A 57488-nucleotide genomic window follows, 5' to 3' on the forward strand; every position below is an offset into this window, starting at 1 on the left:
GCTGATAATCTTGCGATCACCAGTCTTACCCCACAAGCACCCACACGAATTGCTTGATTCACTTGTTAAAGAACAGTTGGGTGAGCCTTTCGCCTCAACCAAGGCCGCGCATTCTACAGCAGCCCTACTCCCCGTCAAGCGCTTTTCGAAAACTTCTTTTCTACCTCAACCGCTTGCGTGCCACCGAACTCTTCGCTCTTCGCTCCGCCCGGCAGCGGGAGGCGAATCATACAGCATCAATTCCTGCTGTCAACCTCCCGAAGCTCGCTTCCCGCACCGACCAACATTGGCCTTCCGCCCCCTCCGAAACCCCGATAACCCTTTGATTATCAAGTGTTTTTTCGTTGGCTGCGCGCCGGAAGTGGTGCGCATTATAGGGACCTAATTTCAGCCGTCAACAGGCGAAGCGAAAAATATTTACTCGGCCTTCAGGTTAATGCGCGCGAATGCCTTACGCCCCGCTTGACAGACGTGCACAGCACCGAGCTTGAAGACGAAGCTGCGATCCACCACTTCACCGTCGACTCTGACGCCTCCGGAATTCAGCAGGTCGCGCGCGGAGGCCGCATTCTTCACCAGTCCGGCGCGATTGATCACCGCAGCAATCGGCAGATCCTCACCTGCCGTCAGCTCGACTTCCGGCAGGTCGTCCGGCAACTCGCCGTCCTTGAGGCGGTTGCCTGCCGCACGGTGCGCGGTGGCCGCGGCCTCTTCGCCGTGGAAGCGCGCCACGATCTCCTCAGCCAACTTGATCTTGATGTCCCGAGGGTTGGCGCCGCGCTCGACGTCGCGCTTGAACTCCTCGATCTCCGCCATGGAGCGGAAGCTGAGCAGCTCGAAGTAGCGCCACATCAGCGAGTCGGGGATGGACACCAGCTTGCCGTACATGACACCCGGCGGTTCCTGGATACCGACGTAGTTGCCCAGCGACTTGGACATCTTCTTCACACCGTCCAGCCCTTCGAGCAGCGGCATGGTGACGATGCACTGGGACTCCTGGCCGTAGGCGCGCTGCAGTTCGCGGCCCATCAGCAGGTTGAACTTCTGGTCGGTACCACCCAGCTCCACGTCGGCACGCAGAGCCACCGAGTCGTAGCCCTGAACCAGGGGATAGAGGAACTCGTGGATGGCGATCGGCTGGTTGCTGGTGTAGCGCTTGTGGAAGTCGTCGCGCTCGAGCATGCGCGCCACCGTGTACTGGGAAGCCAGGCGGATGAAGTCGGCCGGGGTCAGCTTGTCCATCCAGGTGGAGTTGAAGGCCACCTCGGTCTTTTCCGGGTCGAGGATCTTGAACACCTGAGCCTTATAGGTCTCGGCGTTCTCCAATACCTGCTCGCGGGTCAGCGGCGGACGGGTGACGCTCTTGCCGCTGGGATCACCGATCATCCCGGTGAAGTCACCGATCAGGAAGATCACCTGGTGCCCCAGCTCCTGGAACTGGCGAAGCTTGTTGATCAGCACTGTGTGTCCGAGGTGCAGGTCCGGCGCGGTCGGGTCGAAGCCCGCCTTGATGCGCAGGGGCTGGCCGCGCTTCAGCTTCTCCACCAGCTCCGATTCGACCAGGACCTCTTCCGCGCCACGCTTGATCAGCGCGAGCTGCTCTTCGACCGACTTCATGACAGGACTCGCCACCAACTGAAAACCAAAAGGGGGCCCAAACATACAAGATCGCGAACCAATTACAAGTTTGGCCCTCTCATCCATGCCATCTTGGCGGCGACCAATCCAAGGGTTGCCCCCGAGGGCTTTTGGTTATATTTTATACAGTTACTTCATCATCTTCATCTTCACCTTTTCTTTTTTCACCTTTTTTGAAGCCGCCCAATGACTACTAGAACGCCCGAATCACCGCCGGTTTACCCCAAAAGTCACCTACTAGCGGCGAGCGGCGTCGCGGCCCTGCTGAGTCTTGCACTTCTGGTTTTCCCCTCTCGCGAGGTCGAGGCCAAGCGCACCACCCTCAATCTGGATCTCGACAACGGCGTCGAACAGATCCTTCAGGAGAAGGATGACCTGCGACAGACGCTCAGCCTGGGGGAAAAAGACACCTCGCCCTTCGCCAACGTCGAGGGCGCCGACAATAACCAGAACAGCGCCCAGCAAGACAAGGAAGACCAGAACGACAACGGCTCCGCCGCCTCCACCTCCGAACCCCAGCCTCCTCAGGACTCCCGTTACCGCACGGTGACCGTGGCCAATGGCGACACCCTATCGACCCTGTTCGCCAAGGTGGGACTGGACGCCAACGAAATGCATGCGGCCCTGTCCAGCAGCAAGCAGGCCAAGCAGTTCAGCCACCTGAAGATCGGTCAGGTGCTGGAGTTCAAGCTTACCGAGGATGGCCGCCTGGAAAGCCTACACAGCCGGCTGTCCCCGCTGGAAAGCATTGCCCTGATTCGCAACGCCAAGGGCTTCCGTTTCGAACGCGAGACGACCAAGCCGGACGTGCGCAGCGCCTATGCGCGCGGCGTGATCAACAGCTCGCTGTTCCTCTCCGCCAAGCGCGCCGGACTGCCGCACAACCTCACCCTCGACCTGGCCAACGTGTTCGGCTACGACATCGACTTCGCCCAGGACATCCGCGAAGGCGACGAATTCGAGGTGATCTACGAGGAGAAGGTGGTGGACGGCCAGCGCGTCGGCACCGGGCACATCCTCGCCGCCCGCTTCACCAACCGTGGCAAGACCTACACCGCGGTGCGCTACACCAACAAGCAGGGCATCACCAGCTACTACACCGCCGACGGCAACAGCATGCGCAAGGCCTTCATCCGCACGCCGGTGGACTTCGCGCGGATCAGTTCGCGCTTCTCGCTGGGCCGCAAGCACCCGATCCTCAACAAGATCCGTGCCCACAAGGGGGTCGACTATGCAGCGCCACGCGGCACCCCGATCAAGGCGGCCGGTGACGGTAAGGTGATCCTCGCCGGTCGCCGTGGCGGCTACGGCAATGCGGTGATCATCCAGCACGGCAACAGCTACCGTACCCTGTATGGCCACATGCAGGGCTTCGCCAAGGGCATCCGTACCGGCAGCACCGTCAAGCAGGGCCAGATCATCGGCTACGTCGGCACCACCGGCCTATCCACCGGACCACACCTGCACTACGAGTTCCAGGTCAACGGTGTGCACGTCGACCCACTGAGCCAGAAACTGCCGATGGCTGACCCGATCGCCCGTTCCGAACGGCAGCGCTTCCTGCAGATGAGCAAGCCGATGCTGGCCCGCATGGATAAGGAACGCGCCACCATGCTGGCGATGAACAAGCAGCGCTGAGCCATGCCGCGCTACCTCGGCGTAATGTCCGGCACCAGCCTGGATGGGCTGGACATCGCCTTGATCGAACAGCAGGAGCGCCCGCGCCTGCTCGCCACTCATTACCTGCCGATGCCTGCCGAGCTACGCGAGGAGCTGCTCGCCCTCTGTGCGCCTGGTCCAGACGAACTAGCCCGCGCCGCCCTGGCCGAACGGTGCTGGGTAGAGCTGGCCGCCCACGGTATCGGCGAGCTGCTCGCGGCCCAGCAGCTTGAGCCCAGCGACATCCGCGCCATCGGCAGCCATGGCCAGACGGTACGCCATGAACCGGCACGCGGCTTCACCATCCAGATCGGCAACCCGGCCCTGCTCGCCGAACTGACCGGGGTCTGCGTGGTCGGCGACTTCCGTCGCCGCGACCTGGCCGCTGGCGGCCAAGGCGCGCCCCTGGTGCCGGCCTTCCACGAGGCGCTGTTCGACGACGGCCAGGCGCACCGCGCGGTCCTCAACGTCGGCGGCTTCAGCAACCTCAGCCTGATCGATCCCGGCCAACCGGTGCGTGGCTTCGACTGCGGCCCCGGCAACGTGCTGCTGGATGCCTGGATCAAGCGCCATCAGGGCCTCGACTTCGACCGCGACGGCGCCTGGGCGGCCAGCGGCCAGGTGCATGAGGAGCTGCTCGCCACCCTGCTCGGCGATCCCTTCTTCAGCGGGCGTGGCCCGAAAAGCACCGGCCGCGAGCTGTTCAACCTGCCCTGGCTGGACGCCCATCTGCAGCAGTTGCCGCCCATCGCCGCGAAGGACGTGCAGGCCACCCTGCTGGAGCTGACCGCGCGCAGCATCGTCGAGGCCCTGCAGGCAGCCCAGCGGGATACCGAGGAACTGCTGGTCTGCGGTGGCGGCGCGCGCAACGCGCGGCTCATGGAGCGTCTGGGCGAGCTGCTGCCCGCCTGCCGGGTATCCAGCACCGCGACCTACGGGGTGCCGCCGGACTGGGTCGAGGCGATGGCCTTCGCCTGGCTGGCGCACTGCTGTCTGGAAGGCATTCCGGCCAACCGCCCGAGCGTCACCGGAGCCCGTGGCCCGCGCGTGCTGGGCGCCATCTACCCGGCCTGAAAACGCGAACGCCGCACTCAAGGTGCGGCGTTCGGCATGGAAACAGGTGGATCAGATCGAGAAGGACGAACCGCAACCGCAGGTGGTGGTGGCGTTGGGGTTCTTGATCACGAAGCGGGAGCCTTCCAGGCCTTCCTGGTAGTCCACCTCGGCACCGACCAGATATTGGAAGCTCATGGGGTCGACCACCAGGCTGACGCCTTCGCGCTCGACCACGGTGTCGTCCTCGGAGACTTCCTCGTCGAAGGTGAAGCCGTACTGGAAGCCCGAGCAGCCACCGCCGGTGACGAACACCCGCAGCTTCAGACGCGGGTTGCCCTCTTCCTCGACCAGGGTCTTCACCTTTTGCGCCGCGCCCTCGGTGAACAGCAGGGGGGTGGGGGTGAAGGATTCAACGCTCATGCTGCAATTCTCCCGGCTCTCGCCGTCATGAATCATTGGGACTGGCGGCATTATCCGCTTTCCCCAGAAAAACGGTCAACTATTGACCGGCCAGCCTCTTCAACTTCCCTCAGGGCAGCAGCGCAGCATGGGACAGCCCCAGGCGCTCGTCCAACCCGAACAGGATGTTCATGTTCTGCACCGCCTGGCCGGAAGCGCCCTTGACCAGGTTGTCGATCACCGACAGGACCACCACCAGATCACCGCCCTGGGGCCGGTGCACGGCGATGCGGCAGACGTTGGCGCCGCGCACGCTGCGGGTTTCCGGATGGCTGCCGGCCGGCATGACATCGACGAAGGGTTCGTTGGCGTAGCGCTGCTCGTAAAGCTGCTGCAGGTCCACCGAGCGATCGGCGACGATGGCATAGAGGGTGGCATGGATGCCGCGAATCATCGGCGTCAGGTGCGGCACGAAGGTCAGCCCCACCTCTCCCTTGGCTGCACGACGCAGGCCTTGGCTGATTTCCGGCAGATGGCGATGCCCCTTCACCGCGTAGGCCATCATGCTTTCCCCGGCCTCGCAGAGCAGCGAGCCCACCTTGGCGCCACGCCCGGCACCGCTGACGCCGGACTTGCAGTCGGCGATCAGACGCATAGGATCGGCCAGACCGGCCTCCAGCAGAGGCAGGAAGCCCAGCTGGGTGGCGGTCGGGTAGCAGCCGGGCACGGCGATCAGACGCGCCTGGCGGATCTGCTCGCGGTTGACCTCCGGCAGGCCGTAGATCGCCTCGCCGAGCAGCTCGGGTGCACCATGAGGCTGGCCGTACCACTTGGCCCATTCCTCGGCGTCCTGCAGGCGAAAGTCGGCGGACAGGTCGATCACCCTGGTGCCCGCGTCCAGCAGCTCGCCGGCCAGGGCATGGGCGACGCCATGGGGCGTGGCGAAGAACACCACGTCGCAGGTTCCCAGGGTGGCCACGTCGGGCACGCTGAAGGCCAGGTCATCGTAGTGGCCGCGCAGGTTCGGGTACATGTCGGCGACCTTCACGCCCGCCTCGGAACGCGAGGTGATCACCGCCACCTCCGCCTGCGGATGCTGCGCCAGCAGGCGCAGCAGCTCCACGCCCGTATACCCCGTACCACCTACGATGCCGACCTTGATCATTTGTCCACCACTCCGCCCTGCCGGGCCCATCGGAAAAAATCGCAATCATAAGAGCCACGGGGCCCGCTGAACAGCGGCGAGCGCCCTGCGGGCAGGTGACGGCCGGCACACTGACCTTCTACTATCGGGAAAACCCGTCGTCATGAGGCCATCATGCTTTACCTGTGGATCAAAGCCCTGCACATCATCGCCGTTGTCTGCTGGTTCGCCGGCCTGTTCTACCTGCCACGCCTGTTCGTCTACCACGCGATGAGCCAGGACACGCTCAGCCGCGAGCGCTTCTGCACCATGGAGCGCAAGCTGTACCGCGGCATCATGCTGCCCTCGATGATCGCCACCCTGGTGTTCGGCCTCTGGCTGCTGCACCTGAATCCGGCCTGGCTGAAGATGGGCTGGCTGCACGCCAAGCTGCTGCTGGTGCTGCTGCTGATCGGCTACCACCACGTCTGTGGAGCCCAGCTGAAGCGCTTCGCCCGCGGCGAGAACCCGCGCAGCCACGTGTTCTACCGCTGGTTCAACGAGGTGCCGGTGCTGTTCCTGCTGGCCATCGTCATCCTAGTGGTGGTCAAACCCTTCTGAGTCCGACACGAGAGGAAAACGCCATGTCCCTGCCTGCCCTGCTCGAAGGTCGTCTGCGCCTGCCGGTAGTCGCCGCGCCCATGTTCCTGGTGTCCAATCCGAAACTGGTGCTGGCCTGCTGCAACAACGGTGTGGTGGGCAGCTTCCCGGCCCTCAACCAGCGCGAGAGCGGCGGTTTCAAGGCCTGGCTGGAGGAAATCGAGGCCGGCCTGGAAGACGATGGCGCGCCCTACGCGGTCAATCTGATCGTCCACTACACTAACCCGCGCCTGCAGGCCGACCTGGCGATCTGCGTGGACCACAAGGTGCCTATCGTGATCACCAGCCTCGGCGCGGTGCAGGAGGTGGTGGATGCGGTGCACGGCTACGGCGGCCTGGTATTCCATGACGTGACCACCCGGCGCCACGCCGAGAAAGCCGCCGAGGCCGGGGTGGACGGGCTGATCGCGGTGGCCGCCGGCGCCGGCGGACATGCCGGGACCTGGAGCCCGTTCGCGCTGATCGCCGAGATCCGCCAGTTCTTCGACAAGACTCTGCTGCTCTCCGGCTGTCTCAACCACGGCCACGAGGTACTCGCCGCCCAGGTGCTGGGCGCCGACCTGGCGTACATGGGCACTCGCTTCATCGCTACCCGGGAAAGCGCCGCCGAGGAGGCCTACAAGCAGATGATCCTCGACGCCAAGGCCGCCGACATCATCCACACCCCGGCGGTATCCGGGGTGCCGGCGAGCTTCATGCGGCAGAGCCTGGAGCGCGCCGGCTACGACATGAAGCGCCTGCAGGACAAGGCCGACATCAACTACGGCGAGAAGCTCAAGCCGCTCAACGACGAGGCCAAGGCCTGGAAGTCCGTGTGGTCGGCCGGTCAGGGGGTCGGCGCGATCGACGACCTGCCCAGCGTCGGCGAGCTGATCGAGCGCCTCGACCGCGAGTACCGCGAAGCCCGGAAGCGCGCGTTCTTCCTGCACTGAGGCGCCGCCCGACGTGATGGCAAAGTGCTTGGCAGCGCACAGACCGGACGGCTACCCTGTGGCTGAATGTCCCGCCCACCCCGACTCCAGGCTGACAAGGAAGCCCGCATGAGCGAACCTCGCTACAAGATCGTGTTCGACGGCGAACTGCTGCCGAACATGTCTCTCGACACCGTCAAGGACAACTTCGCCCGACTGTTCAAGCTGGACCCCGCCCGCGTCGAACCCTTGTTCGGCCGGCGCGCCGTGGTGCTCAAGCGCGACCTCTCGGCCAACGACGCGGACAAGTACCTCAGCGTCCTGGAACGCGCCGGCGCGCTGGTCCGCAAGGAACAGGACCTGGCAGCCAGCCTGACCCTGGCGCCGACCGACGAAGAGAAGCAAGAGGAGGCTGCGGCCCAGCCCTGCGAGACCATGCGCTGCCCGAAGTGCGGTCACGAGCAGCCCAAGTCCGGCGAATGCTCGGCCTGCGGGATCATCATCGAGAAATACTTGGCGCGCCAGGCGCAACAGCCGCAGACGGGCACCAACGACGGCCGCGTGCCGGCCGGCAGTCCGTCGCCCTATGCCCCGCCGCAGGCGCGGGTCGGCGAGGAGCTGCCGGAATTTGGCGAGCTGCGCCCCTTCACCACCGACGGGCGGATCGGTCGCCTGCGCTACCTGGCCTGGTCGCTGGTGCTGGCGGTCGCCGGCGCCGTGCTGTTCGCCGTGGCCGGGATCGGCATGGCCATCCACGTGGCCGTCGGTTCCCTACTGATCGCCGCGGCGTCCATCGCCCTCTGCGTGGTGGCGGTGATGATCGGCGTGCAGCGCCTGCACGACATCGGCTGGTCCGGCTGGCTGCTGCTGCTCAATCTGGTGCCGGTGGTCGGCAGCGTGTTCTCGCTGCTGATGCTGCTGATGCCCGGCAGCGTCGGCGCCAACCGCTACGGCCCGCCGCCGCCGGCCAACAGCACGGCGGTCAAGGTGCTCGCCGCGCTCTGGCTGATCCCCATCGCTGCGCTGCTGCTGGCCCTGGTGTTCGGCGGTTTCGCGGCCATCACCGGCATGCTGCCGCCGGTCTGACCCCAAGTCCGAGAGAGAAGTGCCTCGTTATGCCCTGATCACCGGCGCATCCCGCGGCCTCGGCCTGGCCCTGGCCGAGGCGCTGGCCCGGCGCGGGCGTAACCTGATCCTGGTGGCCCGTCAGCGTGAGGCGCTGGAAAGCATCGCCTGCGAACTCACCCAGCGCTTCGGCATCGAGGTGCTGTTCCGCACCTGCAACCTGGCCAATCCGCTGCAGCTGACCGGCCTGCTCCAGGAGCTGGAGGAAAGCGGCCTGGTCATCGACCTGCTGGTCAACGGCGCCGGCAGCGGCCTCGCCGGGCCCTTCCTGGCCCACGACTGGGGCGACGAGCAGCGGCTGCTGGAACTCAACGTCCTGGCCCTCACCCGCCTGTGCCACGGCATCGGCAACCTGATGGTCGCCGCCGGCGGCGGGCAGATCCTCAACGTGGCCTCACTGACGGCCTTCCAGCCGGGCCCCTGGTTGAGCAGCCACTGCGCCAGCGCCGCCTACGTGCTGCACCTCTCGGAAAGCCTCCGCGAGGAGTTCAAGGACTACGGGGTGAAGGTCTCGGTGCTCTGCCCCGGCCCGGTGCCGACCGCCTTCTTCCGCCTCACCGGGCTGGACGAACAGCGCCTGCGCCATAGCAGGCTGCTGCTCAGCCCCGAGGAGGTGGCCCTGCATGCGGTCCGGGCCCTGGACCGCGACCGCGCGCTGATTATCCCCGGCTGGCGCAACCGCCTGGTGGCCAGCCTGCACCGCCTGCTGCCACGCGCCCTGGTGCGCTGGACAGTCGGCCGCCTGTACCGTTCGCTGCTCAGTCGGCGCTGACCGTCCGTCCCTGTGCCCAGGCACGCAAGGCGGCAAGGCGTTCGGCCATCAGCACGGAAAGCGGCACCGTGCCTTGCGCGGTGGCCAGCAGCAGGGCCTGGTCGACCGCCTGCTGGCGGGCCTGGGCGGCGTACACCGCGCTGACCACTACCTGCTCGATCTCCGCGCCGGAGAAGCCCTCGCTGGCCGCCGCCAGCTGCTCCAGATCGAACTGCTGGGGCTCCAGCTCGCGGCGTTTGAGATGGATACGGAAGATCTCCGCACGCACCGCGGCACCCGGCAAGTCGACGAAGAACACCTCGTCGAAGCGCCCCTTGCGCACCAGCTCCGCCGGCAGCCGCTCGATGGCGTTGGCGGTGGCCACGGCGAACACCGGGGCCTTGCGCTCGGCCAGCCAGGTCAGCAGGGTACCGAGCACCCGCTGGCTGACCCCGCCGTCGTGATCACCGCTGGCCAGGCCCTTCTCGACCTCGTCCATCCACAGCACGCAGGGCGCCATCTGCTCGGCCAGACGCAGGGCCTCGCGGAGGTTGCGCTCGGTCTCGCCGAAGTACTTGTTGTACAGGCAGGCGAAGTCCAAACGCAGCAGCGGCAGCCCCCAGAGCCCGGCCACCGCCTTGGCCGCCAGGCTCTTGCCGGAGCCCTGTACGCCGACCAGCAATACGCCGCGCGGGGCGTCCAGCCCCTTGTGGTCGGCCAGGAAGGCACTCTGCCGCTCGGCCAGCCAGCGCTTGAGACTGGCCAGCCCGCCGACCTCGGCGAAGCGCGCGGTATCCGACTCGAAGCTAAGCACGCCGTCCAGATCGAGGAGCTGGAACTTGGTGCGGTTCAACTCGGGCAGATCCTCCTGGGTGATAGCGCCGTCGTCGCAGATCAGGTTGCGCGCCAGCAGGCGCGCCTCACCGTGGCTGAGCCCGCGCAGGTTCTTCACCACCTGGCGCAGGGTACGATTATCGGTGCGCACCCGGGCGCCGTTGTTGCGCTCGCTCCAGCGCGCCGCCTCCTCGCGGACGATGGCCAACAGCTCATCCTCGGAGGGCAGCGACAGGCTGAAGCGCGCCGCATAGCGCTGCACTTCAGGGGGCAACCTGAGGGCATGGGAGACCAGCACCAGAGTCGGCCGCTGGGCCCCCTCGGCCATGGCGATCTCCTTGAGCAGGCGCACCAGCCGGGGGTTATCGGCGAGAAAGGGATGCAGGTCGCAGAACACGTAGAGGTTGGCCTGCGGGTCGTGCTTGACCAGCTTGAGGGCCGCCTCGGGGTCCTGGGTCGGCTCGCTGCCCAGCGGTTCGCCGCCGAAGCCCAGGCGCCGCACGCCCTCAGTCACCGACCAGGTAAAAAGGCCGAGACCACGCTTGATGGCCAGCCCGGTGAGGGTCTCCAGGACCCGGGGCTCGTCCCAGGACTCGATGACGATCAGCTTCACCTTCGACTCGAGGACCAGGCCGAGGTCATGGATGTCGTTCTTCACCGTCGCTCCTTGTCTGCTGGCCGCGGCCGCAGCCGGCCGCTACACTCGGACAGCTGCCGAATGAGGAGGAGTCATCCGTGGACTGTCTGTTCTGCAAGATCGTCGCCGGGGAGATTCCCTCGCGCAAGCTGTACGAAGACGAACATGTGATCGCCTTCTACGATATCGCCCCCCCAGGCGCCGGTGCATTTCTTGGTGGTGCCACGCAAGCACATCGCCACCCTCGACGACCTGCAGGAAGAGGACAAGCCGCTGGCCGGCCACATCCTCTACACCGCCCAGCGCCTGGCCAGGGAACGGGGCTGCGAGGAAGGCTTCCGGGTGGTGATGAACTGCCGGGAGCTGGCCGGGCAGAGCGTCTTCCACATCCACATGCACGTACTCGGCCAGCGGCGGATGGCCTGGCCGCCAGGCTGATCGCGATCAAGCCGCTGCCGGGCGCATGGGGTAAACTGCCCGCCACAGAGAGTTCCGGAGGTGCCCCATGGCTACCGAACGCCACTACTCCCCCGCCGATCGCCTGCTGCTGCAGGCCGACGCCGCGCTGCGCACCCTGCTGCCATTCAGCGGCCAGCCCTACCGGCCTTCGCCGGCAGTCACCGAGCCCGAGGCCGAGCTCGACGCGGACGATGCCCGCCACGTCGCCGGGCTGATGCGCATCAACCACACCGGCGAGGTTTGCGCCCAGGCGCTGTACCAGGGCCAGGCGCTGACCGCCAAACTGCCGGAAGTGCGCCAGGCGATGGAGAAGGCCGCCGAGGAGGAGATTGACCATCTGGCCTGGTGCGAGCAGCGGATCCGCGAGCTGGGCAGCCGGCCGAGCCTGCTCAACCCGCTGTTCTACGGCATGTCCTTCGGTATCGGCGCGCTCGCCGGGCTGGTCAGCGACCGCGTCAGCCTGGGCTTCGTCGCCGCCACCGAGCAGCAGGTGTGCAAGCACCTGGACGAGCACCTGGCGCAACTGCCGGCCGAGGACAGGAAGTCCCGGGCGATCCTCGAACAGATGCGCGAGGACGAGCAGCAGCATGCCGAGAACGCCCTGGAAGCCGGCGGGTTGCGCTTCCCGGCGCCGGTACGCTTCGGCATGACCCTGCTGTCCAAGGTGATGACCAAGAGCACCTACCGGATCTGAATCTTCCGGACACGAAGAAGCCGCCCTCAGGCGGCTTCTTCGTTTCGGCCAGGGCGCTCAGCCCAGCTCGACGATCTCGTAGTCGTGGGTGATCGCCACGCCAGCACGGCCGAGCATGATCGACGCCGAGCAGTACTTCTCAGCCGACAGCTCAACCGCGCGCTTGACCTGTGCCTCCTTGAGGCCGCGGCCCTTGATCACGAAGTGCACGTGGATCCTGGTGAACACCTTGGGATCCTCGCCAGCCCGCTCGGCATCCAGGAAGGCCTCGCAACTCTCCACCGGCTGACGGGATTTCTTCAGGATGCTGACTACGTCGAAGCTGGTGCAACCGCCAAGCCCCAGCAGCATCATCTCCATGGGCCGCACGCCGAGATTGCGCCCGCCGTTCTCCGGCGGGCCGTCCATGACGACCACGTGCCCACTGCCGGACTCGCCCAGGAACATGGCCTCGCCGGCCCACTGGATACGCGCTTTCATTGACACGACTCCGCTGAAAAAAGGGCCGCCAGCTTACCACAGCACTTCCGGATGGCTGAGTGCCGGTTTACGGGGCGGGCGCCCTGTGCGAATGTTAGCTTCGTCGCAAAATCGACTGCAGCCGGCGAATGGCTGTTAAGCTGGCGTCGGTTTACTGGCACACTGGTTCAAATAACCCAGAGGGTCGCGGAGGTTTCGCAGCAGTTGCCTGCAACTACCACGGCCTCTCCATAAAAAACCCGGGCGTGTCATCAATCCTTCCTCGAGCCGTTTCGGTGCCAGCTTCACGCAACCTCCGGGCTCTGCGCGAAGGCAAGTCCCGAGCTCAGTTGCTGGGTGACGGCACCGCAGGGGAAGGATCGATGACCTGCCCAGGGAATAACGAAGATCTGCACACTTTTTTGGGGGCTCGGGCATGGTAGCGATCTCGCTTTCACCCAAGATCAAGCATCTCGACAAACTTCTCGCACACTGTCACCGCCGTCGTTACACCGCCAAAAGCACCATCATCTACGCAGGCGATCGCTGCGAAACCCTGTTCTTCATCATCAAGGGCTCGGTGACCATCCTCATCGAGGATGACGACGGCCGCGAGATGATCATCGCCTACCTGAACGCCGGCGACTTCTTCGGCGAGATGGGCCTGTTCGACAAGGAAGGCAGCGAGAAGGAACGCAGCGCCTGGGTGCGCGCCAAGACCGAGTGCGAGGTGGCGGAGATCAGCTACGCCAAGTTCCGCGAGCTGACCCAGCAGGATCCGGAGATCCTCTACGCGCTGGGCAGCCAGATGGCCGACCGCCTGCGCAACACCACCCGCAAGGTCGGCGACCTGGCCTTCCTCGATGTCACCGGACGGGTCGCCCGCACCCTGCTCGACCTGTGCAAGCAGCCGGACGCCATGACCCACCCGGACGGCATGCAGATCAAGATCACCCGCCAGGAGATCGGCCGCATCGTCGGCTGCTCGCGGGAGATGGTCGGTCGCGTGCTCAAGTCCTTGGAGGAACAGGGCCTAGTACACGTCAAGGGCAAGACCATGGTGGTGTTCGGCACCCGCTGAATCTGCTGGGACCACGACGAAAAACGCCGCTTTCGAGCGGCGTTTTTCGTTTCCGGTGGATCGTGGGAAGCCGGCTCAGTCCGGATCGCTGATCGACACCACCCGGCGCTCCGGGAAGAACAGCCGCTGCAGCTCGGCGCCCGGGTTGTCGGCGCGCATGAAGGCCTCGCCGACCAGGAAGCCGTAGACCTCGTTGATCTTCATCAGCTCGACGTCGGCGCGATTGAGGATGCCGCTCTCGGTGACCACCATGCGCTCGCGGGGAATGCGCGGGAGCAGGTCCAGGGTGGTCTCCAGGCTGACTTCGAAGGTGTGCAGGTTGCGGTTGTTGATGCCCACCAGCGGGGTATCCAGGGTGTTCAGCGCACGCTCCAGCTCGTCACCATCATGCACCTCGACCAGCACGTCCAGCCCCACCCCCTTGGCCACCGCGGCCAGCTCGGCCATCTGCGCGTCGCTCAACGCGGAGACGATCAGCAGCACGCAGTCGGCGCCCAGGGCACGGGCCTCGACGATCTGGTAGGGGTCGATCATGAAGTCCTTGCGGATCACCGGCAGCGCGCAGGCCGCTCGGGCCTCCTGCAGGTAGCGGTCGGCGCCCTGGAAGAAGTCGACGTCGGTGAGCACTGACAGACAGGTCGCCCCACCCTCCTCGTAGCTGCGGGCGATGGCTGCCGGGACGAAGTCCTCGCGCAGCACGCCCTTGCTCGGCGAAGCCTTCTTGACCTCGGCGATCACCGCCGGCTGCTTGCGCGCGGCCTGCTCCAGCATGGCCCGGGCAAAGCCGCGCGGCGCCGGGGCGGCGCAGGCGGCACGCTCCAGCTCGGCGAGGCTGACCAGCGCGCGACGCTCGGCGACCTCCTCGGCCTTGCGGGCGAGGATCTTGTTCAGGACGGTGGGGGCACTCACGCTCGATTCTCCTCGCGGAACACGCCGGTGAAGGCGGCCAGTTCATCCATTTTTTCCCGCGCCAGGCCCGTGTGCAGGGCATCGTGGGCGAGCTGCACGCCTTCGTGCAGGCTGGTCGCCAGATCGGCGGCATAGAGCGCCGCGCCGGCGTTCAGCACGATCAGGTCGGCGGCCTTGCGACCGCTCTCGGTCCTGCGCCGCCCCAGGGCGTCGCGAATCAGCTCCAGGGAAGCCTGCGGGCCGTCCACTTCCAGGCCCATCAGGGTCTGGCTGTGCAGGCCGACGTCCTCGGGACGCAACTCGTACTCGCGCACCTCGTCGTCCTTCAGCTCGGCGACGTGGGTCGGCGCCGCCAGGCTGAACTCATCCAGGCCGTCGCGCGAGTGCACCACCAGCACGTGCCGGCTGTCCAGGCGCTTGAGCACCTCGGCCAGCGGCCGGCACAGCGCCTGGGTGAAGACCCCGACCACCTGGTGCTTGACCCCGGCCGGGTTGGTCAGCGGGCCGAGCATGTTGAACAGGGTACGCAGGCCAAGCTCGCGGCGCGGCCCGGCGGCATGACGCATGGCCTGGTGGTGGACCTGGGCGAACATGAAGCCGACGCCCACCGCTTCGATGCAGCGCGCCACCTGCTCCGGAGTCAGTTCCAGGTAGATGCCGGCCGCCTCCAGCAGGTCGGCGCTGCCGCTCTTGCTGGACACCGCGCGGTTGCCGTGCTTGGCCACCTTGCCGCCGGCCGCGGCGACCACGAAGGCGGAGGCCGAGGAGACGTTGAAGATGTTGGCGCCGTCGCCGCCGGTACCGACGATGTCGACCACGTGATCCAGGCTGGAAAGCTCAACCTTGCTGGCCAGCTCGCGCATCACGCTGACCGCGCCGGCGATCTCCTCGATGGTCTCGCTCTTCATCCGCATGCCCATCAGGAAGGCGCCGATCTGCGCGTCGGTGCACTGGCCGGTCATGATCTGGCGCATGACCGCCTGCATTTCCTCGGTGGTCAGATCCAGCTGGTTGGCCACCCGGTTCAGTGCCGTCTTGATGTCCATCTCAGCGTACCCCGCCCTGCTGCTTGAGGAAGTTGGCGAACAGCTCATGGCCCTGCTCGGATAGGATGGATTCCGGGTGGAACTGCACGCCCTCGATGTTCAGGGTCTTGTGGCGCAGGCCCATGATCTCGTCGATCGAGCCGTCCGCGTGCTGGGTCCAGGCGGTGATCTCCAGGCACTCGGGCAGGGTCTCGCGCTTGACCACCAGGGAATGGTAGCGGGTCACGGTGAGCGGGTTCTTGAGTCCTTCGAACACCCCGCTGTCGCTGTGGAACACCGGGCTGGTCTTGCCGTGCATCACCTGGCGGGCGCGCACCACGTCGCCACCAAACGCCTGGCCGATGCTCTGGTGGCCGAGGCAGACTCCGAGGATCGGCAGCTTGCCGCCGAAGTGGCGGATCACCTCCAGGGACACCCCGGCCTCGTTGGGGGTGCAGGGGCCGGGGGAGATCACGATGCGCTCGGGCTTCAGGGCCTCGATCTCGGCGACCGTCAACTCGTCGTTGCGCACCACGTGGACGTCCGCGCCCAGTTCGCCGAGGTACTGCACCACGTTGTAGGTAAAGGAATCGTAGTTATCAATCATCAGCAACATGGCGACATCCTCAGGCGTGGTTCTTGTGGCTGTGTTCGGCCAGGGCGACCGCGCGGAACATGGCGCGGCGCTTGTTGATGGTCTCTTCCCACTCCAGGGCTGGCACCGAGTCGGCGACGATGCCGCCGCCGGCCTGCACGTGCAGCTCGCCGTTCTTGATCACCGCCGTGCGGATGGCGATGGCGGTGTCCATGTTGCCGTTCCACGCCAAGTAGCCGACCGCTCCGCCGTAGACGCCACGCTTGACCGGCTCCAGCTCGTCGATGATCTCCATGGCGCGGATCTTCGGCGCGCCGGAGAGGGTCCCGGCCGGGAGGATGGCACGCAGCGCGTCCATCGCCGAGAGACCCGGCTTCAGCTGGCCGCTGACGTTGGAAACGATGTGCATGACGTTGGAGTAACGCTCGATCACCATCTTCTCGGTGAGCTTCACCGTACCGATCTGCGCGACCCGGCCGACATCGTTGCGGCCCAGGTCGATGAGCATCAGGTGCTCGGCGATCTCCTTGGCGTCGGAGAGCAGATCCTCCTCCAGGGCCCGGTCGGCTTCCTCGGTGGCGCCGCGCGGCCGGGTGCCGGCGATCGGCCGCACGGTGACCTGACCATCCTCGACCCGCGCCAGCACCTCCGGGGAGGAGCCCACCACGTGGAAGTCGCCGAAGTTGAAGAAGTACATGTAGGGGGTCGGGTTGAAGCAGCGCAGCGCCCGGTACAGGTCGATGGGCGCGGCCTCGAAGGCAATGCTCATGCGCTGCGAAGGCACCACCTGCATGCAGTCGCCGGCGAGGATGTATTCCTTGATGGTCTCCACCGAGCGTTCGTAGTCCTCACGAGTGAAGCTGGAGCGGAAGCTCGGCTCGGGGGCGTTCACCGCACTGAAGTCCAGGCCCCGGCGCGGCGCCAGCGGCTGACGCAGGCCGTCGAGCAGCGCCTCCAGGCGGGCCTGGCCGGCCTCGTAGGCGTTCGGTTCGCCGGGATCGACCAGGACGATGGCGTGCAGCTTGCCAGCCAGGTTGTCGAACACTACCACCGAGTCGGAGACCATCAGCAGGATGTCCGGATTGCCGATCGGGTCCGGGTTCGGGCAGCGCGCCAGGCGCTTCTCCACGTAGCGCACGCAGTCGTAGCCGAAGTAGCCGACCAGGCCGCCGTTGAAGCGCGGCAGGCCGGGGATGCTCGGCACCCGGTAGCGGGCCTTGAAGGCCTCGACGAAGGCCAGCGGGTCCTCGCACTCCAGGCTTTCGATCTCCTCGCCGTCGCGGGTCACGCTGACCCGCTGCTCGTAGGCGCGCAGCACGGTACGGCAGGGCAGGCCGATGATCGAGTAGCGGCCCCATTTCTCGCCACCCTGCACGGACTCCAGCAGGTAGGTGTTGGACGCGTCGGCCAGCTTGAGGTAGATGGACAGCGGGGTGTCGAAGTCGGCGAGGACTTCGCGGGCAAGCGGGATGCGGTTGTAGCCGGCAGCAGCCAGGCGCTGGAATTCTTCGCGGGTCATGAGCAGCCTCGTGGCAATCAGGAGGATTCGGGTCGGGTTACGGGCAAACGGTGCCGGTCAGGCCGGCGAGGATAGGTCAGGCGCGCCAGCGCCAACGGGCCAGGGCCTTGATCACCTTCATCCAGTGTTTGCGGGCAACGACCACGATGCTGTCTCTTGGTGGTGGGTTTGCTGCGGAGTCTCGCGACATTACCCCAGCGTTCGACTCCAGGCAACCTTCCGGCAGCAGTTCGCGCAGATCGTCAATCACCAGGGTGGGCGACTCCTCGTGGATCGGCCGGCCGTGGTTGTAGCCGTAGGACAGTGCCACGCAGGGCACCCCGGCGGCGCGGGCGGCCAGCACGTCGTTGCGCGAGTCGCCGACGAACAGGGCATCCTCGGCCTTCACCTCAGCCATCTGCATGACGTACAGCAGCGCCGCCGGGTCGGGCTTCTGCTGCGGCAGGGTATCGCCGCCGATGATCCAGCGGAAATAGCGGCCAATCTTCATGTCGTCGAGCAGCGGGCCGACGAAGCGCTCCGGCTTGTTGGTGATCAGCGCCATTTCCACGCCCTGGCGCTTCAGCCACTTGAGGGTCGGCTTGACCCCCGGATAGACATAGGTGTGGGCGTGGCTTTCGGCATAGGCGTCCATGAACAGCGCCAGGGCCTGCTCGGCCTCTTCGTCGCTCACCGCGCCGTGGTCGAGGCCGCCGGCCAGGGCGCGGCGCACCAGCACCCGGGCGCCGTTGCCGACCCACTGGCGCACCGCCTCGACGCCCGCCGCCGGGCGCCCCAGGGCGTGCAGCATGCGGTCCACCGCGGCAGCCAGATCCGGCACCGAGTCCACCAAGGTGCCGTCCAGATCGAACATCACCAGGCGCGGCAGGCGTCCGGGAAACAGCAGTTCGAGACTCATGCTTGCCGGGCCAGCGCCAGCTCGCTGCGCATGGCGTCGATCACGGCCTTGTAGTCGGGCTGGTTGAAGATCGCCGAGCCGGCGACGAAGGTGTCGGCGCCGGCCGCGGCGATCTCACGGATGTTCTGCACGTTGACCCCGCCATCCACCTCCAGGCGGATATCCAGGCCCGAGGCGTCGATCAGCGCACGGGCCTCGCGCAGCTTGTCGAGAGTGCCGGGGATGAACTTCTGGCCACCGAAGCCGGGGTTGACGCTCATCAGCAGGATCATGTCGACCTTGTCCATCACGTACTTCAGGCAGTCCAGCGGGGTGGCCGGGTTGAACACCAGGCCGGCCTTGGCGCCGCCGCTCTTGATCAGCTGCAGGGAGCGGTCGATGTGCTCCGAGGCTTCCGGGTGGAAGGTGATGTAGCTGGCGCCGGCCTCGAGGAAGTCGCCGATGATGCGGTCTACCGGCTTGACCATCAGATGCACGTCGATGGGTGCGCTGATGCCGTACTTGCGCAGCGCGGCGCAGACCATGGGGCCGATGGTCAGGTTGGGTACATAGTGGTTGTCCATCACGTCGAAATGGACGATGTCGGCGCCGGCGGAGAGCACCCTGTCGACATCCTCACCCAGGCGGGCGAAATCGGCGGACAGGATCGACGGAGCGATGGCGTAGGGTTGCATGGAGAATGGGCCTCAGGGCGAGATCGGGTGGCGCGAATTGTAGCCCGACTCGCTCCCTGGCGGGCTGCCCCAGGTCAGCGAATCCTATGAAAAGAAAGCCCCGGAACACCGCCAGGGGCGTCCCGGGACCTTGGGGAAAAGGAGCGTGCGGAGCGCTGGCGCGCCTTACTCCACAGGCGCGGTGCGCAACTTCTCGCTACGCCCGCGCAGCCATTCCAGGGTCAGCAGCAGGACCACCGAGAAGCCGATCAGCAGGGTGGCCGCCGCGGCGATGGTGGGGCTCAGGTTCTCGCGGATTCCGCTGAACATCTGCCGCGGCAGGGTGGCCTGCTCGGGGCCGGCGAGGAACAGCGTGACCACCACCTCGTCGAAGGAGGTGGCGAAGGCGAACAGCGCGCCGGAGATGACCCCGGGGGCGATCAGCGGCAGGGTCACCCGGCGGAAGGTAGTCAGCGGCGAGGCGCCGAGGCTGGCCGCGGCGCGCACCAGGTTGTAGTTGAAGCCCTGCAGGGTGGCCGACACGGTGATGATCACGAAGGGTACGCCGAGCACCGCGTGGGTGACGATCAGTCCCAGGTAGCTGTTGCCGAAGCCCAACGGAGCGAACGCGAGGTAGCAGGCCACGCCGACGATCACCACCGGCACCACCATGGGGGAGATCACCAGGCTCATGATCAGCGCCTTGCCGGGGAAGTCGGAACGGGTCAGGCCGATCGCCGCCAGGGTGCCGAACACCATGGCCAGCAGAGTGGCGGCCGGGGCGACGATCAGGCTGTTCTTCAGCGAGCGCATCCACTCCGCGGAACTGAAGAAGTCCTGGTACCAGCGCAGCGAGAACTCCTGGATCGGGTAGACCAGGAAGGTGCCGCTGGTGAAGGACAGCGGCACGATCACCAGCACCGGCAGGACCAGGAATAGCAGGATCAGAGCGCAGATCAGGCGCAGGCTGTAGTACCAAATGCGTTCGATCGGAGACATGTAGGGCGTGAGCATCTCGATTCTCTCCTTAGCTCAGGCGCATCCGGCTGGCGCCGACCAGCCAGCCGTAGACCATGTAGAGCACCAGGGTGGCGAACAACAGCAGGCCGCCCAGTGCGGTAGCCATGCCCCAGTTGATGCTGGTGTTGGTGTAGAAGGCGACGAAGTAGCTGACCATCTGGTCGTTCGGACTGCCCAGCAGCGCCGGAGTGATGTAGTAGCCGACCGAGAGGATGAACACCAGCAGGCAGCCGGCACCGACCCCGGCGACGGTCTGCGGGAAGTACACCCGCCAGAAGCTGACGAACGGGTGGCAGCCGAGGGAGATCGCCGCGCGCATGTAGCTGGGCGAAATGCCCTTCATCACGCTGTAGATGGGCAGGATCATGAACGGCAGCATGATGTGCACCATGGCGATGTACACCCCGGTGCGGTTGAACACCAGCTCCAGCGGCTGGTCGATCAGCCCCAGCTTGATCAGCGCGCTGTTGATCAGGCCACCGGACTGCAGCAGCACGATCCAGGCCGCCACGCGGACCAGGATGGAGGTCCAGAACGGCAGCAGGACGAGGATCATCAGCAGGTTGCTCTGGCGCGCCGGCAGGTTGGCCAGCAGGTAGGCCAGCGGGTAGGCCAGCACCAGGCAGATGACGGTGATCACCAGGCTCATCCAGAAGGTGCGGGCGAAGATTTCCAGGTAGATGGCCTGATCCGGAGTGGCTGCGGCCAGTTCGCCGAGGTCGTCGATGCGGTGGTCGAGCGCGGCGAGCAGGTAGTAGGCGGTGAAGGCACTGGCGTTGCGGCGGATCACCTGCCAGTAGGCGGGGTCACCCCAGCGCTCGTCGAGGGTCTCCAAGGCCTCCTTGTAGGACGCCGGTTCCTGCTTGAACGGCAGGGCACGGGCGGTCTTGGCCATCAGGCTGCGGTAGCCGGCCAGCTCCATGTTCAGACGCTTGGACAGGTCGCCGATGGTCTGCTGCTTGCGCGCCTCCACCAGATCCTGACTGAGGGCCTTGTAGACGGTCTCGTCGGGCAGGGCCTTGCCATCCCACTCGGCGATCGCCTCCACGGTGCGCGGCAGCGAGCCGACCACCTCGGGGTTGCTGACGCTCTTGTAGAGCAGCATGGCGATGGGCAGGACGAAGACCAGCAGCAGGAAGACCAGCAGCGGCAGGACCAGCGCCTGGGCCTTCAGGCGGTTCATGCGCTCGGCCCTGGCCAGGCGCTGCTTGAGGCTCGGGCCGGAGACGGGTTCGGAGAGGACGGCGGTAGTGGCCATGGTGGGCTCCGGTAGCTGAATCGTTAGTGACTTCGAGGAGCGAGCCCTGCTCGCAAAGCATTCGGTGGACCGGCCGGGACGAGACAGGCTCGCCCGGCCTGGCCGTGCCGGTCGGAGCCGAAGGCCGCGACCGGCAGGTGGGGACTTACTTGGCCGCCCAGGCGTTGAAGCGCTGTTCCAGCTGCTCGCCGTAGTCAGCCCAGAAGGTCACGTCCATCGCCACCTGGTGGGCGATGTTCTCCGGGGCGGTCGGCATGTTCTTCAGCAGGCTCGGATCCAGCAGGTCGATGGCCTTGGCGTTGGCCGGACCGTAGGCGATGTTCTCCGAGTAGGCCTTCTGCTGCTCGGGCTGCAGGGTGAAGGCGATGAACTTCCGCGCCAGGTCCGCGTCCTTGGCACCCTTCGGGATGGCCCAGGCGTCGAAGTCGTAGATGCCGCCGTTCCACACGATCTGCAGGTTGCTCTCGTTCTGCACCGCGGCGATGCGGCCGTTGTAGGCGGAGCTCATCACCACGTCACCGGAGGCGAGGAACTGCGGCGGCTGGGCGCCGGCCTCCCACCACTGGATGTACGGCTTGATCTGGTCCAGCTTGGCGAAGGCGCGGTCCTGGCCTTCCTTGGTGGCGAGCACCTCGTAGACGTCCTTGGGCTCGACGCCGTCGGCCATCAGGGCGAATTCCAGGGTGTACTTGGCGCCCTTGCGCAGGCCACGCTTGCCCGGGTACTTCTTCACGTCCCAGAAATCCGCCCAGCCGCTCGGGGCGCTCTGCAGCTTGTCGGCGTTGTAGGCCAGCACTGTGGACCACACGAAGAAGCCCGCGCCGCAGGGAGTCAGGGCGCCCGGCACGAAGTCCTCGGGATTGCCGAACAGGCTGGCGTCCAGCTCCTCGAACAGACCCTCGTCGCAACCGCGGGCCAGTTCCGGCGATTCCACCTCGACCAGGTTCCAGGTCACGCTGTTGGTGTCGACCATGGCCTTCACCTTGGCCATCTCGCCGTTGTACTCGCCGGCGATGATCTTGCCGTTGCCGGCCTGTTCCCAGGGCTTGTAGAAGGCTTTGGTCTGGGCGTTCTTGTTCGCCCCGCCGAAGGAAATCACGGTCAGGTCGGCGGCCAGCAGCGGCGCCGCACAGGCCATCCCCAGGGCCAGAGCAGAGATCTTCAGTACTTTCTTCATTGTTCTTCTCCCACGTTGACAGCGATTGGAACGCCTTACTCGGCCTGTAGCGGGTCGAGGGCGCGGACGTGCTCCACCTGCCAGCCGAGCGGTACCACGTCACCCACCGCAAGGGCGGGATCGAGCTCGGCAATCGGCTGCTTGACGAAGAAATCCGAGTGACCGCACACCTCCATGCGGATCCGCACGTGATCACCCAGATAGATGAACTCCTCGACGCGCCCGGTGAAGCGGTTGATGCACTGTTCGCTGCGACCGTTAAGGCTGACCCGCTCGGGACGGATCGACAGGGTGACCGGCTCACCCGGCTGGCCGACGTTGATCGCCAGCGCCTCGACCCGCTCGCCACGGGGCAGAGCCACCACGCAACGGTCGCCGTCACGGCTGACCAGTTGCCCGGTGAGGCGGTTGTTCTCGCCGATGAAGTTGGCGACGAAGCTGTTGCACGGCTGTTCGTAGAGTTCCCGCGGCGGGGCGATCTGCTGGATCTCGCCCTGGTGGAACACCGCGACGCGGTCGGACATGGTCAGCGCCTCGCCCTGGTCGTGGGTGACGTAGACCACGGTGACGCCGAGGCGCTGATGGATGTGCTTGATCTCCATCTGCATGTGCTCGCGCAGCTGCTTGTCCAGCGCGCCCAGCGGCTCGTCCATCAGCACCAGCTGCGGTTCGAAGACCAGCGCACGGGCTAGCGCCACGCGCTGCTGCTGACCGCCGGAGAGCTGCCCCGGATAGCGGTTGCGGAACTTCTCCAGCTGCACCATGGCCAGGGCGCGCTTGACCCGCTCGCTAGCGTCGCTCTTGTTCACGCCGCGCACCGACAGCGGGAAGGCCAGGTTCTCGGCCACCGTCATGTGCGGGAACAAGGCGTAGTTCTGGAACACCATGCCGATGTCACGCTTGTGCGGCGGCACGTTGTTGATCGCCCGACCGGCGAGGAGTATCTCGCCCGCGGTCGGGGTTTCGAAGCCGGCCAGCATCATCAGGCTGGTGGTCTTGCCGGAGCCGGAGGGCCCCAGCAGGGTGAGGAATTCGCCCTTGCGAATGTCCAGGTTGAGATCTTTGACGATCAGGTTCTCGCCGTCGTAGCTCTTCTGCACGCCACGAAAGCTCACCAGCACATCGGCATTCCCGGACTGATTGGTCACAGCCTCGCTCATAGCCCACACCTTCGAATTTCTTGTAAGCCGTGGGTGAATCCTAGATAAGCCGGTGGGCGTGGCAAATCGGGGCGCAGGAGAGATTGCTATCAGCCAGAAAGAAGCCCCTTTGTAGGGAAATCCCTACACAAGGTCGGGAGATGGGACGACCGCCGACCAGCCAGCCGGGACGGCATGCTAGAGCTTGTGCTCCAGGGCGTAGCGGACCAGATCGGCCACCGAGTTGGCGCCCAGCTTCTGCATCAGGCGCGCCTTGTGGGTGCTGATGGTCTTGCTGCTGAGGGCCAGTTCCTGGGCGATGTCGTTGACGCTGTCGCCGCGCACCAGGCGCTCGAACACCGAGAACTCCCGTTCGGAGAGCAGCGCATGGGGCGGACGCTCGTCGGTCAGACCGACCTCGAAAACCATGCGGTCGGCCAGCTCCGGGTCTATGTAGCGGCCGCCGCTGGCCACCTTGCGGATCGCGGTTAGCAGCAGGGCCGGGTCGCTGTCCTTGGTGGCATAGCCGGCCGCCCCTGTCTTCAGGGCGCGGGCGGCCATCTGCGCCTCGTCGTGCATCGACAGCACCAGGATAGCCGGCGGCTCGCTGAGCGCGCGGATCCGCGGAATGGCCTCCAGGCCATTGACTCCGGGCATGGAGATGTCCAGCAGCACCACTTCGCAGGGGGTGTGGCGCAGCGCTTCCATGAGCTGCTCGCCATTGGCGGCCTCGCCGGCCACTTCCAGGTCCTTGGCCAAGCCGATCAGTTGCTTGATGCCCTCGCGGACGATGGTGTGGTCCTCGGCGACCAGTACGCGAATCACTTCGTTCTCTCCTCGTCAGTCAGCTCGCCCGGTCGGCAGCGGCTCTACCGCTGCGTTCGTCGCCGTGCGCTCCCCGGCGCCGCCCGCCGACTCCAGCGGTACCCGTACGCTCAGGGTACAGCCCTCCCCCGGCCGGCTGGCAATGTCCAGGCTGCCGCCGAGCATCAGCACCCGTTCGCGCATGCCCACCAGCCCGAAGGACTGCTTGCCCGCCGCGGTCGGGTCGAAACCGCAGCCGTCGTCGGCAATTTCCAGCACCAGAGTAGCGCCTTCCACCTGCAGGCGCAGTTCCACGCTATCCGCCCGGGCGTGGCGCAGCACGTTGGTGAGCGCCTCCTGGAGAATGCGAAACAGGCCGATGGCTTTGGCATCGTTCAGCTCGGGCAGTTGCTCGGGCACCGCCACCAGGCAGGGAATACCGCTACGCGCCTCGAAGCGCCGGGCCTGCCACTCGATGGCCGAGGCGATGCCGGCATCCAGGATCGGCGGGCGCAACGCGGTGGCCACGTCGCGCACCAGCTGGAACAGCTGGGCGATCAGCCGCTTCATGCTGCCCAGGCGCTCCTGCAGGCCGGGGTCGAGGGCGCCGTAGGCCAGCTCGCACATGGACACCTCCAGCTTGAGCACGGTGAGCACCTGGCCCAGCTCGTCGTGCACTTCGCGGGCGATGCGCGCCTTCTCCTCCTCGCGGACGCTCTCCAGATGCGCCGACAGCTCGCGCAGTCGCGTCCGGGACTCGGCCAGCTCCAGCTCGATGCGCTTGTTCTCGCTGATGTCCCAGACCACCCCGTCCCACACCGTGCGGCCTTCGCCGAGGCTGCGCGCACTGGCCTTGATGTCCGCCCAGCGCACCTGGCCGTCGCGGGTCAGGATGCGCCCCTGCCATTGCCAGTCGCGACCTGCGGCGATGGCGGCATCCTGGGTGGCATGGTAGGAGGCACTGTCCTCCGGGTGGACCAGGCTGCGGATGCCAAAATCCGCCGCCTGGATGGTGGCCGCCGGGTAGCCCACCAACTGCTCGCTGCCCTCGCTGATGAAGGCGAAGTCCACCGGCGCCCCCGGCTCCGGCTGCTCGAGGCGGAACACCAGCCCCGGCACGTTGCCGGCGATGCCCTTCAGGCGCGCCTCGCTCTCCGCCAGGGCGGCGCGGGCGCGGCGCTGCTCGGTGACGTCGGTGAGGTAGACCACCAGGTACTCGGCGTCGCGGAAGCGCAGGAAGCTCAGGGTGACGTCTACCGGCAGCAAGCTGCCGTCGCTGCGTCGGCATTCGTTCTCGAAGTGCAGCGCCTCGCCGCCGCTGCTGCGTACCCGGCGCCACAGGTTGAGCCAGCGGTCCATGTTCAGATCGGGCTGGAACTCCTGCAGTGGCCTCTCCACCAGGCCGCCGGGCGCGTAGCCGAGGATCTGCTCGGCGGCGCGGTTGGCGTAGCGCACATGGCTGTCCCAGTTGACCCAGAGGATACCCACGGTGCTCTGGTCGATGGAGAACTGGGTGAGGCGCAGCGCCTCCTCTGCCAGCTCGCGCTGCTCCAGAGTGCCACGCGCCTCGCGCAGGCGCCGTTCGAGCCCCTGCAGCTGGCGGCGCTGCCAGGCGATCACCGAGGCGCAGGCCAGCAGTAGGGTGAACAGCAGCAGGCTGAGGTTCTGCCAGACGCCCGGCGCGGCGCTCAGGTGCTGCCGCGGTATGGTCAGCCAGCGGCTGCGCAGCTGCTCGAGTTCCTTGGGCGGCAGGGCGTGCAGGGCGCTGTCGAGGATCGCCGAGAGCTGCGGCCAGTCGCGCCGCGAGGCGATACGCAGGAGCTGCGGCAGGCCGACGTCGGCGACCACCACCAGCTCGGCGAACTCCGGCTCGCGGGACAGCCGGGTGAGCTGCGCCTCATCGATCACCGCGTAATAGGCGCGGCGCTCCAGCACGCGGCGCAGCGCCTCGCGCTCGCTCTTCACCGGCTGCAGGCGCAGGTTGCTATAGGTGCCACGCAGGAAGTCCGCCACGCTGCTGGGCATGCGCACCGCCACCGGCTCCTCGACGGTGAGGCGCTCCAACTCCACCGCCCCGGCGGCGCTGCGCTCACCCACCAGCAGGTTGGGCACCCGCAGGTAGGGGTCGGTGAACAGCCACTGGCGCAGGCCCGCGGGGGTCTGGCCGAGCCCCGGAGCGACGTCCACCCTGCCGGCACGGCGGGCCGCCTCCAGTTCGTTGAGATCGGCATAGGTCTGCCAGCGCAGCTCCACCTGGAGCACGGATGCCAGCCACTCCATGAGTTCGATGTTGGCCCCGGAGAGCTTGCGCAGGCGACGATCCTGCTGGGCATAGGGCGCCTGCAGCACCACGCCGACCCGCCACTCGCGGTGCTCGGCCAGCCAGGCGCGCTGCTCGGCGCTCAGCCGCACCTCCACCGGCTCCGGCGCGGCCAGGGCGGCAGTCGCCAGACAACAGCAGAACAGCAGGTACAGCCAACGGCTCATCGGACATCCCCGGACAGACAAGAGCGCTACCTTACTCCAGACGCCCCCTCGGAGGCGAAACCCGGACTGACAAAAAGTGGGCGACACAGTAGGCTGCGCCCATCGTCCCTACCGGAATACCAGGATGCGCCATCCCCTGCGCCCGCGACTGACCGCCCTGTGCCTGTCCCTGCTGCTCGCCGTGCTGCCCCCGGCGCAGGCCGAGGACACCCCGGCGGACGAGGCACCGCCCGCCGCGAGCGAGCGGCCGTTCAGCGAGCGCAGCGCGGATGCGGCGGCCACCCTGCAGCAGCGTCTGCCGAACGAGGAACAGCAGTGGCTGGAGGCCGACGGGGAACGCTTCCTGGCCCTCTGGCAGCCGGCCAACGTGGAGCAACCCAGCGGCGTGATCATCCTCATCCCCGGCGACGGCGAGACCGCCGACTGGCCCAGGGCGATCGGCCCGCTGCGCCGCAAGCTGCCGGACACCGGTTGGCACACCCTGAGCCTGACCCTCCCCGACCCGCAGGACGGCCTGCCACTACGCGCCGCCGAGCCGCCGACACCGGAGGAAGCGCCGGATGCCGCCGCGGATGAGCCGCAAGCCGACGAGCAGGCCGCCGCAACGGACGCTCAGGCCGAAGCCCCCGTGGACAGCCCTGCCGCGGCAAGTCCGGAGGCGCGCCTGGAACGCCATGCCGCCCGGGTACTGGCCCGCCTCCGCGCCGCGCTGGCCTTCGCCGAGCGGCAGGAGCCGGAGAGCATCATCTTCCTCGGCCACGCTAGCGGCGCCTACTGGGCAGCCCGCTACCTGGCCGAGGAACCCGCGCCACGCATCCACAACCTGCTGATGGTCGCCGCCCGAAGCCCCGAGGGCTTCGGGCCGGCCCTGGAACAGCTGATCCCGAACCTCAGGCTGGCCACCGGCGACTTCTACTACAAGGACGACCCGGCCGCCCGCACGGCCGCCCGCAAGCGCCTCCAGACCGCCCGCCGGCAGCCGCTGCCGGCCTACCTGCAGATCGCCATGACCAGCCTGCCGGGCAATCCGGCGGTGGAGCAGGAACAACTGTTCCGGCGCATCAAGGGCTGGCTGCTGCTTCAGCTGCGCGCCCAGCACGCCAGCGGCACCTAGTGCCGCCAATCAATCAGCGGAAGCCCCGGCGCTCGCGGATCAGCCGGTAGGCGTTGTGCAGCTCGCGGGTGCGCTCGGTGGCCTCGCGCACGCGTGCCGGCGTGGCACCGCTGCCGGCTAGCTTGTCCGGATGGTTCTGGCTGAGCAGCCTGCGGTAGGCACGCTTGATGGTCGCCGGATCAGCATCGGCGCTGACCCCGAGCAGACGCAGCGCCTCCTGATAGGCATTGCCGGGCGCCACCGGCTGACCGGCCGCTTGGTAGTCGCGACCGAGACGCTGCACCGCCTCCGTCGACCAGCCCAGCCAGCGCCCCCACTCCAGCAGCAGTGCCTGCTCGTTGCGCCCCAGCCGACCATCCGCCCAGGCCATCCGCCAGCAGGCGCGCAACAGCGCCTCGCCCCGCTCGCGGCGGGTACGCAGCGCGCTCAGCGGACGCTTCAGGTCGTCCAGGCCCTGCTTGCCGCGGGTGAAGGCTTCAATGGCCTCGCGCTGCGCCGCCGCATCCAGGTGCAGGCGCTGCATCTCGCCGCGGGCCATCTGGATGTGGCTTTCCTGCACCACGCCGTCGCTCTTGGCCAGGCGGCCGAGCAGGCGGAACAGCAGCTCACGCTCGTCGATCTGCACCGGCGCCTCGTGCAGCGCCGAGCCGCGCAGGTGGGCGAGCAGATCGCGCCAGCTGCGCAGGTTCAGCCGGCGGTCCACCACCTGCCCGAGCAGGGCGCCGAGCAACGCTCCGGGAATGCTGGCCAGGACCAGGCCCGCGACACTGCCGATCAGGGTGGCCGGCCAGAGCATCTCAGCGGGTCTCCGCCAGCAGCCGTTCGACTTCCGCCAGGCGCTCGTGGGTGCCCACGTCGATCCAGCGCCCGGCGAAATGCTCACCACTCACCAGTCCGTCGGCCATGGCACGGCGCAGCAAGGGTGCCAGCTTGAAGGCCCCAGGCTGGCAACCGACGAACAGCGCCGGGTCGAGCAGCGCCAGACCGCTGTAGGTGAGCGCCGGGGAGCCGGCCTCGGCATCGCGGACCTGCCCGGCCTGCAGGCGGAAGTCGCCCTGCGGGTGATGGGGCGGGTTGTCCACCAGCACAAGATGGGCCAGGCCGCTCAGCGGCCGGCGCAGGGCGGCGAAGTCGTAATCGGTCCAGACGTCGCCGTTGACCACCAGGAAGGGCGCCTCACCGAGCAGCGGCAGGGCATGCAGGATGCCGCCGCCGGTCTCCAGCGGTTCGCCTTCCGGCGAATAGGCGATGCGCACCCCGAAGCGCGCGCCATCGCCCAGGTAGTCCTCGATCTGCTGACCGAGCCAGGCATGGTTGATCACCAGCTCCTCGAAGCCGGCGGCGGCCAGGGCGCGCACGTGGTACTCGATCAGCGGCTGGCCGCCGGCGCGCACCAGCGGCTTGGGGGTGTGCAGGGTCAGGGGGCGCAGGCGCTCGCCCTTGCCGGCGGCGAGGATCATCGCCTTCATGCCGGCTGCCCCTCGCCACGCGGCAGAGCGGCGAGCAGTCCGCCCAGCTCGGCCAGCTCCGGACGCCGCGCCAGCACGGTGTCGATGTAGGCGAAGAAGCGCGGCACGTCGGTCAGGTAGCGCGGCTTGCCGTCGCGGTGGCAGATGCGCGCGAAGATGCCGATCACCTTGAGGTGGCGCTGCACGCCCATCAGGTCGCTGGCGCGCTGGAATTCCGCGAAGCTCGCCTGCACCGGGATGCCCGCGGCGCGGGCCTGGCTCCAGTAGCGTTCCAGCCAACCGTGCACGCGCTCCTCCGGCCAGCTCAGGAAGGCGTCCTTGAACAGGCAGGTGACGTCGTAGGTGACCGGCCCGTAGACCGCGTCCTGGAAGTCCAGCACTCCGGGGTTGGGCGTGCTTTCCATCAGGTTGCGCGGCATGTAGTCGCGGTGCACCAGCACCCTGGGCTGGGCCAGGGCACTGTCGATCAGCAGCGCGCAGCAGCGTTCCCAGGCGGCCAGCTGCCCGGCCTGCCAGACGATGCCCAGGTGGCGCCGCACGTACCACTCGGGGAACAGCTGCAGCTCGCGGCGCAGCAGGGCCTCGTCATAATGCGGCAGGCCGGCGTCCAGGGGCAGCCGCTGGAAGGCCAGCAGGGCCTGCAGGGCGTCGCCGAACAGCGCATCGGCGTTGTCGGCATCGATCACTTCCAGGTAGGTGCGGCGCCCCAGATCGTCGAGCAGCAGGAAGCCGCGCTCCAGGTCGGCGGCGAGGATGCGCGGCGCGTGCACCCCAGCGGAAGCCAGCAGGCCGGCGACCTTGACGAAGGGCCGGCAGTCCTCCTGAGGCGGCGGCGCATCCATGACGATCAGGCTGCGACCGTCCGCCTGCCAGCGGAAATAGCGACGAAAGCTGGCATCGCTGCTGGCCGGGGTCAGGCTGCCGGTGGGCACCGGGCCCCAGCCCTGGCGCGCGAACAAATCCGGCAAACACTGATCCAACCAGGCACTCAGCAGGCCCAGGCGTACATCTTCTTGAGGCATCGGGTGGTCTCCGGCGGCGCTAGCCGTTGTGCGGGTCATGCTTTATTATCCAGCATCTTTTTCAGCCCATCGAGTGGCGTGCGGCCTCACCGGCCGAAGGCGCGCAGGAAGCCCGGACTTATAAGATGGCAGTAAACAGCCCTTCGTTTCGCAGAAAGTTCCCGCTCATGATCACCGGCGGCCTGCTGGCCATCCACAGCGTAGCCGCCCAGCAGGTCACCGCCGCCGAGCAGTTCGACTGTCAGGTTTCCCCCTCCGGCGGCTGGGCCTGTGCGCCCAGGACGCCCACCGCCGCCCTGCCGCCACGTCCGGCGCACAGCGCCTCGGCGGTGAGCAGTGCCGCGCCCGGGGCCAAGCCCGCGGAAGCGGACGGCAAGCCGGCCGAGCCCGCCACCGCCCTGGTCAGCGAAAGCAAGGGCAAGGGCCTGCAGTCGCGCAGCGCCGACTACAGCCACCTGGACTGGGTACCGCGCGACCAACTGACCCCTGCCCAGTTGGCGGAAACCGGCCCCTACTGCGCCGGCGCCTACGTCGAGCCGCAGCGCCCCGGCATGGACGACACCACGCCGTTGGACGAAGCGCCCATGTACATCTCCGCCAAGGCCTCGCGCTACGAGCAGGAGAAGCAGATCGCCACCCTCGCCGGCGACGTGGTGCTGCGCCAGGGCAGCCTGCAGGCCGAGGCCGACGAGGCCAACCTGCATCAGGCGGAGAACCGCGGAGAACTGGTCGGCAACGTACGCCTGCGCGACAAGGGTTCCCTGGTGGTCGGTGACCGCGCCGAGATCCAGCTGGACAACGGCGAGGCCCAGGTCGACAACGCCGAGTACGTGATCCACGCTGCCCATGCCCGCGGCAACGCGCTCTACGCCAAGCGCGAGGAAACCGCGATCATCCGTCTCAAGGACGGTACCTACACCCGCTGCGAACCGGGCGAAAACACCTGGCACCTGAAGGGCAACAACGTCACCCTCAACCCGGCCACCGGCTTCGGCACCGCCACCAACGTGACCCTGCGGGTGAAGGACATTCCGGTGTTCTACACCCCCTACATCTATTTCCCGATCGACGATCGCCGGCAGTCCGGCTTCCTGCCGCCGAGCGTGGGCAGCTCCAGCGACACCGGGTTTTTCGTCAAGACGCCCTACTACTTCAACCTGGCGCCCAACTACGACGCCACCCTGTACCCCACCTACATGGCCAAGCGCGGCCTGCTGCTGGAAGGTGAAGGCCGCTACCTGACCAAAACCAGCGAGGGGCAGATCGGCGCCGCCTGGCTGGATGACCAGGAAGACGAACGCAAGCGGCAGTCCGACTACAAGGACCAGCGCTGGATGTACAGCTGGCAGCACCAGGGTGGCCTGAACTCGCGACTGCTCGCCGAGGTGGACTACACCGACGTCAGCGATCCCTACTACTTCCAGGACCTGAGCACCGACCTAGGCATCGACACCCCGGACTTCCTCAACCAGCGCGGCAGCCTGAGCTGGCGGGGCGACAGCTACACCGCTCGGCTGAACCTGCACGCTTACGAGCGCACCAGCGTCATCGACGTCACCCCCTACGAGCGCCTGCCGCAGATCACCCTGGACGGTCGCCTGCCGTTCCAGCCAGGCGGCTTGCAGTTCAACTACGGCACCGAGTTCGTCAGCTTCCAGCGCGACCTGCGCAGCGGCGACTTCATCAACGAGAACGGCATTCGCCAGTCCTGGTACGACAACAACCTGCGCGGTCTGAACCGTGCGGAAGGCGAGCGCATCCATCTGGAGCCTGGCGTCAGCCTGCCGCTGAACTGGACCTGGGGCTTCCTGAAGCCGTCAGTGAAGTACGCCTACACCCAGTACGACCTCAAGCTGGACAGCAAAGGGCTGGACCCGGGGCATGGCGGCATCGCCAAGTCCGACTTCGACGATTCCCCGGACCGCGGCCTGCCCATCGCCAGCCTGGACGGTGGCCTGTACTTCGACCGCGACACCCAATGGTTCGGCAAGGCGTTCCGCCAGACCCTGGAACCGCGCATGCGCTACCTGTACGTGCCCTACGAGAACCAGAAAGACATCCCGATCTTCGACTCTGGCGAGAGCACCTTCAGCTACGCCTCGCTGTGGCGCGACAACCGCTTCTCCGGGCGTGACCGCATCGGCGACGCCAACCAGCTGTCGCTCGGCGTGACCAGCCGCTGGATCCAGCCCGACGGCTTCGAGCGCCAGCGCCTGAGCCTCGGACAGATCATCTACTTCCGCGACCGCAAGGTGCAGCTGCTGGGCATCGACTACAAGGACCGCGAGGATGCCCAGTCCTCGGTGTCGCCCTACGCCCTGGAGTACCTGTACCGCTTCAACCGCGACTGGAACTTCAATTCGACCTTCAACTGGGACCCGGACAGCCACCACACCCGCTCGGGTAGTGCGATGTTCCACTACCAGCCGGAGGACAACCCCAACAAGGTGCTCAACCTGGGCTACCGCTACCGCAACGACGTGGTGCGCTTCGACCAGGCCACCGGTACCTGGGGCTTCAACAACGACTTCGGCCGCCCCGGCAGCCCCAACTACATCAAGGACTACTACAAGATCGACCAGCACGACTTCTCCATCATCTGGCCGATCGTGCCGCAGTGGAGCGTGCTGTCGCGCTGGCAGTACGACTATGGCCGCAACCGTACCCTGGAGGCCTTCGGTGGCTTCGAGTACGACAGCTGCTGCTGGAAGATGCGTCTGGTCAGCCGCTACTGGGTCGACTACGACGAGACCGACCTGAACCCCTCCGAGAACGACAAGGGCGACCGCGGCATCTTCCTGCAGATCGTCCTCAAGGGCCTCGGCGGCGTGTTTGGCAACCAGACCGAGACCTTCCTCGACAAGGGCATTCAAGGTTACCGTGAACGTGAAGAACAAGCTTTCTGATTGCATGCGCCCGCTGCTGCTGGGCGCGTTGTTGCTGGGCCAGGGGCTGCTCGCGCAGGCCGAGGTGCGCCTGCTGGACCGCGTGGTGGCGATCGTCGACAACGACGTGGTGATGCAGTCCCAGCTCGACCAGCGTCTGCGCGACGTCCAGCAGACCATCGCCAAGCGCGGCGCGGCCCTACCGCCGGAGCACGTGCTGACCCAGCAGGTCCTCGAGCGCCTGATCATCGAGAGCATCCAGCTGCAGATCGGCGAACGCTCGGGCATCCGCATCACCGACGAGGAGCTGAACCAGGCGCTGGAAACCATCGCCCAGCGCAACGGCTTGAGCCTGGAGCAGTTCCGCCAGGCCCTGGCCCAGGACGGCCTGTCCTTCGCCGACGCCCGCGAGCAGGTGCGCCGCGAGATGATCATCAGCCGCGTACGCCAGCGCCGGGTCGCCGAGCGCATCCAGGTCACCGAGCAGGAGGTGCAGAACTTCCTCGCTTCCGACCTGGGCAAGATGCAGCTGTCCGAGGAGTACCGCCTGGCCAACATCCTCATTCCGGTGCCAGACGGCGCCTCCCCGGAGACCCTACAGGCCGCCGCCCGCCAGGCTGACGAGCTCTACCAGCAACTGCGCCAGGGCGCCGACTTCGCCCAGCTGGCGATCGCCCGCTCGGCCAGCGAGACCGCCCTGGAAGGCGGCGAGATGGGCTGGCGCAAGGCCGCCCAGCTACCGCCGCCGTTCGACAGCATGATCGGCGCGCTGCAGCCGGGCGAGGTCACCGAGCCGGTGCGCACCCCGGGCGGCTTCATCATCCTCAAGCTGCTGGAGAAGCGCGGCGGCGGCGGCCAGGTGCGCGAGGAGGTGCACGTCCGCCACATCCTCATCAAGCCCAGCGAAATCCGCAGCGAGGCCGAGGCCCGGCGCCTGGTCGAGCGCCTCTATGAACGCATCCAGGCCGGCGAGGACTTCGCCGAACTGGCCAAGAGCTTCTCGGAAGACCCGGGTTCGGCGCTCAACGGCGGCGATCTCAACTGGATCGATCCCAACGCCCTGGTGCCGGAATTCCGCGAGGTGATGGCCAACACCCCCAGCGGCCAGCTGTCCAAGCCGTTCAAGACCCCCTACGGCTGGCACGTGCTGGAGGTGCTCGGTCGCCGCGCCACCGACAGCAGCGCCCAGGTCCGCGAACAGCAGGCGGTCAACCTGCTGCGCAACCGCAAGTACGATGAGGAGCTGCAGGCCTGGCTGCGGCAGATCCGCGACGAGGCCTACGTCGAGATCAAGCTCTGATCCGCACTTCGCCCCCCCCCCCCGAAGCCCGGCCCAGCGCCGGGCTTTTTCGTAACAGCGCCGGCCTGGTGCATACTGGCCCCCGGCACCAGCCCCTGTGAGAGTCCTGCGATGAGTAATCCCTTCGTCTTCGCCCTGACCCCCGGCGAGCCCGCCGGCATCGGCCCCGATCTGTGCCTGCTACTGGCCGCCCAGGCCCAGCCCCATGCCCTGGTAGCCATCGCCAGCCGCGTCCTCCTGGCCGAGCGGGCCGCCCAGCTGCAACTGGCCGTGAAACTCGTCGAGGTGGGCCCCGGCCACTGGCCCACACAGCCGGCGCCGGCCGGCAGCCTCTACGTCTGGGACTGCCCACTGCGCGCCGCCGTGGAGCCCGGCCGCCTGGACCCGGCGAACGCCACCTACGTGCTGGAGACCCTGACCCGCGCCGGCCAGGGCTGTCTGGACGGCGCCTTCGCCGGGATGGTCACCGCGCCCGTGCACAAGGGGGTCATCAACGAGGCGGGCATCCCCTTCTCCGGGCACACCGAATTCCTCGCCGAGCTGACCCACACCGAACAGGTGGTGATGATGCTGGCCACCCAGGGCCTGCGCGTGGCCCTGGTCACCACCCACCTGCCCCTCAAGGACGTAGCCGCGGCCATCACCCCGGAGCGCCTGGCCCGCGTCAGCCGCATCCTGCACGCCGACCTGCGCGACAAGTTCGGCATCGCCAAGCCGCGCATCCTGGTCTGCGGCCTCAACCCCCACGCCGGGGAAGGCGGCCACCTGGGCCGCGAGGAGCTCGAGGTGATAGAACCGACCCTGGAGCAGCTGCGCGGCGAGGGCCTGGAGCTGATCGGCCCGCTGCCCGCCGACACCCTGTTCACCCCTAAGCACCTGGAGCACTGCGACGCGGTACTGGCCATGTACCACGACCAGGGCCTGCCGGTGCTCAAGTACAAAGGCTTCGGCGCGGCGGTGAACGTCACCCTGGGCCTGCCGATCATCCGCACCTCGGTGGACCACGGCACCGCCCTCGACCTGGCCGGCAGCGGCAAGGTGGACACCGGCAGCCTGCAGGTGGCCCTGGAAACCGCCTACCAGATGGCCGAAAGCCGGCGTCAGGTCTAGGCGGAGGCGTCGCGCCGAAGTACTACGCCGCCTGGCGAGGTCTTCCAGCCCGGGCGCGCAGGTGCGGACCAGCCCTGCCCGCACCTGCTAAACTGCGCGCCTTTCCCATCCCATCCAGCTGCCCGCAGCTCCCCCGGAGCCGTCCATGTCCGAACTCTACCAACACCGCGCCCGCAAGCGCTTCGGCCAGAACTTCCTGCACGACGCCGGCGTCATCCACCGCATCCTGCGCGCCATCCAGCCGCGCGAAGGCGAGCACCTGGTGGAGATCGGCCCCGGTCAGGGCGCGCTGACCGCCGGACTGTTAGGCAGCGGCGCGCAGCTCGACGTGATCGAGCTGGACCAGGACCTGATCCCCCTGCTCAAGCTGCGCTTCGGCCTGGAAAAGCGCTTCACCCTGCACCAGGGCGACGCCCTCAAGTTCGACTTCGCTAGCCTGGGCGACAAGGCCCACACCCTGCGGGTGGTTGGCAACCTACCGTACAACATCTCCACGCCGCTGATCTTCCACCTGCTGGATCAGGCCGGGCTGATCCGCGACATGCACTTCATGCTGCAGAAGGAGGTGGTCGAGCGCCTGGCCGCCGAGCCGGGCAGCGGCGACTGGGGACGGCTGTCGATCATGGTCCAGTACCACTGCCGGGTCGAACACCTGTTCAACGTCGGCCCCGGGGCCTTCAACCCGCCGCCCAAGGTGGACTCGGCCATCGTCCGCCTGGTACCCCACGCCGAGCTGCCGCATCCGGCCCGTGACCACCGCCTGCTCGAACGGGTGGTGCGCGAGGCCTTCAACCAGCGCCGCAAGACCCTGCGCAATACCCTGAAAAACCTGCTCGACGCCGAGGCCATCGAGGCCGCCGGGGTGGACGGCAGCCTGCGCCCGGAACAACTCGACCTGGCCGCTTTCGTGCGCCTCGCCGACCAGTTGGCAGCGCAGGCGCCTGCCCCCTAAACTCACCCAGCAGATTGCCCGAGCCGTACCCCATGAGCGATCCTCGCTACCGAATCGACGTCAGCGTCATCACCCGCTTCCTACCGGAACAGTCGCAGCCCGAACAGCAGCGCTACGCCTTCGCCTACGTGGTGACCATCCGCAACCTGGGCAGCCTGCCAGCACGCCTGCTCAGCCGCCACTGGATCATCACCGACGGCAACGGCGAGGTGCAGGAAGTCCGTGGCTCCGGGGTGATCGGCCAGCAGCCGCTGATCGAGCCGGGGGCGGCCCACGTCTACACCAGCGGCACCGTACTGCCCACCCGGGTCGGCAGCATGCAGGGCAGCTACCAGATGCTCGCCGCTGACGGGACCTACTTCGAGGCCCCCATCGCCCCCTTCCGTCTGGCCGTGCCGGGAGCGCTGCACTGATGGCCACCTACGCCGTCGGCGACCTGCAAGGCTGCCTGGAACCGCTCAAGTGCCTGCTCCGTCAGGTGGCCTTCGACCCGGCCAGGGACCGCCTGTGGCTGGTCGGCGACCTGGTCAACCGCGGCCCCCAGTCCCTGGAGACCCTGCGCTTTTTGTACGCCATGCGCGACTCCCTGACCTGTGTGCTGGGCAACCACGACCTACACCTGCTGGCCGTGGCCCACGACGTCGAGCGGCTGAAGAAGTCCGACACCCTGAAGGAGATCCTCGAGGCCCCGGACCGCGCCGACCTCATCGACTGGCTGCGCCAGCAGAAGCTGCTGCACTACGACGCCGAGCGCGACACCGCCCTGGTGCACGCCGGCATCCCACCGCAGTGGACGCTGAAGAAGGCCCTGGCGCGTGCCGCCGAGGTGGAGGAAGTGCTCAGGGACGACACCCGCATCCGCGAATTTCTCGACGGCATGTATGGCAACGAACCGGCCCGTTGGCACAAGAACCTGCGCGGCATCGAGCGTCTGCGGGTGATCACCAACTACTTCACCCGCATGCGCTTCTGCAAAGCCGACGGCACCCTGGACCTGAAGAGCAAGGAAGGCCTGGGCAGCGCGCCCAAGGGCTACGCGCCCTGGTTCAGCCATCTGGAGCGCAAGACCCGCGGCCTGAAGATCGTCTTCGGCCACTGGGCCGCCCTGGAAGGCCGCTGCGACGAGCCCGGGGTGTTCGCCCTGGACACCGGCTGCGTATGGGGCGGTGCCATGACCTTGCTGAACCTGGACAGCGGCGAGCGGATCCGCTGCGAGTGCAAGGGCGCCCTAGCCCCGGATGCCGGCCGCGCGCGCAACTGATAAGCTGAGCGTTCCCATCAACCATTGCTTTGGCTGTTGCGTGCGACCTGCAGCTTGAAGCCTGGAGCTGCCCATGACCGACTTCAAACGTATTTCCCCCGAGCAGGCGCAGGCCCTGCGCCAGAACGGCGCCGTGGTGGTGGACATCCGTGATCCGCAGAGCTACGCCCTCGGCCACATCAGCGGGGCGCGCCACCTGGACAACTACTCGCTGGCCGAATTCATCGCCCAGGCCGACTTCGACCAGCCGCTGATCGTCGCCTGCTACCACGGTAACTCCAGCCAGGGTGCCGCCGCCTACCTGGCCAGCCAGGGCTTCGCCGAGGTGTACAGCCTGGACGGCGGCTTCGAGCTGTGGCGCAGCCTCTATCCCGGAGACGTCAGCCAGCAGACGGGCGACTGAGCCCCGCCCATTCCCTCTCGCCTAAAAAAATTTACAGTCTCCCGCAGCGCCCGCCACCGCTGGCCTGCCCGCCATCCCGGACGAACGGCCAGCCCCCGTTGGCGTTCCCCGATGCTTGACCCCGCCGAATCCGAACTACTCTTTAACCGAGGCCATCCCAAAGGAGAGCCGGCCTACCGGTTCCGGGCCATCGGAGTGACCATTGCGGTGCGTGTACTGGGGGACTATTCCAACGGCCGACTTCCCGGCCACAGCCAACACTCGCACAACCGATCGTTCCGGCGCCGACTTTCCGCATCGAGCGAGGTGACGACATGAGCATTTTCAGCCACTTCCAACAACGCTTCGAGGCGACGCGCCAGGAGGAGTACTCGCTGCAGGAATACCTGGACCTGTGCAGGCAGGATCCCAGCGCCTACGCCACCGCCGCCGAGCGCATGCTGATGGCCATCGGCGAGCCGGAACTGGTGGATACCTCTCTCGATCCCCGATTGTCGCGGATCTTCTCCAACAAGGTGATCCGCCGCTATCCGGCCTTCGCCGACTTCCACGGCATGGAAGACAGCATCGACCAGATCGTCGCCTTCTTCCGACATGCCGCCCAGGGCCTGGAGGAGAAGAAACAGATCCTCTACCTGCTCGGCCCGGTGGGGGGCGGCAAGTCATCCCTGGCCGAGAAGCTCAAGCAACTGATGGAGAAGGTGCCCTTCTACGCCATCAAGGGCTCGCCGGTATTCGAGTCGCCCCTCGGCCTGTTCAACCCGGACGAGGACGGCGCCATCCTCGAGGAGGAGTACGGCATCCCGCGCCGCTACCTGCGCACCGTGATGTCGCCCTGGGCCACCAAGCGCCTCAACGAGTTCGGCGGCGACATCAGCAAGTTCCGGGTGGTCAAGCTCTACCCGTCGATCCTCAACCAGATCGCCATCGCCAAGACCGAACCAGGCGACGAGAACAACCAGGACATTTCCTCGCTAGTCGGCAAGGTGGATATCCGCAAGCTGGAGGAATTCCCGCAGAACGACGCCGACGCCTACAGCTACTCCGGCGCCCTGTGCCGCGCCAACCAGGGCCTGATGGAGTTCGTCGAGATGTTCAAGGCGCCGATCAAGGTGCTGCATCCGCTGCTGACCGCCACCCAGGAGGGCAACTACAACAGCACCGAGGGGCTCGGCGGCCTGCCGTTCAACGGCATCATCCTCGCCCACTCCAACGAGTCGGAATGGCACAGCTTCCGCAACAACAAGAACAACGAAGCGTTCATCGACCGCATCTACATCGTCAAGGTGCCCTACTGCCTGCGCGTCAGCGACGAGATCAGGATCTACGAGAAGCTCCTGGCCAACAGCTCCCTGGCCCACGCCCACTGCGCCCCGGACACCCTGAAGATGCTCGCCCAGTTCTCGGTGCTGTCGCGCCTCAAGGAGCCGGAGAACTCCAACATCTACTCGAAGATGCGCGTCTACGACGGCGAGAACCTCAAGGACACCGATCCCAAGGCCAAGTCGATCCAGGAATACCGCGATGCCGCCGGAGTGGACGAGGGCATGACCGGCCTGTCCACCCGCTTCGCCTTCAAGATCCTCTCCAAGGTGTTCAACTTCGACCCCCACGAGGTCGCCGCCAACCCGGTGCACCTGCTCTACGTGCTGGAACAGCAGATCGAGCAGGAACAGTTCCCCGCCGAGGTGCGCGAGCGCTACCTGCGCTACATCAAGGAATACCTGGCGCCGCGCTACATCGAGTTCATCGGCAAGGAAATCCAGACCGCCTACCTGGAGTCCTACAGCGAGTACGGACAGAACATCTTCGACCGCTACGTGCTATACGCCGACTTCTGGATCCAGGACCAGGAATACCGCGACCCGGAAACCGGCGAAATCCTCAATCGCGTAGCCCTCAACGAGGAGCTGGAGAAGATCGAGAAACCGGCCGGCATCAGCAACCCGAAGGACTTCCGCAACGAGATCGTCAACTTCGTGCTGCGCGCCCGCGCCAACAACAACGGCAAGAACCCCTCCTGGCTCAGCTACGAGAAACTGCGCGTGGTCATTGAGAAGAAGATGTTCTCCAACACCGAGGACCTGCTTCCGGTCATCAGTTTCAACGCCAAGGCGAGCAAGGAGGACCAGCAGAAACACAACGACTTCGTCAAACGCATGGTCGAGCGCGGTTACACCGAGAAACAGGTACGCCTGCTTTCCGAGTGGTACTTGCGGGTACGTAAATCGCAGTAACAGCAGTCGCGGGCGGCAGGCCCCGGGCTGCAGGACGGGCGGGAGCCGGCAGGCCTCCGCCCGCTCCGCCAAGCTTGCGGCCTGACGCGGCCCGGAGGGCCTCTATGAGCTACGTGATCGACCGCCGTCTGAACGGCAAGAACAAGAGCACGGTGAACCGGCAGCGCTTCCTGCGCCGCTACCGCGAGCACATCAAGAAGGCCGTCGAGGAGGCCGTCAGCCGTCGCTCCATAACGGACATGGAGCACGGCGAACAGATCAGCATTCCCAGCCGCGACATCGACGAACCCATCCTTCACCACGGCCGCGGGGGACGGCAGGTGATCGTCCACCCCGGCAACAAGGAGTTCGTCGCCGGCGACCGCATCCCGCGCCCCTCGGGCGGCGGCGGGGGCAGCGGCAGCGGCCGGGCCAGCAACAGCGGCGAGGGCATGGACGACTTCGTCTTCCAGATCACCCAGGAGGAGTTCCTCGACTTCATGTTCGAGGACCTCGAGCTACCCAACCTGATCAAGCGCCACCTGGCCGGCGCCGACTCCTTCAAGACGGTGCGCGCCGGCATCAGCAACGAGGGTAACCCGTCGCGCATCAACATCGTCCGCACCCTGCGCTCGGCCCACGCGCGGCGCATCGCCCTGTCCGGCAGCAGCCGCGCCAAGCTGCGCGAGGCGCAGGCGGAGCTGGAGCGCCTGAAACGGGAAGAACCGGACAACTTCGGCGATATCCAGCGGATCGAGGCGGAAATCGAGCGGCTGCGCGCGCGCATCAAGCGGGTGCCGTTCCTGGATACCTTCGACCTCAAGTACAACCTGCTGGTCAAGCAGCCCAACCCCACCTCCAAGGCGGTGATGTTCTGCCTGATGGACGTCTCCGGCTCGATGACCCAGGCCACCAAGGACATCGCCAAGCGCTTCTTCATCCTTCTCTACCTGTTCCTCAAGCGGAACTACGAGAAGATCGACGTGGTGTTCATCCGCCACCACACCAGCGCCAAGGAGGTGGACGAGGAGGAGTTTTTCTACTCCCGGGAAACCGGCGGCACCATCGTCTCCAGCGCGCTCAAGCTGATGCAAGAGATCATGGCCGAGCGCTATCCGGTCCACGAGTGGAACCTGTACGCCGCCCAGGCCTCGGACGGCGACAACTGGAACGACGACTCGCCGATCTGCCGGGATATCCTGATGAAGCAGATCATGCCGTCCATGCAGTACTTCACCTACGTGGAGATCACCCCACGGGAGCACCAGGCCCTGTGGTACGAATACGAACAGGTGCGCGAAACCTTCCCGCACACCTTCGCCCAGCAGCAGATAGTGTCGGTGGCGGACATCTACCCGGTGTTCCGCGAGCTGTTCCAGCGCCGACTCAGCGCATGAGGGCCCGAGAATGAAGCGTCAGCCCATTTCCACTGGTTCGGAATGGACCTTCGAGCTGATCCGCGCCTACGACCGGGAGATCGCCCGGTTGGCCGAGCGCTACGCGCTCGACACCTACCCGAACCAGATCGAGGTAATCACCGCCGAACAGATGATGGACGCCTATGCCTCGGTGGGCATGCCCCTGGGCTACCACCACTGGTCCTACGGCAAGCACTTCCTGGCCACCGAGAAGGGCTACAAGCGCGGGCAGATGGGTCTGGCCTACGAGATCGTGATCAACTCCGATCCCTGCATCGCCTACCTGATGGAAGAGAACACCATGTGCATGCAGGCCCTGGTGATCGCCCATGCCTGCTACGGCCACAACAGTTTCTTCAAGGGCAACTACCTGTTCCGCACCTGGACCGACGCCAGCTCGATCATCGATTACCTGGTATTCGCCAAGCAGTACATCATGCAGTGCGAAGAGCGCCACGGCATCGACGCGGTAGAGGAACTGCTGGACTCCTGCCACGCCCTGATGAACTACGGCGTCGACCGCTACAAGCGCCCCTACCCGATCTCCGCCGAGGAGGAGCGGCGTCGCCAGAAGGAGCGTGAGGAGCACCTGCAGCGGCAGATCAACGACCTCTGGCGGACCATTCCCCAGGGCTCCCGCAAGAACCACGAGGAGGACAGCAAACGCTGGCCGGCCGAGCCCCAGGAGAACATCCTCTACTTCATCGAGAAACACGCCCCGCTGCTCGAGCCCTGGCAGCGCGAGGTGGTACGCATCGTGCGCAAGATCGCCCAGTACTTCTACCCGCAGCGCCAGACCCAGGTGATGAACGAGGGCTGGGCGACCTTCTGGCACTACACCCTGATGAACGATCTGTACGACGAGGGCCTGGTCACCGACGGCTTCATGCTGGAATTCCTCCAAGCGCACACCAGCGTGATCTACCAGCCGGGCTACGACAGCCCCTACTACAGCGGCATCAACCCCTACACCCTGGGCTTCGCCATCTACAGCGACATCCGCCGGATCTGCGAGAACCCCACCGAGGAAGACCGCCACTGGTTCCCCGACTTCGCCGGGAGCGACTGGCTGGAGACCATCAAGTTCGCCATGCGCAGCTTCAAGGACGAGAGCTTCATCCTGCAGTTCCTGTCGCCCAAGGTGATCCGCGACCTCAAGCTGTTCAGCGTGCTCGACGACGACCAGAAGGACGAGCTGGTGATCCCGGCGATCCACGACGAAGCCGGCTACCGGCTGATCCGCGAGTACCTGGCCGCCCAGTACAATCTCGGCAACCGCGAGCCCAACGTGCAGATCTGGAGTGTCGACCGCCGCGGCGACCGCTCGCTGACCCTGCGCCACCAGCAGCACGACCGCAAGCCGATCGGCGAGTCCACCGGCGAGGTGCTCAAGCACCTGCACCGCCTGTGGGGCTTCGACATCCACCTGGAGAGCGTGCGCGGCGACCAGATCGTGCAGAGCCTGCACATGCCACCGCGCGGAGAACAGGACAGCGACGAACACACTCGCCTAGAGCTGGCGCTACCGCCCATTTGATCGGTTGACCCTCACCCCGGCGGGGCCGAGCATGGCCCCACCGCCCGAGGAGGCCCCGCAACATGCGCGTCATCGCCCTCATCCTGCTGTGCCTCGGGCTGGCCACCTGCGCCAGCCACATCCCGCAGATCCACGTCGTGCAGAGCGCGACACCGGAGCTGGCCGGCCGCCAGAGCTTCCAGCTGATGCCGCCGGAACAGGCCAAGAGCGCCCCCGCCCCCTACCCGCAACGCTACGCCGAGCTCGGCCCACTGCTTCGCCAGGGGCTTCTCGAGCGCGGTTACCGCGACAGCCAGACTCCGCAGTTGCTGGCCTACTACTGGCTGACCCTGGACGACCACCCGCTGGAATACCGCGTCGACATCTCCCCGCCCGAGGAGCTCGGCCCCTACCAGGCCGTCCACCGCCTGCGCGACGAAGCGGGCACCCTGCGCCTGCGCCTCGCCAGCCCGGACGGCCAGGTGCTCTGGGAAGGCACCGTGAGCACCGGGCTGAGCCCGGGCCGCTACCGCGTCGACTACTTGCAGCGTGCCGTGCGCGCCCTCCTGCAGCAGCTGCCCGAGGCGCATCCCTAGGCTTTTCCCGGGCCGCGGAGCCCGGGAAGGGGTATCCTGTTCTCCTCCACGGAGGACAGTTCATGCAGATCTACAAGGTTGGCGGTGCCGTGCGCGACCGCCTGCTCGGCCGGCCGGTGACGGACATCGACTGGGTGGTGGTCGGCGCCAGCATCGAGGACATGCAGGCCCGCGGCTTCCGCCCGGTGGGTGGCGACTTCCCGGTGTTCCTGCATCCGCAGACCGGCGAGGAGTACGCCCTAGCCCGTACCGAACGCAAGAGCGGCCGGGGCTACGGCGGCTTCACCTTCTACGCCAGCCCCGACGTCAGCCTGGAAGAGGACCTGCTGCGCCGCGACCTGACCATCAACGCCATGGCCGAAGACGATCAGGGCCGGATCATCGACCCCTACGGCGGCCAGGCGGACCTCCAGGCCCGCCTGCTGCGCCACGTCTCGCCGGCCTTCGCCGAGGACCCTCTGCGCGTGCTGCGAGTCGCCCGCTTTGCCGCCCGCTACGCACCGCTGGGCTTCCGGGTGGCCGAGGAAACTCTGCAGCTGATGCGCCGGATCGCCGACTCCGGCGAACTGCAGGCGCTGACCGCCGAGCGTAGCTGGAAGGAGATCTCCCGCGCCCTGATGGAGCCACGCCCGGACGTGTTCATCCAGGTGCTGCGCGACTGCGGAGCCCTGGCCCACCTGCTGCCGGAGCTGGACGCCCTGTTCGGCGTGCCGCAGCCCGAAGCCCACCATCCGGAAGTGGATACCGGCGTGCACTGCCTGATGGTGCTGCGCCAGTGCGCCCTTCGCGAGCAGCCGCTGACCGTGCGCTGGGCCTGCCTGCTGCACGACCTGGGCAAGGGCCTGACCCCGCCCGAGCAATGGCCACGGCACATCGCCCACGAGCAGCGCGGCGTGCGCCTGATCCAGGCAGTTAACCAGCGCTGCAAGGCGCCGCGCGACTGCGCCGAGCTGGCCGTGCTGGTCGGCGAGTTCCACACTCACGCCCACCGCGCCCTGGAGTTGCGCCCAGCCACCCTGCTGGAGCTGCTGCAGCGCTTCGACGCCTACCGCCGGCCGCAGCGCTTCGAGGAATTCATCGCCGCCTGCGAGATGGACGCCCGCGGCCGCCACGGCCTGGAGCAGCGCGACTATCCCCAGGCCGCCTACCTGCGCGGCGCGGCTGACGCGGCCCGCACGGTGGCCGTACAGCCCCTGCTGGAGCGTGGTCTAAAGGGAGCGGAGCTGGGCGAGGCACTGGCCCGCGAGCGCCTCGCCGCGCTCAAGGCGTACAAGGCGGAACGGGCCTAGCCGCCCTCAGACAGGCAGCGGGTGGGCCAGCAGCAGCTCCTGCGGGGTCAGCTCGACGCCTCGCCACTGCAGAGCCACCGGCCACAGGCGCTGCTCGCTGCGCATCTCCCGCCACAGCTCGGCGAAGCTGCGCCCCGCCTCCGGGTGCAGCTGGTCCGGCGCCAGCAGGGCCAGCGGCCAGAGCACGAAGGCGTTGCGGAGGATCTCCGGGCGCGGCAGCACCAGACCGTCGAAATCACCGACCTGGTCGCCATAGAGCAGCACGTCGATGTCCAGCGGCAGCCCCTGGCGCCCCGGCGCGTAGCGGCCGTTGTCCGCCTCGATGGCCTTCAGCCGGCGATCCAGCTCGTGCAGCGGCAGGTCGGTGAGCGCCACCACCGCCAGGTTGTAGAAATGCCCGCTCTTGATACCCACCGCCTCGCTCTCGAACACCGGCGAGCAGCGCAGCTCATGGAGGAAACCGGCCAGGGCATCCAGGCCAGCGAGGATATGCTTCTCGCGCTGGACATTGCTGCCCAGACCGAGGAAAACCGGGGTTAGCGACATCCGCGCTCGATCTCCACGCCGACGCCCGCCGCCGCGGGATTGGCGCCCGGCTTGGTGACCCGCAGACGCAGCCAGCCAATGCCGAACTCGCTCATCAGGGCTTCCGCCAGGCGTTCGGCGAAAGTCTCCACCAGTTCGAAGCGCGCTGCGCGGGCGAACGCCTCGATGCTTGCCGACACCCTGGCATAGTCCAGCGCCTTGCCCAGGTCATCGTCGGCGGCCGGCCCACTGACGTCCCAGGCGAAGGTCAGATCCAGGCGAAGGCACTGGCGGATGCTGCGCTCCCAGTCGTACGCCCCGATCAGGGTGTCGACCTCCAGGCCCTCGATAAATACGTTGTCCAACCGCTCTGCTCCACGACAAGGGCTCGGTGCCCCGTTAGAATCGGGGGCATCCCTGCCCGGAATGGATACCATGTTTTGGCTGCTGGCGATCCTCGCCTACCTGCTCGGTTCCCTGTCCTTCGCCATCCTGCTCAGCCACCTCGCCGGCGGCCCGGACCCACGTACCAGCGGCTCGGGCAACCCTGGCGCCACCAACATGCTGCGGGTCGCCGGGAAGAAGCTCGCCATCCTCACCCTGCTCGGCGACCTGCTCAAGGGCCTGCTGCCGGTGCTGGCCGCCACCCTGCTCGGCCTCGGCGTCCAGCAGCAGGCCTGGATCGGCCTCGCCGCGGTGATCGGCCACCTCTACCCCCTGTACTTCCGTTTCCGCGGCGGCAAGGGCGTGGCCACCGCCGCCGGGGTCCTGCTCGGTCTCTATCCGCCCGCCGCGCTGCTGTGCATCTGCGCCTGGCTGCTGGCCTTCGCGCTGACCCGCACCAGCTCGGTGGCCGCGCTGATCGCCACGCCGCTCAGCCTGCCACTGCTGGCCTGGCAACAGGCCGGGGCGCTGCTGCCCATGGCCCTGCTCACCGTGCTGATCGTCTGGCGGCATCGCGGCAACCTGCGCGATCTGTTCGCCGGGCACGAACGGCATTTCTAGCCGGCAACCACCTACGCCTGGCAACTCGGCAGGCTGTCCATCGGCCAGCGGGCCCTGACACCGATCTCCGGACCGTCGTGCTGTCCGGCCAACAGGCGCTGACAGCCAGCGTAGGCGATCATCGCGCCGTTGTCGGTGCAGAAGCGCGGCCGGGCGTAGAACACCCGCCCCTTCAGGCGTGCCAGCATGCTTTCCAGGGAGGCCCGCAAAGCCCTGTTGGCGCTCACTCCGCCGGCGATCACCAGGCTGTTCAGGCCTGTCTGCCTAAGGGCACGCTGGCACTTGATGGTGAGAGTCTCCACCACCGCCTGCTGGAACGCCAGAGCGATGTCGCAGCGGGTTTGTTCGCCGTCGTCCCCGGACGCCTGGCACTGCTGCCAGGTGTTCAGGGCGAAGGTCTTCAGGCCGCTGAAGCTGAAATCCAGGCCCGGGCGGTCGGTCATCGGTCGCGGGAAGACGAAGCGCCCCGGGGTACCACGCTCGGCCAGACGGGCTATCTCCGGACCACCGGGATAGCCCAAGCCGATCAGCTTGGCGGTCTTGTCGAAAGCCTCGCCGGCGGCGTCGTCCAGGGACTCGCCGAGCAGTTGGTAGCGACCGATGCCGTCGACCCGCACCAGTTGGGTGTGACCGCCGGACACCAGCAGGGCGACGAAGGGAAACTGCGGCGGGGCTTCCTCCAGCATGGGCGCGAGGAGGTGGCCCTCCATGTGGTGCACGCCGAGCGCCGGGACGCTCCATGCGAAGGCCAGGGCCTGGGCGCAGGAGGCGCCAACCAAGAGCGCACCGACCAGACCGGGACCTGCGGTGTAGGCGATGCCGTCGATCTGCGCGGGGCGCACGCCGGCCTCGTCCAGCACCTGGCGAATCAGCGGCAGCAGGCGCTTGACGTGATCACGGGAAGCCAGCTCCGGCACCACGCCGCCGTACACGCGGTGCAGGTCGATCTGGCTGAACAGGGCATCGGCTAGCAGGCCGCGCTCGCTGTCGTAGAGGGCGACGCCGGTCTCGTCGCAGGATGTTTCCAACCCCAGCACTAGCATGGGTACGTGCCTTCAGGTCCCAGCAGACTAAAATGAGGGGCGCATGATAATCGCCGCCCGCCGCCCACGACCAGCGGTTTTCTATCGGAGGCTTTGCATTCCGGGCGGCGAGGCGGTAACATCCGCAGCCCTTGAAAACGGACGCACCCGTGCCGCCTGCCGGGAGCGCGCCCCAATACCGGTAATCAATTGTAGGTACGACCTGGATGCCTTCCGTCAAAGTCAAAGAAAATGAACCCTTCGACGTAGCCCTGCGTCGCTTCAAGCGCTCCTGCGAGAAAGCCGGTGTGCTGGCCGAAGTCCGCAGCCGCGAGTTCTACGAAAAACCGACCGCTGAGCGCAAACGCAAGGCTGCCGCCGCCGTCAAGCGTCACGCCAAGAAAGTGCAGCGCGAACAGCGTCGCGCCGTTCGCCTGTACTGATACGGCGCGCAACGTCCAGAATGCCCGGCTAGCCCGGGCATCGCACGCAGCAGACACGGACTCCGCTTCGCCCATGGCGAATACGCGGAGTTTTGTTGTTTCCGTGCACTGCCAGCGCCAGTATCCTGAATCCCCATGGCCGGCCTGATTCCGCAATCCTTCATCGACGACCTGCTCAACCGCACCGACATCGTCGACGTGGTGAGCTCGCGCGTCCAGCTGAAGAAGACCGGCAAGAACTACAGTGCCTGCTGCCCCTTCCACAAGGAAAAGACCCCCTCCTTCACCGTCAGCCCGGACAAGCAGTTCTACTACTGCTTCGGCTGCGGCGCCGGCGGCAACGCCCTGGGCTTCCTTATGGACCACGACAACCTGGAGTTTCCCCAGGCCGTCGAGGAACTGGCCCGCGCCGCCGGCATGGAGGTGCCGCGTGAGGAAGGCCGGCGCAGCGGCACCCCGCGCCAGTCTGGCGATTCGCCACTCTACCCGCTGCTCGCCGCCGCCGCCGAGTACTATCGCCAGGCGCTGAAAAGCCATCCGGCCCGCAAGGCCGCGGTGGACTACCTGAAGGGCCGCGGCCTGTCCGGGGAGATCGCACGTGACTTCGCCCTCGGCTTCGCCCCACCCGGCTGGGACAACCTGCTCAGACACCTGGGCGGCGACGCCTTGCAGCAGAAGGCGCTGATCGAGGCCGGCCTGCTGATCGAGAACGCCGACACCGGCAAGCGCTACGACCGCTTCCGCGACCGGGTCATGTTCCCCATCCGCGACAGCCGAGGGCGGGTCATCGCCTTCGGCGGCCGGGTGCTCGGCAACGACAAGCCGAAGTACCTGAACTCCCCGGAAACCCCGGTGTTCCACAAGGGACAGGAACTCTACGGACTATTCGAGGCGCGCCGCCATAGCCGCAACCTCGACGAGATCATGGTGGTCGAGGGCTACATGGACGTGATCGCCCTGGCCCAGCAGGGCATCCGCAACGCAGTGGCCACCCTCGGCACCGCCACCAGCGAGGAGCACGTCAAGCGCCTGTTCCGCCTGGTGCCGAACATCCTGTTCTGCTTCGACGGCGACCAGGCCGGGCGCAGCGCCGCCTGGCGGGCCCTGGAATCCACCCTGCCACACCTGCAGGACGGCCGCCGCGCGCGCTTTTTGTTCCTCCCCGAGGGCGAGGATCCAGACAGCCTGGTACGCCGCGAAGGCACCGACGCCTTCCGCGCACGCATCACCCAGCATGCCCAGCCGCTGGCCGACTACTTCTTCCAGCACCTGATGGAAGAGGCCGATCCGCGCTCCCTGGAGGGCAAGGCCCACCTGGTCACCCTGGCCACGCCGCTGCTCGAGCGGATTCCCGGCGCCAACCTGCGCGCCCTGATGCGCCAGCGCCTTAGCGAGATCACCGGGCTGAGCGGTGAAGCCCTCGGCCAGCTGGCCCAGCAGACGCCACAGCCCGCACCGACCAGCGAGGCCCCGCCCGGCGCCCATGACTACTACGAGGCCCAGGCCGACTACGCCGACATCGCCGACTACGCCCGACACCTCGAGCCGCCTGTCGACAGCTTCGCCCCTCGCAAGCCCTGGCAGAAGGGCAATGGCAAGGGCTGGAGGAAGGGCGACCGCGACCATTTGCCGCACCCTCCACGCAAGCCGATCAAGGTGGAATCGCCGACCCTGACCGCCCTGCGCACCCTGCTGCACCACCCGCAGCTGGCCCAGAAGGTAGAGGATGTCAGCCACTTCGCCGACGAAGGCGACACCTACGCCCAGTTACTGGTCGCCCTGCTCGGCGCACTGCAGAAGAACCCGAAGCTCAGCGCCCTGCAGCTGATCGCCCGCTGGCACGGCACGGAACAGGGTCGCCTGCTCAAGGCATTGGCCGAAAAGGAGTGGCTGATCAGCGCCGACAGCCTTGAACAACAGTTTTTCGACACTATAACTACTCTTGCCGCCCGCCAACGCGAGCGCAGCTTGGAGCAACTGCTCCGCAAAGCGCGTAACAGCGAGTTGAGCGCCGAGGAAAAGTCCTTGCTGCGCGACCTTCTCAGCCGCAACGCCTCCGCCATCACGCCGAACCCAACTGGCGCGTGACGCCCGTGCTCGGCTATAATGGTCAGCTTGTTTTCAGCCCGCCTAGACCTTCAATGGATAGGGTGTTATGTCCGGAAAAGCGCAACAGCAGTCTCGTTTGAAAGAGTTGATCAGCCGTGGCCGTGAGCAGGGCTACCTGACTTACGCCGAGGTCAACGACCACCTGCCAGAAGATATTTCCGATCCGGAACAGGTGGAAGACATCATCCGCATGATCAATGACATGGGCATCAACGTATTCGAGAGCGCCCCGGATGCGGATGCCCTGTTGCTGGCCGAAGCGGAAACCGACGAAGCCGCCGCCGAGGAAGCCGCCGCCGCCCTGGCCGCGGTGGAAACCGACATTGGCCGCACCACCGACCCGGTACGCATGTACATGCGCGAGATGGGTACCGTGGAACTGCTTACCCGCGAAGGCGAGATCGAGATCGCCAAGCGCATCGAGGAAGGCATCCGCGAGGTGATGAGCGCCATCGCCCACTTCCCCGGCACCGTGGACACCATCCTGTCCGAATACCAGCGCGTCACCACCGAGGGTGGCCGCCTGGCGGAAGTGCTCAGCGGCTACATCGACCCGGACGACGACATCGCCGAACCCAGCGAGGCCCCGGTGCCCGAGCTGAAGAACGGCAGCGCCGCGGTGGCCGATGACGACGACGAGGACGAGGACGCCGAAGCCTCCGACGACGACGAGGCCGAAGGCGACGGCGGTCCGGACCCGGAAGAGGCCGCCCGCCGCTTCAGCGCCGTGGCCGAACAGCTGGAGAAAACCCACAAGGCCCTGGAGAAGTACGGTCGCGGCAGCAAGCAAGGCATCGCTGAACTGCAGGCGCTGGCTGACCTGTTCATGCCGATCAAGCTGGTGCCCAAGCAGTACGACGCCCTGGTCGCCGTGGTGCGCGATGCCCTGGACCGCGTGCGCGCCCAGGAACGCGCCATCATGCAGCTCTGCGTGCGTGACGCGCGCATGCCGCGCGCCGACTTCCTGCGCCTGTTCCCGGGCAACGAGGTCAATCTCGACTGGGCGCCCGAGATCGCCAAGAGCAAGGCCAAGTACGCCGAGGCCATCGGCAACCTGCAGGCCGACATCCAGCGCTGCCAGCAGATGCTCGCCGAGCTGCAGGACGAGACCAAGCTGACCATCGCCGAGATCAAGGACATCAACCGCCGCATGTCCATCGGCGAGGCCAAGGCCCGACGCGCCAAGAAGGAGATGGTCGAGGCCAACCTGCGCCTGGTGATCTCCATCGCCAAGAAGTACACCAACCGCGGCCTGCAGTTCCTGGACCTGATCCAGGAAGGCAACATCGGCCTGATGAAGGCCGTGGACAAGTTCGAATACCGCCGCGGTTACAAGTTCTCGACCTACGCCACCTGGTGGATCCGCCAGGCGATCACCCGTTCGATCGCCGACCAGGCGCGCACCATCCGCATCCCGGTGCACATGATCGAGACCATCAACAAGCTCAACCGCATCTCCCGCCAGATGCTCCAGGAGATGGGCCGCGAGCCGACTCCGGAAGAGCTGGGCGAGCGCATGGACATGCCCGAGGACAAGATCCGCAAGGTGCTGAAGATCGCCAAGGAGCCGATCTCGATGGAGACGCCCATCGGCGACGACGAAGATTCGCATCTGGGCGACTTCATCGAGGACTCCACCATGCAGTCGCCCATCGAAGTGGCCACGGTGGAAAGCCTCAAGGAAGCTACCCGCGAGGTGCTGGCCGGGCTCACCGCGCGCGAGGCCAAGGTGCTGCGCATGCGCTTCGGCATCGACATGAACACCGACCACACCCTCGAGGAGGTCGGCAAGCAGTTCGACGTGACCCGCGAGCGTATCCGCCAGATCGAGGCCAAGGCGCTACGCAAGCTGCGCCACCCGACCCGCAGCGAGCACCTGCGTTCGTTCCTCGACGAGTGACCCCCTCCAGAACCCCGACCAGCCGGTCGGGGTTCTGCTTTTCGGGCAGGCTTCCGGCCTCCCCCGCCGCCGATTACACTCTGGCGACAAGCCACTGCTCGGGGACGGGACACCATGCCGCGACTGCCGGCCATTCTGCTGTTGTGTCTGACGTTCCTGAGCACGCCGGCAGTGGCGCTCGACCTCAGCCAGGAGGAACGCACCTGGCTCGCCGAACACCGCCAGTTGCGCCTGGGCATCGACACCTCCTGGCCGCCCTTCGAATTCCGCGACGAGCACGACCAGTATAGGGGGCTGGCCGCGGACTACGTGCGCCTCATCGAACAGCGCCTCGGCATCCGCCTGCTGCCGGTCGAGCCACGCAACTGGAGCGAGGTCCTGGCCCAGGCCCGGCGCGGCGAACTGGACCTGCTACCGGGCATCATGTCCACCCAGGAGCGGCGCGCCTACCTGCGCTTCACCCGCCCCTACCTGGACTTCCCGATCATCATCCTGGCCCGCCAGGGTGGCCCACAGCCACGCACCCTGCAGGAGCTCTACGGCCTCAAGGTCGCCGTGGTGCAGGACTACGCCCCGCACGAGCTGCTGCGCAGCCGGCACCCCGACCTCAGCCTGCTGCCCCTGCCCAACGTCGGCGCCGCCCTGCAGGCGCTGGCCACCAGCCAGGTGGACGCCTTCGTCAGCGACCTCGCCTCCAGCGTCTGGAGCCTGCGCCAGTTCAGGCTGGACGGCCTGCACGTCAGCGGCGAGACGCCCTACCGCTACCAGCTGTCGATGGCCGTGCCGCCCCAGCACGAACGGCTGGTGGGGATCCTCGACAAGCTGTTCGCTGAACTCAGCGCCGCGGAAGTCGACGCCCTCCAGGCCCCCTGGGTCGGCTCGGTGCAGGAGCCCCACCACCGCTGGCGCGAAGTCCTGCTCTACGGCCTGCCGATCCTCCTCGCGATGCTGGCCACGCTCGCCATCATCCTGCGCATCAACCACCGCCTGAGCAGCGAGATCAGCCGCCGCGTGGTGCTGGAAGCGCAGTTGCGCAACAGCGAGCAGCACTATCGCGGCCTGCTGGAAAGCCTCTCGGCCATCGCCTGGGAGATGCGCCGCGCCGACTACCGCTTCACCTACGTCTCGCCGCACGCCGAGACACTACTCGGCTACCCCCTCGACGAATGGCTCGAGCCCGGCTTCTGGGAGCGCACTCTGCATCCCGAGGATGCCGCCCAGGCCATCGCCTACTGCACCTGCGAGAGCGAGGCCGGCCGCGATCACACCTTCGACTACCGGATGATCGCCGCCGACGGCCGGGTGGTCTGGATACGCGACATCGTCACCCTCATCGACCAGGCCGGCACGCCTCTGCTGCGCGGGCTGATGATCGACATCACCGAAGCCATGCAGACCGAGCGTGCCCTGCGCCTTTCCGAACAGCAGTTCTCCTCGGTGTTCCACCATTCTCCGGACCTCCAGGTCATCGCCCGCCGCACGGACGGCCGCCTGCTCAAGGTCAACCGCACCTTCGAGGAACAGCTGGGCATCAGCGCCGTTGAGGCGATCGGCAAGACCACCAGCGAACTGGGCATCTGGGACACCCCGGAAATCGCCCTGACGCTGCTGCAGCGCATGCAGCAGCAGAGCCTGCACAACATGGAAATGTCCTTCCGCCGACGCAACGGCGAATGCTTCACCGGGCTGATCTCCTCCCAGCACATCCAGCTCGACGACATTCCCGCCCTGGTGGTCGCGGTACGCGACATCTCCCAGCTCAAGGAAGCCCAGGAGCAGCTGCGGATCTCCGAGGAAAAATTCGCCCGCACCTTCCATGCCTACCCGGACGGCATGCTGATCTCCCGCCTGAGCGACGGCCGGCTGATCGACGTAAACGAAGGCTTCACCCTGATCAGCGGCTACAGCGCCGAGGAAGCGCGGGAACGCACGACCCTCGAGCTCGGTCTGTGGGTCGAACCCGGCGAGCGCCAACGGATGATCGACCTGCTGCAGCGCGACGGCAGCGTGCGCGACTTCCTCGCCAGCATCCGCACACGCAGCGGTCAGATCAAGCTCTGCGAGCTGTCGGTGCAGACCCTGCTGATCGGCAACGCCCCCTGCATGCTGACCATCGCCCGCGACATCACCGAGCGCCAGCAGATGCAGGAGAAGCTGCGCCAGGCCGCCACGGTGTTCGAAAGCACCGCCGAAGGGGTGATGATCACCGACACCCGGCAGCGCATCACCGCGGTCAACCGCGCCTTCACCACCATCACCGGCTACAGCGAGGCGGAAGCCCTCGGCCAAACCCCGCGCATGCTCGCCTCCGGGCAGCACGACAGCGCCTTCTACCTGGCCATGTGGCACCGCCTCACCGACCAAGGCCACTGGCAGGGGGAGATCTGGAACCGCCGCAAGAACGGCGAGATCTACCCGGAATGGCTGACCATCAGCACGGTGCGCGACACCCACGGAGAGATCACCCATTTCGTCGGGGTGTTCGCCGACATCACCATCCTCAAGCACGCCCAGGCACGCCTCGACTACCAGGCCCACCACGACCCGCTCACCGGCCTGCCCAACCGCCTGCTGTTCGAAAGCCGCCTGCTCGCTGCCCTGGCCGACGCGCAGACCGACGGCCGCCTGGGCGCCGTGCTGTTCCTCGACCTGGACCGCTTCAAGCACATCAACGACAGCCTCGGCCACCCGGTCGGCGACGAGCTGCTGAAGGGCATCGCCCAGCGTCTGCGCGAGCAACTGCGCGACATCGACACCGTGGCCCGCCTGGGCGGCGACGAGTTCATCATCCTGCTGCCCGGCCTGCACCAGGCCGACGACGCCGTGGCGGTCGCCAACAAGCTGCTCGACTGCTTCAAGGCCCCCTTCCCGGCCGAAAGCCACGAGTTCTTCATCAGCGCCAGCATCGGCATCAGCCTCTACCCGCAGGACGGCCAGGACGTCGCCACCCTGGTGAAGAACGCCGACGCCGCCATGTACCGCGCCAAGGCCGGCGGCCGCAACCGCGTCGAGCTCTACACCCGCGACCTCACCTACCAGGCCACCCAGCGCATGGCCCTGGAGAACGAGCTGCGCCGCGCCCTGGAACGCAACGAGCTGAGCCTCCACTACCAGCCCAAGCTGCGCCTCGCCGACCTGCGCCTGACCGGTGCCGAGGCACTGATCCGCTGGCACCACCCGGTGATCGGCGAGGTGCCGCCCGACCGTTTCATCCCGCTGGCCGAAGAAAGCGGCCTGATCCAGCAGATCGGCGACTGGGTGCTGCGCGAGGCCTGCCGGCAGATGAGCCAGTGGCACCACCAGCACGTCCCCTTCGGCCCGCTGTCGGTCAACCTCGCCAGCGCCCAGCTGCGCCATCCGCAACTGACCCAGCGCATCGCCGCCCTGCTGGACGAATTCGCCCTGCCCGCCGAACGGCTCCAGCTGGAGATCACCGAAGGCTTCATCATGAGCGAGACCGAGGAGGCCCTGGCCATCCTCCACGAACTCAAGGCCCTCGGTCTGGAACTGGCGATCGACGACTTCGGCACCGGCTACTCCTCGCTCAGCTACCTGAAGCGTCTGCCACTGGACAGCCTGAAGATCGACAAGTCCTTCGTCCGCGGCCTGCCAGACGACTCCAACGACGTCGCCATCGTCCGCGCCATCATCGCCCTGGCGCGCAGCCTGCAGTTGACGGTGATCGCCGAGGGCGTGGAGAAGGAGGCGCAGAAGACCTTCCTCGCCCAAGAAGGCTGCGAGCAGATCCAGGGCTTCCTGGTCAGCCCGCCGCTGCCGGCCGAGGACTTCACCAGCCTGTTCCTCGGCAACGGCCAGCCAGTTGGCTCCGCCGACAAGGCGCCGCTATAATCCGGCGTCCTTCGGGCCTATAGCTCAGTCGGTTAGAGCAGAGGACTCATAATCCTTTGGTCCACGGTTCGAGTCCGTGTGGGCCCACCACCTCCAAAGCCGCGCATTGCGCGGCTTTGTTCTCATTACGGTAGTGGCATCTGGATCAGTCCCATGGTCCAAAGGTACAAAATCGGTACAGTGCTGGTACGCCAGCCTGCCTTTGGAGTCCTTTCAGATGGCCACGATCGTCAAACCCCTGCCGGCACCTGGAAGGCCGTAGTCCGCAAAACGCGGCTGGCCGACCAACACCAAAACCGTCCGCACCAAGCGCGACGCCGAAGACTAGGCACGCCGCACCGAAGACGAGATGGTGCATGGCGTGTACATCCAGCAGCGGCTCAGGCTGCCTGAGAGGGGGAAGGTTCCCTGACCATGGACCAGGGATTCGCTGGCGTTTCCAGGCATTGAGCATGCCTGATGCGCGCCGCGAGCCCAGGCGCCGGATCATTGCCAGAGAGCAAAAAGAACATCACGCAAAGGACAAGAACAGCATGACAAAGAAAAGGGTCGCCAAAAACGCCAACGGCGCCTCCCTCGGTTTTGAGGCCGAACTCTTCAAGGCCGCCGACAAGCTGCGCGGCAACATGGAGCCCTCCGACTACAAGCATGTCGCCCTCGGGCTCATCTTCCTCAAGTACATTTCCGACGCCTTCGAGGCCAGGCACCAGGCGCTGCTGGCCGAAGACCCGGCCGCCGCCGAAGACCGCGACGAATACCTCGCCGACAACGTGTTCTGGGTGCCCAAGGAAGCGCGCTGGTCGCACCTGCAGGCCAACGCCAAACAGCCCGCCATCGGCACCCTGATCGACGACGCCATGCGCGCCATCGAGAAGGAGAACGAATCCCTCAAGGGCGTGCTGCCCAAGGACTACGCCCGCCCCGCCCTCAACAAGGTGATGCTGGGCGAGCTGATCGACCTGATCTCCGGCATCGCGCTGAACGAGGATGGCGACAAGTCGAAGGACGTCCTCGGCCGCGTCTACGAATACTTCCTCGGCCAGTTCGCCGGCGCCGAAGGCAAGCGCGGCGGCGAGTTCTATACCCCGCGCTCGGTGGTGCGCGTGCTGGTGGA

The 57488-nt window shown here is 66.8% G+C and carries 50 protein-coding genes, 1 tRNA gene and 1 pseudogene (1 of these 52 running past the window's edge); 29 read left to right on the forward strand and 23 right to left on the reverse strand.

Annotation, left to right across the window (positions count from 1 at the left end):
* Window positions 1-417: 417 nt before the first annotated feature.
* Complete coding sequence (gene tyrS, locus H165_RS0115235) at window positions 418-1617, reverse strand: tyrosine--tRNA ligase (RefSeq protein WP_017939806.1); 1200 nt, start codon at window positions 1615-1617, stop codon at window positions 418-420.
* 207 nt (window positions 1618-1824) lie between these two features.
* Between tyrS and H165_RS0115240 the strand changes: the two genes are divergently transcribed.
* Together H165_RS0115240 and H165_RS0115245 are read left to right on the forward strand one after the other, a co-directional pair.
* Entirely contained in the window at window positions 1825-3276 is a 1452-nt protein-coding gene (locus H165_RS0115240) for a peptidoglycan DD-metalloendopeptidase family protein (protein ID WP_017939807.1), read from the forward strand.
* A gap of 3 nt (window positions 3277-3279) precedes the next feature.
* On the forward strand, window positions 3280-4371 hold the full coding sequence (locus tag H165_RS0115245; RefSeq protein ID WP_017939808.1) for an anhydro-N-acetylmuramic acid kinase: 1092 nt from the start codon (window positions 3280-3282) through the stop codon (window positions 4369-4371).
* A gap of 51 nt (window positions 4372-4422) precedes the next feature.
* Here the strand turns inward: H165_RS0115245 and erpA are convergent, their stop codons facing one another.
* Window positions 4423-4773, reverse strand: a complete 351-nt coding sequence (gene erpA, locus H165_RS0115250) for an iron-sulfur cluster insertion protein ErpA (RefSeq protein ID WP_017939809.1) — start codon at window positions 4771-4773, stop codon at window positions 4423-4425.
* Between the two features lie 109 nt (window positions 4774-4882).
* Window positions 4883-5917 (reverse strand): N-acetyl-gamma-glutamyl-phosphate reductase, encoded by a 1035-nt coding sequence (argC, locus tag H165_RS0115255; protein WP_017939810.1) that lies wholly within the window; start codon window positions 5915-5917, stop codon window positions 4883-4885.
* A 153-nt stretch (window positions 5918-6070) separates the two neighbouring features.
* Between argC and hemJ the strand changes: the two genes are divergently transcribed.
* From hemJ to H165_RS0115275, 4 genes are all read left to right on the forward strand, one after another.
* A complete protein-coding gene (hemJ, locus tag H165_RS0115260) occupies window positions 6071-6496 on the forward strand; it encodes a protoporphyrinogen oxidase HemJ (RefSeq protein ID WP_017939811.1) in 426 nt (141 codons plus the stop codon).
* Between the two features lie 23 nt (window positions 6497-6519).
* On the forward strand, window positions 6520-7467 hold the full coding sequence (locus tag H165_RS0115265; RefSeq protein WP_017939812.1) for an NAD(P)H-dependent flavin oxidoreductase: 948 nt from the start codon (window positions 6520-6522) through the stop codon (window positions 7465-7467).
* 108 nt (window positions 7468-7575) lie between these two features.
* Window positions 7576-8532, forward strand: a complete 957-nt coding sequence (locus H165_RS0115270; protein ID WP_017939813.1) for a DUF805 domain-containing protein — start codon at window positions 7576-7578, stop codon at window positions 8530-8532.
* Window positions 8533-8551: 19 nt separating this feature from the next.
* Window positions 8552-9343 carry an SDR family NAD(P)-dependent oxidoreductase gene (locus H165_RS0115275; RefSeq protein ID WP_017939814.1) on the forward strand — a complete coding sequence of 264 codons (792 nt, stop codon included), beginning with the start codon at window positions 8552-8554 and terminating at the stop codon, window positions 9341-9343.
* Here H165_RS0115275 and H165_RS0115280 read toward each other — a convergent pair.
* Entirely contained in the window at window positions 9330-10814 is a 1485-nt protein-coding gene (locus H165_RS0115280; protein WP_017939815.1) for an AAA family ATPase, read from the reverse strand. The genes H165_RS0115275 and H165_RS0115280 overlap by 14 nt on opposite strands.
* 77 nt (window positions 10815-10891) lie before the next feature.
* Here H165_RS0115280 and H165_RS18675 point away from each other — a divergent pair.
* Window positions 10892-11231 (forward strand): annotated as a pseudogene (locus H165_RS18675) (histidine triad nucleotide-binding protein).
* Window positions 11232-11298: 67 nt separating this feature from the next.
* Complete coding sequence (gene coq7, locus H165_RS0115290) at window positions 11299-11946, forward strand: 2-polyprenyl-3-methyl-6-methoxy-1,4-benzoquinone monooxygenase (protein ID WP_017939817.1); 648 nt, start codon at window positions 11299-11301, stop codon at window positions 11944-11946.
* A 57-nt stretch (window positions 11947-12003) separates the two neighbouring features.
* On the opposite strand, the gene H165_RS0115295 is transcribed toward coq7, so the two are convergent.
* Window positions 12004-12426, reverse strand: a complete 423-nt coding sequence (locus tag H165_RS0115295) for an OsmC family protein (RefSeq protein WP_017939818.1) — start codon at window positions 12424-12426, stop codon at window positions 12004-12006.
* Between the two features lie 415 nt (window positions 12427-12841).
* Here H165_RS0115295 and crp point away from each other — a divergent pair, with 415 nt between their 5' ends.
* Complete coding sequence (gene crp / locus H165_RS0115300; RefSeq protein ID WP_017939819.1) at window positions 12842-13486, forward strand: cAMP-activated global transcriptional regulator CRP; 645 nt, start codon at window positions 12842-12844, stop codon at window positions 13484-13486.
* A gap of 75 nt (window positions 13487-13561) precedes the next feature.
* Here the strand turns inward: crp and trpC are convergent, their stop codons facing one another.
* The 12 genes from trpC to H165_RS0115360 all read right to left on the reverse strand — a co-directional run bounded on the left by trpC (window position 13562) and on the right by H165_RS0115360 (window position 26970).
* Window positions 13562-14395: an indole-3-glycerol phosphate synthase TrpC gene (gene trpC, locus H165_RS0115305; RefSeq protein WP_017939820.1), complete on the reverse strand. Its 834-nt coding sequence runs from the start codon at window positions 14393-14395 to the stop codon at window positions 13562-13564.
* Entirely contained in the window at window positions 14392-15441 is a 1050-nt protein-coding gene (trpD, locus tag H165_RS0115310) for an anthranilate phosphoribosyltransferase (protein ID WP_017939821.1), read from the reverse strand. Before trpD ends, trpC begins: the two co-directional genes overlap by 4 nt.
* Before the next feature lies 1 nt (window position 15442).
* Window positions 15443-16036: an aminodeoxychorismate/anthranilate synthase component II gene (locus H165_RS0115315; protein ID WP_017939822.1), complete on the reverse strand. Its 594-nt coding sequence runs from the start codon at window positions 16034-16036 to the stop codon at window positions 15443-15445.
* 10 nt (window positions 16037-16046) lie between these two features.
* Window positions 16047-17534 (reverse strand): anthranilate synthase component I, encoded by a 1488-nt coding sequence (gene trpE / locus H165_RS0115320; RefSeq protein ID WP_017939823.1) that lies wholly within the window; start codon window positions 17532-17534, stop codon window positions 16047-16049.
* Between the two features lie 76 nt (window positions 17535-17610).
* Window positions 17611-18432: a phosphoglycolate phosphatase gene (locus H165_RS0115325; RefSeq protein ID WP_017939824.1), complete on the reverse strand. Its 822-nt coding sequence runs from the start codon at window positions 18430-18432 to the stop codon at window positions 17611-17613.
* On the reverse strand, window positions 18429-19106 hold the full coding sequence (gene rpe, locus H165_RS0115330) for a ribulose-phosphate 3-epimerase (protein WP_017939825.1): 678 nt from the start codon (window positions 19104-19106) through the stop codon (window positions 18429-18431). The genes H165_RS0115325 and rpe overlap by 4 nt, the downstream gene beginning before the upstream one ends.
* A 165-nt stretch (window positions 19107-19271) precedes the next feature.
* Window positions 19272-20099 (reverse strand): ABC transporter permease, encoded by an 828-nt coding sequence (locus tag H165_RS0115335; protein WP_017939826.1) that lies wholly within the window; start codon window positions 20097-20099, stop codon window positions 19272-19274.
* A 13-nt stretch (window positions 20100-20112) separates the two neighbouring features.
* Window positions 20113-21363, reverse strand: coding sequence for an ABC transporter permease (locus H165_RS0115340; protein WP_017939827.1), 1251 nt, complete (start codon window positions 21361-21363; stop codon window positions 20113-20115).
* A gap of 145 nt (window positions 21364-21508) precedes the next feature.
* Window positions 21509-22540, reverse strand: coding sequence for an ABC transporter substrate-binding protein (locus tag H165_RS0115345; protein ID WP_017939828.1), 1032 nt, complete (start codon window positions 22538-22540; stop codon window positions 21509-21511).
* A gap of 35 nt (window positions 22541-22575) precedes the next feature.
* Window positions 22576-23700, reverse strand: coding sequence for an ABC transporter ATP-binding protein (locus H165_RS0115350; protein WP_017939829.1), 1125 nt, complete (start codon window positions 23698-23700; stop codon window positions 22576-22578).
* Between the two features lie 177 nt (window positions 23701-23877).
* Entirely contained in the window at window positions 23878-24504 is a 627-nt protein-coding gene (locus H165_RS0115355; RefSeq protein WP_017939830.1) for a response regulator, read from the reverse strand.
* Window positions 24505-24519: 15 nt separating this feature from the next.
* Window positions 24520-26970 (reverse strand): PAS domain-containing sensor histidine kinase, encoded by a 2451-nt coding sequence (locus H165_RS0115360; protein ID WP_017939831.1) that lies wholly within the window; start codon window positions 26968-26970, stop codon window positions 24520-24522.
* Window positions 26971-27094: 124 nt separating this feature from the next.
* On the opposite strand from H165_RS0115360, the gene H165_RS0115365 reads away from it, so the two are divergent.
* On the forward strand, window positions 27095-28084 hold the full coding sequence (locus H165_RS0115365) for an alpha/beta hydrolase family protein (RefSeq protein WP_017939832.1): 990 nt from the start codon (window positions 27095-27097) through the stop codon (window positions 28082-28084).
* A gap of 13 nt (window positions 28085-28097) precedes the next feature.
* Here the strand turns inward: H165_RS0115365 and H165_RS0115370 are convergent, their stop codons facing one another.
* The 3 genes from H165_RS0115370 to H165_RS0115380 are packed head-to-tail and all read right to left on the reverse strand — an operon-like array spanning window position 28098 to window position 30575.
* On the reverse strand, window positions 28098-28880 hold the full coding sequence (locus H165_RS0115370) for a TerB family tellurite resistance protein (protein WP_017939833.1): 783 nt from the start codon (window positions 28878-28880) through the stop codon (window positions 28098-28100).
* 1 nt (window position 28881) lies between these two features.
* The gene (gene murU / locus H165_RS0115375) at window positions 28882-29553 is read right to left on the reverse strand and encodes an N-acetylmuramate alpha-1-phosphate uridylyltransferase MurU (protein ID WP_026146666.1); all 672 of its coding nucleotides are present in this window, start codon (window positions 29551-29553) and stop codon (window positions 28882-28884) included.
* Window positions 29550-30575: an aminoglycoside phosphotransferase family protein gene (locus tag H165_RS0115380; RefSeq protein ID WP_017939835.1), complete on the reverse strand. Its 1026-nt coding sequence runs from the start codon at window positions 30573-30575 to the stop codon at window positions 29550-29552. The genes murU and H165_RS0115380 overlap by 4 nt, the downstream gene beginning before the upstream one ends.
* A gap of 125 nt (window positions 30576-30700) precedes the next feature.
* On the opposite strand from H165_RS0115380, the gene H165_RS0115385 reads away from it, so the two are divergent.
* The 12 genes from H165_RS0115385 to H165_RS0115440 all read left to right on the forward strand — a co-directional run bounded on the left by H165_RS0115385 (window position 30701) and on the right by H165_RS0115440 (window position 45521).
* Window positions 30701-33481: an LPS-assembly protein LptD gene (locus tag H165_RS0115385; protein ID WP_026146667.1), complete on the forward strand. Its 2781-nt coding sequence runs from the start codon at window positions 30701-30703 to the stop codon at window positions 33479-33481.
* 4 nt (window positions 33482-33485) lie between these two features.
* Window positions 33486-34760: a peptidylprolyl isomerase gene (locus H165_RS0115390; protein ID WP_017939837.1), complete on the forward strand. Its 1275-nt coding sequence runs from the start codon at window positions 33486-33488 to the stop codon at window positions 34758-34760.
* A 111-nt stretch (window positions 34761-34871) separates the two neighbouring features.
* Window positions 34872-35870: a 4-hydroxythreonine-4-phosphate dehydrogenase PdxA gene (pdxA, locus tag H165_RS0115395; RefSeq protein WP_017939838.1), complete on the forward strand. Its 999-nt coding sequence runs from the start codon at window positions 34872-34874 to the stop codon at window positions 35868-35870.
* A gap of 145 nt (window positions 35871-36015) precedes the next feature.
* The gene (rsmA, locus tag H165_RS0115400; protein ID WP_017939839.1) at window positions 36016-36822 is read left to right on the forward strand and encodes a 16S rRNA (adenine(1518)-N(6)/adenine(1519)-N(6))-dimethyltransferase RsmA; all 807 of its coding nucleotides are present in this window, start codon (window positions 36016-36018) and stop codon (window positions 36820-36822) included.
* A 32-nt stretch (window positions 36823-36854) separates the two neighbouring features.
* Window positions 36855-37235, forward strand: coding sequence for a Co2+/Mg2+ efflux protein ApaG (gene apaG / locus H165_RS0115405; RefSeq protein ID WP_017939840.1), 381 nt, complete (start codon window positions 36855-36857; stop codon window positions 37233-37235).
* A complete protein-coding gene (locus tag H165_RS0115410; protein ID WP_017939841.1) occupies window positions 37235-38083 on the forward strand; it encodes a symmetrical bis(5'-nucleosyl)-tetraphosphatase in 849 nt (282 codons plus the stop codon). The genes apaG and H165_RS0115410 overlap by 1 nt, the downstream gene beginning before the upstream one ends.
* A 73-nt stretch (window positions 38084-38156) precedes the next feature.
* Complete coding sequence (gene glpE, locus H165_RS0115415; protein WP_017939842.1) at window positions 38157-38486, forward strand: thiosulfate sulfurtransferase GlpE; 330 nt, start codon at window positions 38157-38159, stop codon at window positions 38484-38486.
* Window positions 38487-38800: 314 nt separating this feature from the next.
* The gene (locus H165_RS0115420) at window positions 38801-40723 is read left to right on the forward strand and encodes a PrkA family serine protein kinase (RefSeq protein WP_017939843.1); all 1923 of its coding nucleotides are present in this window, start codon (window positions 38801-38803) and stop codon (window positions 40721-40723) included.
* 104 nt (window positions 40724-40827) lie between these two features.
* Window positions 40828-42099 carry a YeaH/YhbH family protein gene (locus H165_RS0115425; RefSeq protein ID WP_017939844.1) on the forward strand — a complete coding sequence of 424 codons (1272 nt, stop codon included), beginning with the start codon at window positions 40828-40830 and terminating at the stop codon, window positions 42097-42099.
* 10 nt (window positions 42100-42109) lie between these two features.
* Window positions 42110-43657: a SpoVR family protein gene (locus H165_RS0115430; RefSeq protein ID WP_017939845.1), complete on the forward strand. Its 1548-nt coding sequence runs from the start codon at window positions 42110-42112 to the stop codon at window positions 43655-43657.
* A 62-nt stretch (window positions 43658-43719) separates the two neighbouring features.
* Window positions 43720-44232 carry a DUF4136 domain-containing protein gene (locus tag H165_RS0115435; protein ID WP_017939846.1) on the forward strand — a complete coding sequence of 171 codons (513 nt, stop codon included), beginning with the start codon at window positions 43720-43722 and terminating at the stop codon, window positions 44230-44232.
* Window positions 44233-44294: 62 nt separating this feature from the next.
* Window positions 44295-45521, forward strand: a complete 1227-nt coding sequence (locus H165_RS0115440; protein ID WP_017939847.1) for a multifunctional CCA addition/repair protein — start codon at window positions 44295-44297, stop codon at window positions 45519-45521.
* Between the two features lie 6 nt (window positions 45522-45527).
* On the opposite strand, the gene folK is transcribed toward H165_RS0115440, so the two are convergent.
* Window positions 45528-46067, reverse strand: a complete 540-nt coding sequence (gene folK, locus H165_RS0115445; RefSeq protein WP_017939848.1) for a 2-amino-4-hydroxy-6-hydroxymethyldihydropteridine diphosphokinase — start codon at window positions 46065-46067, stop codon at window positions 45528-45530.
* Window positions 46058-46411 carry a dihydroneopterin aldolase gene (gene folB, locus H165_RS0115450; RefSeq protein ID WP_017939849.1) on the reverse strand — a complete coding sequence of 118 codons (354 nt, stop codon included), beginning with the start codon at window positions 46409-46411 and terminating at the stop codon, window positions 46058-46060. The genes folK and folB overlap by 10 nt, the downstream gene beginning before the upstream one ends.
* Before the next feature lie 70 nt (window positions 46412-46481).
* Between folB and plsY the strand changes: the two genes are divergently transcribed.
* Window positions 46482-47051: a glycerol-3-phosphate 1-O-acyltransferase PlsY gene (gene plsY, locus H165_RS0115455; protein WP_017939850.1), complete on the forward strand. Its 570-nt coding sequence runs from the start codon at window positions 46482-46484 to the stop codon at window positions 47049-47051.
* Between the two features lie 11 nt (window positions 47052-47062).
* Here the strand turns inward: plsY and tsaD are convergent, their stop codons facing one another.
* Window positions 47063-48094, reverse strand: a complete 1032-nt coding sequence (gene tsaD, locus H165_RS0115460) for a tRNA (adenosine(37)-N6)-threonylcarbamoyltransferase complex transferase subunit TsaD (RefSeq protein ID WP_017939851.1) — start codon at window positions 48092-48094, stop codon at window positions 47063-47065.
* Window positions 48095-48300: 206 nt separating this feature from the next.
* On the opposite strand from tsaD, the gene rpsU reads away from it, so the two are divergent.
* The 6 genes from rpsU to H165_RS0115490 form a co-directional block, all read left to right on the forward strand.
* Window positions 48301-48516, forward strand: a complete 216-nt coding sequence (gene rpsU / locus H165_RS0115465) for a 30S ribosomal protein S21 (protein ID WP_017939852.1) — start codon at window positions 48301-48303, stop codon at window positions 48514-48516.
* A gap of 135 nt (window positions 48517-48651) precedes the next feature.
* Entirely contained in the window at window positions 48652-50604 is a 1953-nt protein-coding gene (gene dnaG, locus H165_RS0115470) for a DNA primase (protein WP_017939853.1), read from the forward strand.
* Window positions 50605-50671: 67 nt separating this feature from the next.
* Entirely contained in the window at window positions 50672-52525 is a 1854-nt protein-coding gene (rpoD, locus tag H165_RS0115475; protein WP_026146669.1) for an RNA polymerase sigma factor RpoD, read from the forward strand.
* Window positions 52526-52639: 114 nt separating this feature from the next.
* The gene (locus H165_RS0115480) at window positions 52640-56374 is read left to right on the forward strand and encodes a bifunctional diguanylate cyclase/phosphodiesterase (protein ID WP_017939855.1); all 3735 of its coding nucleotides are present in this window, start codon (window positions 52640-52642) and stop codon (window positions 56372-56374) included.
* Between the two features lie 13 nt (window positions 56375-56387).
* Window positions 56388-56464: transfer RNA gene (locus H165_RS0115485), tRNA-Ile, on the forward strand.
* 443 nt (window positions 56465-56907) lie between these two features.
* On the forward strand, window positions 56908-57488 hold the start of the coding sequence (locus H165_RS0115490; protein WP_017939856.1) for a class I SAM-dependent DNA methyltransferase. It continues 988 nt past the right edge of the window; only the first 581 of its 1569 coding nucleotides appear in the window; its start codon is at window positions 56908-56910; the stop codon falls past the right edge of the window.

The sequence above is a fragment of the Pseudomonas thermotolerans DSM 14292 genome, from assembly GCF_000364625.1.
GTDB lineage: Bacteria > Pseudomonadota > Gammaproteobacteria > Pseudomonadales > Pseudomonadaceae > Aquipseudomonas > Aquipseudomonas thermotolerans.

Coding starts and splice junctions, on each gene's coding strand:
- tyrS (WP_017939806.1), bottom strand. CDS start 1,617: ATGAAGTCGGTCGAAGAGCAGCTCGCGCTGATCAAGCGTGGCGCGGAA.
- H165_RS0115240 (WP_017939807.1), top strand. CDS start 1,825: ATGACTACTAGAACGCCCGAATCACCGCCGGTTTACCCCAAAAGTCAC.
- H165_RS0115245 (WP_017939808.1), top strand. CDS start 3,280: ATGCCGCGCTACCTCGGCGTAATGTCCGGCACCAGCCTGGATGGGCTG.
- erpA (WP_017939809.1), bottom strand. CDS start 4,773: ATGAGCGTTGAATCCTTCACCCCCACCCCCCTGCTGTTCACCGAGGGC.
- argC (WP_017939810.1), bottom strand. CDS start 5,917: ATGATCAAGGTCGGCATCGTAGGTGGTACGGGGTATACGGGCGTGGAG.
- hemJ (WP_017939811.1), top strand. CDS start 6,071: ATGCTTTACCTGTGGATCAAAGCCCTGCACATCATCGCCGTTGTCTGC.
- H165_RS0115265 (WP_017939812.1), top strand. CDS start 6,520: ATGTCCCTGCCTGCCCTGCTCGAAGGTCGTCTGCGCCTGCCGGTAGTC.
- H165_RS0115270 (WP_017939813.1), top strand. CDS start 7,576: ATGAGCGAACCTCGCTACAAGATCGTGTTCGACGGCGAACTGCTGCCG.
- coq7 (WP_017939817.1), top strand. CDS start 11,299: ATGGCTACCGAACGCCACTACTCCCCCGCCGATCGCCTGCTGCTGCAG.
- H165_RS0115295 (WP_017939818.1), bottom strand. CDS start 12,426: ATGAAAGCGCGTATCCAGTGGGCCGGCGAGGCCATGTTCCTGGGCGAG.
- crp (WP_017939819.1), top strand. CDS start 12,842: ATGGTAGCGATCTCGCTTTCACCCAAGATCAAGCATCTCGACAAACTT.
- trpD (WP_017939821.1), bottom strand. CDS start 15,441: ATGGACATCAAGACGGCACTGAACCGGGTGGCCAACCAGCTGGATCTG.
- H165_RS0115315 (WP_017939822.1), bottom strand. CDS start 16,036: ATGTTGCTGATGATTGATAACTACGATTCCTTTACCTACAACGTGGTG.
- trpE (WP_017939823.1), bottom strand. CDS start 17,534: ATGACCCGCGAAGAATTCCAGCGCCTGGCTGCTGCCGGCTACAACCGC.
- H165_RS0115325 (WP_017939824.1), bottom strand. CDS start 18,432: ATGAGTCTCGAACTGCTGTTTCCCGGACGCCTGCCGCGCCTGGTGATG.
- rpe (WP_017939825.1), bottom strand. CDS start 19,106: ATGCAACCCTACGCCATCGCTCCGTCGATCCTGTCCGCCGATTTCGCC.
- H165_RS0115335 (WP_017939826.1), bottom strand. CDS start 20,099: ATGCTCACGCCCTACATGTCTCCGATCGAACGCATTTGGTACTACAGC.
- H165_RS0115340 (WP_017939827.1), bottom strand. CDS start 21,363: ATGGCCACTACCGCCGTCCTCTCCGAACCCGTCTCCGGCCCGAGCCTC.
- H165_RS0115345 (WP_017939828.1), bottom strand. CDS start 22,540: ATGAAGAAAGTACTGAAGATCTCTGCTCTGGCCCTGGGGATGGCCTGT.
- H165_RS0115350 (WP_017939829.1), bottom strand. CDS start 23,700: ATGAGCGAGGCTGTGACCAATCAGTCCGGGAATGCCGATGTGCTGGTG.
- H165_RS0115360 (WP_017939831.1), bottom strand. CDS start 26,970: ATGAGCCGTTGGCTGTACCTGCTGTTCTGCTGTTGTCTGGCGACTGCC.
- H165_RS0115365 (WP_017939832.1), top strand. CDS start 27,095: ATGCGCCATCCCCTGCGCCCGCGACTGACCGCCCTGTGCCTGTCCCTG.
- H165_RS0115370 (WP_017939833.1), bottom strand. CDS start 28,880: ATGCTCTGGCCGGCCACCCTGATCGGCAGTGTCGCGGGCCTGGTCCTG.
- murU (WP_026146666.1), bottom strand. CDS start 29,553: ATGAAGGCGATGATCCTCGCCGCCGGCAAGGGCGAGCGCCTGCGCCCC.
- H165_RS0115380 (WP_017939835.1), bottom strand. CDS start 30,575: ATGCCTCAAGAAGATGTACGCCTGGGCCTGCTGAGTGCCTGGTTGGAT.
- H165_RS0115385 (WP_026146667.1), top strand. CDS start 30,701: ATGGCAGTAAACAGCCCTTCGTTTCGCAGAAAGTTCCCGCTCATGATC.
- H165_RS0115390 (WP_017939837.1), top strand. CDS start 33,486: ATGCGCCCGCTGCTGCTGGGCGCGTTGTTGCTGGGCCAGGGGCTGCTC.
- pdxA (WP_017939838.1), top strand. CDS start 34,872: ATGAGTAATCCCTTCGTCTTCGCCCTGACCCCCGGCGAGCCCGCCGGC.
- rsmA (WP_017939839.1), top strand. CDS start 36,016: ATGTCCGAACTCTACCAACACCGCGCCCGCAAGCGCTTCGGCCAGAAC.
- apaG (WP_017939840.1), top strand. CDS start 36,855: ATGAGCGATCCTCGCTACCGAATCGACGTCAGCGTCATCACCCGCTTC.
- H165_RS0115410 (WP_017939841.1), top strand. CDS start 37,235: ATGGCCACCTACGCCGTCGGCGACCTGCAAGGCTGCCTGGAACCGCTC.
- glpE (WP_017939842.1), top strand. CDS start 38,157: ATGACCGACTTCAAACGTATTTCCCCCGAGCAGGCGCAGGCCCTGCGC.
- H165_RS0115420 (WP_017939843.1), top strand. CDS start 38,801: ATGAGCATTTTCAGCCACTTCCAACAACGCTTCGAGGCGACGCGCCAG.
- H165_RS0115425 (WP_017939844.1), top strand. CDS start 40,828: ATGAGCTACGTGATCGACCGCCGTCTGAACGGCAAGAACAAGAGCACG.
- H165_RS0115430 (WP_017939845.1), top strand. CDS start 42,110: ATGAAGCGTCAGCCCATTTCCACTGGTTCGGAATGGACCTTCGAGCTG.
- H165_RS0115435 (WP_017939846.1), top strand. CDS start 43,720: ATGCGCGTCATCGCCCTCATCCTGCTGTGCCTCGGGCTGGCCACCTGC.
- H165_RS0115440 (WP_017939847.1), top strand. CDS start 44,295: ATGCAGATCTACAAGGTTGGCGGTGCCGTGCGCGACCGCCTGCTCGGC.
- folK (WP_017939848.1), bottom strand. CDS start 46,067: ATGTCGCTAACCCCGGTTTTCCTCGGTCTGGGCAGCAATGTCCAGCGC.
- plsY (WP_017939850.1), top strand. CDS start 46,482: ATGTTTTGGCTGCTGGCGATCCTCGCCTACCTGCTCGGTTCCCTGTCC.
- tsaD (WP_017939851.1), bottom strand. CDS start 48,094: ATGCTAGTGCTGGGGTTGGAAACATCCTGCGACGAGACCGGCGTCGCC.
- rpsU (WP_017939852.1), top strand. CDS start 48,301: ATGCCTTCCGTCAAAGTCAAAGAAAATGAACCCTTCGACGTAGCCCTG.
- dnaG (WP_017939853.1), top strand. CDS start 48,652: ATGGCCGGCCTGATTCCGCAATCCTTCATCGACGACCTGCTCAACCGC.
- rpoD (WP_026146669.1), top strand. CDS start 50,672: ATGTCCGGAAAAGCGCAACAGCAGTCTCGTTTGAAAGAGTTGATCAGC.
- H165_RS0115480 (WP_017939855.1), top strand. CDS start 52,640: ATGCCGCGACTGCCGGCCATTCTGCTGTTGTGTCTGACGTTCCTGAGC.